At 59.9% G+C, this 56,701-nt stretch carries 56 protein-coding genes (2 of these 56 running past the window's edge); 28 read left to right on the top strand and 28 right to left on the bottom strand.

What is annotated here, in order from left to right; translation table 11 throughout:
* The 5 genes from pflB to tdcA form a co-directional block, all read right to left on the bottom strand.
* Positions 1-14: the start of a formate C-acetyltransferase gene (gene pflB / locus ABLV04_RS09270; protein ID WP_147733389.1), read on the bottom strand. It extends 2,281 nt beyond the left edge of the window; only the first 14 of its 2,295 coding nucleotides appear in the window; it begins with the start codon at positions 12-14; the stop codon falls past the left edge of the window.
* Between the two features lie 29 nt (positions 15-43).
* On the bottom strand, positions 44-1,252 hold the full coding sequence (gene tdcD / locus ABLV04_RS09265) for a propionate kinase (RefSeq protein ID WP_117135939.1): 1,209 nt from the start codon (positions 1,250-1,252) through the stop codon (positions 44-46).
* 27 nt (positions 1,253-1,279) lie between these two features.
* Positions 1,280-2,611, bottom strand: a complete 1,332-nt coding sequence (tdcC, locus tag ABLV04_RS09260; protein ID WP_180265585.1) for a threonine/serine transporter TdcC — start codon at positions 2,609-2,611, stop codon at positions 1,280-1,282.
* Positions 2,612-2,636: 25 nt separating this feature from the next.
* Positions 2,637-3,626 (bottom strand): bifunctional threonine ammonia-lyase/L-serine ammonia-lyase TdcB, encoded by a 990-nt coding sequence (gene tdcB, locus ABLV04_RS09255; RefSeq protein WP_023290189.1) that lies wholly within the window; start codon positions 3,624-3,626, stop codon positions 2,637-2,639.
* A 93-nt stretch (positions 3,627-3,719) separates the two neighbouring features.
* Complete coding sequence (gene tdcA / locus ABLV04_RS09250) at positions 3,720-4,658, bottom strand: transcriptional regulator TdcA (protein ID WP_032453338.1); 939 nt, start codon at positions 4,656-4,658, stop codon at positions 3,720-3,722.
* 197 nt (positions 4,659-4,855) lie between these two features.
* Between tdcA and ABLV04_RS09245 the strand changes: the two genes are divergently transcribed.
* The 6 genes from ABLV04_RS09245 (at position 4,856) to ABLV04_RS09220 (ending at position 10,157) form a co-directional block, all read left to right on the top strand.
* Complete coding sequence (locus ABLV04_RS09245; RefSeq protein WP_218811005.1) at positions 4,856-4,978, top strand: hypothetical protein; 123 nt, start codon at positions 4,856-4,858, stop codon at positions 4,976-4,978.
* A gap of 437 nt (positions 4,979-5,415) precedes the next feature.
* The gene (locus ABLV04_RS09240; protein ID WP_023290191.1) at positions 5,416-6,504 is read left to right on the top strand and encodes an ABC transporter ATP-binding protein; all 1,089 of its coding nucleotides are present in this window, start codon (positions 5,416-5,418) and stop codon (positions 6,502-6,504) included.
* Positions 6,497-7,126 (top strand): ABC transporter permease subunit, encoded by a 630-nt coding sequence (locus ABLV04_RS09235; protein ID WP_117135938.1) that lies wholly within the window; start codon positions 6,497-6,499, stop codon positions 7,124-7,126. Before ABLV04_RS09240 ends, ABLV04_RS09235 begins: the two co-directional genes overlap by 8 nt.
* Positions 7,126-7,794 carry an ABC transporter permease gene (locus ABLV04_RS09230; protein WP_072421522.1) on the top strand — a complete coding sequence of 223 codons (669 nt, stop codon included), beginning with the start codon at positions 7,126-7,128 and terminating at the stop codon, positions 7,792-7,794. The genes ABLV04_RS09235 and ABLV04_RS09230 overlap by 1 nt, the downstream gene beginning before the upstream one ends.
* A gap of 61 nt (positions 7,795-7,855) precedes the next feature.
* Entirely contained in the window at positions 7,856-8,755 is a 900-nt protein-coding gene (locus ABLV04_RS09225) for an ABC transporter substrate-binding protein (RefSeq protein ID WP_023290194.1), read from the top strand.
* A complete protein-coding gene (locus tag ABLV04_RS09220) occupies positions 8,733-10,157 on the top strand; it encodes an LLM class flavin-dependent oxidoreductase (RefSeq protein WP_306811339.1) in 1,425 nt (474 codons plus the stop codon). Before ABLV04_RS09225 ends, ABLV04_RS09220 begins: the two co-directional genes overlap by 23 nt.
* Before the next feature lie 47 nt (positions 10,158-10,204).
* Here the strand turns inward: ABLV04_RS09220 and ABLV04_RS09215 are convergent, their stop codons facing one another.
* From ABLV04_RS09215 to ABLV04_RS09205, 3 genes are all read right to left on the bottom strand, one after another.
* The gene (locus tag ABLV04_RS09215) at positions 10,205-11,005 is read right to left on the bottom strand and encodes a PhnD/SsuA/transferrin family substrate-binding protein (protein ID WP_048335990.1); all 801 of its coding nucleotides are present in this window, start codon (positions 11,003-11,005) and stop codon (positions 10,205-10,207) included.
* Positions 10,998-11,984, bottom strand: a complete 987-nt coding sequence (locus ABLV04_RS09210; protein WP_075206765.1) for a fatty acid desaturase — start codon at positions 11,982-11,984, stop codon at positions 10,998-11,000. Before ABLV04_RS09210 ends, ABLV04_RS09215 begins: the two co-directional genes overlap by 8 nt.
* A gap of 74 nt (positions 11,985-12,058) precedes the next feature.
* Positions 12,059-13,267, bottom strand: coding sequence for an ROK family transcriptional regulator (locus ABLV04_RS09205; protein WP_048297795.1), 1,209 nt, complete (start codon positions 13,265-13,267; stop codon positions 12,059-12,061).
* 214 nt (positions 13,268-13,481) lie between these two features.
* Between ABLV04_RS09205 and ABLV04_RS09200 the strand changes: the two genes are divergently transcribed.
* The 5 genes from ABLV04_RS09200 to ugpC are packed head-to-tail and all read left to right on the top strand — an operon-like array spanning position 13,482 to position 18,510.
* Positions 13,482-14,726, top strand: a complete 1,245-nt coding sequence (locus ABLV04_RS09200) for an extracellular solute-binding protein (protein ID WP_117129012.1) — start codon at positions 13,482-13,484, stop codon at positions 14,724-14,726.
* A 9-nt stretch (positions 14,727-14,735) separates the two neighbouring features.
* Positions 14,736-15,644, top strand: coding sequence for a sugar ABC transporter permease (locus ABLV04_RS09195; protein WP_180263578.1), 909 nt, complete (start codon positions 14,736-14,738; stop codon positions 15,642-15,644).
* Complete coding sequence (locus ABLV04_RS09190; protein ID WP_180265654.1) at positions 15,634-16,473, top strand: carbohydrate ABC transporter permease; 840 nt, start codon at positions 15,634-15,636, stop codon at positions 16,471-16,473. Before ABLV04_RS09195 ends, ABLV04_RS09190 begins: the two co-directional genes overlap by 11 nt.
* Before the next feature lie 2 nt (positions 16,474-16,475).
* On the top strand, positions 16,476-17,438 hold the full coding sequence (locus tag ABLV04_RS09185) for a carbohydrate kinase family protein (protein ID WP_180265584.1): 963 nt from the start codon (positions 16,476-16,478) through the stop codon (positions 17,436-17,438).
* A complete protein-coding gene (gene ugpC, locus ABLV04_RS09180; protein WP_348815622.1) occupies positions 17,425-18,510 on the top strand; it encodes a sn-glycerol-3-phosphate ABC transporter ATP-binding protein UgpC in 1,086 nt (361 codons plus the stop codon). The genes ABLV04_RS09185 and ugpC overlap by 14 nt, the downstream gene beginning before the upstream one ends.
* 61 nt (positions 18,511-18,571) lie before the next feature.
* On the opposite strand, the gene ABLV04_RS09175 is transcribed toward ugpC, so the two are convergent.
* From ABLV04_RS09175 to ABLV04_RS09155, 5 genes are all read right to left on the bottom strand, one after another.
* Positions 18,572-19,318: a proteasome-type protease gene (locus tag ABLV04_RS09175; RefSeq protein WP_032453343.1), complete on the bottom strand. Its 747-nt coding sequence runs from the start codon at positions 19,316-19,318 to the stop codon at positions 18,572-18,574.
* 16 nt (positions 19,319-19,334) lie between these two features.
* Entirely contained in the window at positions 19,335-20,150 is an 816-nt protein-coding gene (locus ABLV04_RS09170) for a transglutaminase family protein (protein WP_032453344.1), read from the bottom strand.
* Positions 20,147-21,076, bottom strand: coding sequence for an alpha-E domain-containing protein (locus ABLV04_RS09165; RefSeq protein ID WP_002910835.1), 930 nt, complete (start codon positions 21,074-21,076; stop codon positions 20,147-20,149). The genes ABLV04_RS09170 and ABLV04_RS09165 overlap by 4 nt, the downstream gene beginning before the upstream one ends.
* Complete coding sequence (locus ABLV04_RS09160) at positions 21,070-22,509, bottom strand: circularly permuted type 2 ATP-grasp protein (RefSeq protein WP_004180417.1); 1,440 nt, start codon at positions 22,507-22,509, stop codon at positions 21,070-21,072. The genes ABLV04_RS09165 and ABLV04_RS09160 overlap by 7 nt, the downstream gene beginning before the upstream one ends.
* 68 nt (positions 22,510-22,577) lie before the next feature.
* Positions 22,578-22,997: a hypothetical protein gene (locus tag ABLV04_RS09155; RefSeq protein WP_257394945.1), complete on the bottom strand. Its 420-nt coding sequence runs from the start codon at positions 22,995-22,997 to the stop codon at positions 22,578-22,580.
* On the opposite strand from ABLV04_RS09155, the gene ABLV04_RS09150 reads away from it, so the two are divergent.
* Together ABLV04_RS09150 and ABLV04_RS09145 are read left to right on the top strand one after the other, a co-directional pair.
* Complete coding sequence (locus tag ABLV04_RS09150; RefSeq protein ID WP_048297798.1) at positions 22,996-24,729, top strand: alpha,alpha-trehalase; 1,734 nt, start codon at positions 22,996-22,998, stop codon at positions 24,727-24,729. The two genes, ABLV04_RS09155 and ABLV04_RS09150, sit on opposite strands and share 2 nt — an antisense overlap.
* Positions 24,730-24,984: 255 nt before the next feature.
* Positions 24,985-27,105, top strand: coding sequence for a TonB-dependent siderophore receptor (locus ABLV04_RS09145; protein ID WP_023290201.1), 2,121 nt, complete (start codon positions 24,985-24,987; stop codon positions 27,103-27,105).
* 41 nt (positions 27,106-27,146) lie between these two features.
* On the opposite strand, the gene emtA is transcribed toward ABLV04_RS09145, so the two are convergent.
* Positions 27,147-27,758, bottom strand: a complete 612-nt coding sequence (emtA, locus tag ABLV04_RS09140; RefSeq protein ID WP_048335997.1) for a membrane-bound lytic murein transglycosylase EmtA — start codon at positions 27,756-27,758, stop codon at positions 27,147-27,149.
* A gap of 175 nt (positions 27,759-27,933) precedes the next feature.
* Between emtA and ldcA the strand changes: the two genes are divergently transcribed.
* Positions 27,934-28,848, top strand: a complete 915-nt coding sequence (gene ldcA / locus ABLV04_RS09135; RefSeq protein WP_044523947.1) for a muramoyltetrapeptide carboxypeptidase — start codon at positions 27,934-27,936, stop codon at positions 28,846-28,848.
* Positions 28,849-28,940: 92 nt separating this feature from the next.
* Positions 28,941-30,674, top strand: coding sequence for a potassium/proton antiporter (locus tag ABLV04_RS09130; RefSeq protein ID WP_050533798.1), 1,734 nt, complete (start codon positions 28,941-28,943; stop codon positions 30,672-30,674).
* Between the two features lie 16 nt (positions 30,675-30,690).
* Here the strand turns inward: ABLV04_RS09130 and dadX are convergent, their stop codons facing one another.
* The 3 genes from dadX to ABLV04_RS09115 form a co-directional block, all read right to left on the bottom strand.
* Positions 30,691-31,761, bottom strand: coding sequence for a catabolic alanine racemase DadX (gene dadX / locus ABLV04_RS09125; RefSeq protein ID WP_110237386.1), 1,071 nt, complete (start codon positions 31,759-31,761; stop codon positions 30,691-30,693).
* Between the two features lie 9 nt (positions 31,762-31,770).
* Complete coding sequence (locus ABLV04_RS09120; protein ID WP_180265582.1) at positions 31,771-33,069, bottom strand: D-amino acid dehydrogenase; 1,299 nt, start codon at positions 33,067-33,069, stop codon at positions 31,771-31,773.
* 98 nt (positions 33,070-33,167) lie between these two features.
* The gene (locus ABLV04_RS09115) at positions 33,168-33,314 is read right to left on the bottom strand and encodes a hypothetical protein (protein ID WP_180265581.1); all 147 of its coding nucleotides are present in this window, start codon (positions 33,312-33,314) and stop codon (positions 33,168-33,170) included.
* A gap of 76 nt (positions 33,315-33,390) precedes the next feature.
* On the opposite strand from ABLV04_RS09115, the gene ABLV04_RS09110 reads away from it, so the two are divergent.
* On the top strand, positions 33,391-34,923 hold the full coding sequence (locus ABLV04_RS09110; protein WP_004203310.1) for a SpoVR family protein: 1,533 nt from the start codon (positions 33,391-33,393) through the stop codon (positions 34,921-34,923).
* Positions 34,924-34,997: 74 nt separating this feature from the next.
* Here the strand turns inward: ABLV04_RS09110 and fadR are convergent, their stop codons facing one another.
* Entirely contained in the window at positions 34,998-35,717 is a 720-nt protein-coding gene (gene fadR / locus ABLV04_RS09105) for a fatty acid metabolism transcriptional regulator FadR (RefSeq protein ID WP_004203311.1), read from the bottom strand.
* A 248-nt stretch (positions 35,718-35,965) separates the two neighbouring features.
* Between fadR and nhaB the strand changes: the two genes are divergently transcribed.
* The 3 genes from nhaB (at position 35,966) to ABLV04_RS09090 (ending at position 38,670) form a co-directional block, all read left to right on the top strand.
* The gene (nhaB, locus tag ABLV04_RS09100) at positions 35,966-37,516 is read left to right on the top strand and encodes a sodium/proton antiporter NhaB (protein ID WP_023290206.1); all 1,551 of its coding nucleotides are present in this window, start codon (positions 35,966-35,968) and stop codon (positions 37,514-37,516) included.
* Positions 37,517-37,644: 128 nt separating this feature from the next.
* Positions 37,645-38,175 carry a disulfide bond formation protein DsbB gene (gene dsbB, locus ABLV04_RS09095; protein ID WP_004203315.1) on the top strand — a complete coding sequence of 177 codons (531 nt, stop codon included), beginning with the start codon at positions 37,645-37,647 and terminating at the stop codon, positions 38,173-38,175.
* Between the two features lie 150 nt (positions 38,176-38,325).
* Positions 38,326-38,670 carry a DUF1971 domain-containing protein gene (locus ABLV04_RS09090; protein WP_032453353.1) on the top strand — a complete coding sequence of 115 codons (345 nt, stop codon included), beginning with the start codon at positions 38,326-38,328 and terminating at the stop codon, positions 38,668-38,670.
* 6 nt (positions 38,671-38,676) lie between these two features.
* Here the strand turns inward: ABLV04_RS09090 and ABLV04_RS09085 are convergent, their stop codons facing one another.
* From ABLV04_RS09085 to ABLV04_RS09075, 3 genes are all read right to left on the bottom strand, one after another.
* Positions 38,677-39,123: a YcgN family cysteine cluster protein gene (locus ABLV04_RS09085; RefSeq protein WP_017900197.1), complete on the bottom strand. Its 447-nt coding sequence runs from the start codon at positions 39,121-39,123 to the stop codon at positions 38,677-38,679.
* 94 nt (positions 39,124-39,217) lie between these two features.
* A complete protein-coding gene (locus ABLV04_RS09080; protein WP_023290208.1) occupies positions 39,218-39,877 on the bottom strand; it encodes a fumarylacetoacetate hydrolase family protein in 660 nt (219 codons plus the stop codon).
* A 16-nt stretch (positions 39,878-39,893) separates the two neighbouring features.
* Complete coding sequence (locus tag ABLV04_RS09075; RefSeq protein WP_004203320.1) at positions 39,894-40,175, bottom strand: YcgL domain-containing protein; 282 nt, start codon at positions 40,173-40,175, stop codon at positions 39,894-39,896.
* Positions 40,176-40,301: 126 nt separating this feature from the next.
* Here ABLV04_RS09075 and minC point away from each other — a divergent pair, with 126 nt between their 5' ends.
* From minC to minE, 3 genes are read left to right on the top strand one after another with little or no spacing between them, the layout of a single operon-like run.
* Positions 40,302-41,000 (top strand): septum site-determining protein MinC, encoded by a 699-nt coding sequence (gene minC / locus ABLV04_RS09070; protein WP_023290209.1) that lies wholly within the window; start codon positions 40,302-40,304, stop codon positions 40,998-41,000.
* A gap of 23 nt (positions 41,001-41,023) precedes the next feature.
* Positions 41,024-41,836 carry a septum site-determining protein MinD gene (minD, locus tag ABLV04_RS09065; RefSeq protein ID WP_002910900.1) on the top strand — a complete coding sequence of 271 codons (813 nt, stop codon included), beginning with the start codon at positions 41,024-41,026 and terminating at the stop codon, positions 41,834-41,836.
* A 3-nt stretch (positions 41,837-41,839) separates the two neighbouring features.
* A complete protein-coding gene (gene minE, locus ABLV04_RS09060; protein WP_004103270.1) occupies positions 41,840-42,109 on the top strand; it encodes a cell division topological specificity factor MinE in 270 nt (89 codons plus the stop codon).
* Between the two features lie 77 nt (positions 42,110-42,186).
* On the opposite strand, the gene rnd is transcribed toward minE, so the two are convergent.
* The 5 genes from rnd to ABLV04_RS09035 all read right to left on the bottom strand — a co-directional run bounded on the left by rnd (position 42,187) and on the right by ABLV04_RS09035 (position 48,646).
* Positions 42,187-43,302 (bottom strand): ribonuclease D, encoded by a 1,116-nt coding sequence (rnd, locus tag ABLV04_RS09055; protein WP_023290210.1) that lies wholly within the window; start codon positions 43,300-43,302, stop codon positions 42,187-42,189.
* An 81-nt stretch (positions 43,303-43,383) separates the two neighbouring features.
* Complete coding sequence (gene fadD, locus ABLV04_RS09050; RefSeq protein ID WP_085551111.1) at positions 43,384-45,069, bottom strand: long-chain-fatty-acid--CoA ligase FadD; 1,686 nt, start codon at positions 45,067-45,069, stop codon at positions 43,384-43,386.
* A gap of 205 nt (positions 45,070-45,274) precedes the next feature.
* Positions 45,275-45,856 carry a Slp family lipoprotein gene (locus tag ABLV04_RS09045; protein WP_032453356.1) on the bottom strand — a complete coding sequence of 194 codons (582 nt, stop codon included), beginning with the start codon at positions 45,854-45,856 and terminating at the stop codon, positions 45,275-45,277.
* A 38-nt stretch (positions 45,857-45,894) separates the two neighbouring features.
* Entirely contained in the window at positions 45,895-46,590 is a 696-nt protein-coding gene (tsaB, locus tag ABLV04_RS09040; RefSeq protein ID WP_023290213.1) for a tRNA (adenosine(37)-N6)-threonylcarbamoyltransferase complex dimerization subunit type 1 TsaB, read from the bottom strand.
* A 145-nt stretch (positions 46,591-46,735) separates the two neighbouring features.
* The gene (locus ABLV04_RS09035; protein WP_110237388.1) at positions 46,736-48,646 is read right to left on the bottom strand and encodes an ATP-dependent DNA helicase; all 1,911 of its coding nucleotides are present in this window, start codon (positions 48,644-48,646) and stop codon (positions 46,736-46,738) included.
* 131 nt (positions 48,647-48,777) lie between these two features.
* On the opposite strand from ABLV04_RS09035, the gene ABLV04_RS09030 reads away from it, so the two are divergent.
* Entirely contained in the window at positions 48,778-49,122 is a 345-nt protein-coding gene (locus ABLV04_RS09030) for a RidA family protein (protein WP_002910910.1), read from the top strand.
* On the opposite strand, the gene ABLV04_RS09025 is transcribed toward ABLV04_RS09030, so the two are convergent.
* On the bottom strand, positions 49,123-49,308 hold the full coding sequence (locus tag ABLV04_RS09025) for a YoaH family protein (RefSeq protein ID WP_004203339.1): 186 nt from the start codon (positions 49,306-49,308) through the stop codon (positions 49,123-49,125).
* An 88-nt stretch (positions 49,309-49,396) separates the two neighbouring features.
* On the opposite strand from ABLV04_RS09025, the gene pabB reads away from it, so the two are divergent.
* The 4 genes from pabB to ABLV04_RS09005 all read left to right on the top strand — a co-directional run bounded on the left by pabB (position 49,397) and on the right by ABLV04_RS09005 (position 54,607).
* On the top strand, positions 49,397-50,752 hold the full coding sequence (pabB, locus tag ABLV04_RS09020; protein ID WP_064157411.1) for an aminodeoxychorismate synthase component 1: 1,356 nt from the start codon (positions 49,397-49,399) through the stop codon (positions 50,750-50,752).
* Between the two features lie 3 nt (positions 50,753-50,755).
* A complete protein-coding gene (locus ABLV04_RS09015) occupies positions 50,756-51,334 on the top strand; it encodes a CoA pyrophosphatase (protein WP_023290215.1) in 579 nt (192 codons plus the stop codon).
* Between the two features lie 162 nt (positions 51,335-51,496).
* A complete protein-coding gene (gene sdaA, locus ABLV04_RS09010) occupies positions 51,497-52,861 on the top strand; it encodes an L-serine ammonia-lyase (protein ID WP_004203344.1) in 1,365 nt (454 codons plus the stop codon).
* Between the two features lie 189 nt (positions 52,862-53,050).
* A complete protein-coding gene (locus tag ABLV04_RS09005; protein WP_135732549.1) occupies positions 53,051-54,607 on the top strand; it encodes an EAL domain-containing protein in 1,557 nt (518 codons plus the stop codon).
* 36 nt (positions 54,608-54,643) lie between these two features.
* On the opposite strand, the gene yoaE is transcribed toward ABLV04_RS09005, so the two are convergent.
* Entirely contained in the window at positions 54,644-56,203 is a 1,560-nt protein-coding gene (gene yoaE, locus ABLV04_RS09000; protein ID WP_023290217.1) for a CNNM family cation transport protein YoaE, read from the bottom strand.
* Between the two features lie 446 nt (positions 56,204-56,649).
* Between yoaE and manX the strand changes: the two genes are divergently transcribed.
* Positions 56,650-56,701 carry the beginning of a PTS mannose transporter subunit IIAB gene (gene manX, locus ABLV04_RS08995; protein ID WP_004203357.1) on the top strand. It continues 920 nt past the right edge of the window, so the window shows 52 of its 972 coding nt (coding positions 1-52); it begins with the start codon at positions 56,650-56,652; its stop codon lies off the right edge, out of view.

Below are 56,701 nucleotides of genomic sequence, written 5' to 3'. Positions count from 1 at the left end.
ATATCTACTTTCATGAACATCGTCTCTCTACAGAATAAAAAAATCAGGCCAGCGCCGCCGCGGTGTGGATCCGGCCTAAGCGGATCGCATCGAGGGCAATCATGCGCTCTTCATTGGTGGGGATAACCGCGCAGCGCACCCGGCTGCCGTCGGCGGAGATCAGGCGCTCGCCGGCCGAATTAGGCTGCTGGTTGCGGGCAGCGTCCATCTCAAGGCCAAAGACCGCCAGCCGCTCGCTCACCAGCCGACGGATCAGCACCGAGTTTTCGCCAATCCCACCGGTGAAAATAATGCCGTCGAGCCGCTGCAGCGCGGCGGCGTGGCCGGCGATATGGCGGGCGATGCGATGGACGAAGGTTTTGATCGCCAGGCGGGCGCGGGCATGGCCCTCATGCCAGGCCTGCTCCAGTACCCGCAGGTCGGAGGAAAGGCCGGAGATCCCCAGCAGGCCGGAGGCGGTGTTGGCCACCCGCTCCAGGTCACTGAAGGTCTGCCGGGTTTCCGCGGCAATCCACGCCATGGCGCCGAAGTCGACATCGCCGCTGCGGGTGCCCATCATCAGCCCCTCCAGCGGCGTCATCCCCATCGAGGTGTCCACGCTGCGGCCGTTGCGCACCGCGCAGACCGAGGCGCCATTGCCCAGGTGGACGATCACCAGACCGTTCTCCTGCTCCGGCAACCCGAGCAGCGCCAGGGCGCGCCGGGAGACATAGCGGTGCGAGGTTCCGTGGAAGCCATAGCGGCGCACCCCGAGATTCTGGTAATACTCCCACGGCAGACCATAGAGAAAAGCTTCCGGGGCCAGGGTCTGGTGAAAGCTGGTATCAAAGACCGCCACCTGCATCACCTCCGGGAACAGCCGCTGCGCCGAGGCGATGCCGCTGAGGCTGGCGTAGTTATGCAGGGGGGCCAGGGAGGACACCTGGCGAATATTGTCGATAACCTCCTCGCTGATAATGACCGACTCGGTGAAGAGGTCGCCGCCGTGGGCGACGCGGTGGCCAATCAGGGCCACGCTGCCGATGAGGTCGCGTTGGGCTAATGCCCCGGCAATCGCCTGGAGGGCGCCTTCGTAGCCGCGCGGCGCCAGCGCCACCGGTTTGCCACCGTTAAGCGAGAGAGACGCCTGGTCTGCGTTGATGCCCTCGGCCACGCCGTTGAGCAGGCAGTCGCAGCTGGCGGCGTCCAGCACGGAAAATTTGATCGACGACGAGCCGCAGTTGATCACCAGAACTACCGGAAATTCAGTCATGTTGTACTCCGCGTGGCCTGAGCCGGATTAGAACAGTTTGTAAACGATGTTGAGGATGGTCAGCAGACCAATAGCGGTCACAAAGAGGTTGTCGAGACGGCCACGGTATTTGGCCAGCGAAGGCGCTTTACGAATGGCGTACATCGGCAGCAGGCACAGCAGCGAGGCGATAATCGGCGCGCCCATGGCCTCAATCAGGTCGAGGATATTGGGGTTGGCATAGGCCACCACCCAGGTCGAGCCCATGATGAACACCATGCTCAGGGTATTGAGCTTGCCGCTGGAGACGCGGGTTTTATCCCCTTTATAGCCGAAGCGCAGGATCAGCCCGTTCAGCCCCTCGAGGGTGCCGAGATAGTGGCCGAAGAACGATTTGAAGATGGCCACCAGGGCGATAATCGACGCGCCATATTCCAGCAGGGTGGCAAAGGTGGATTTAGTGCCCGACATCGAGGCAAAGTGATTCGCCAGATAGGAGAGCACCGGGATATTCTGCGCCTTGGCGTCCGCCATGTTCTGCGGCGAGAGGGTAAACAGGCAGCTGAAGGCGAAGAACATCACCACCGCCACCATCAGCATGCTGGCCCGGGAGATAATCTGCGAACATTTTTGTTCGGTGTACTCCCGGCCAAACTGCGCTTCATACTCTTCGCGTTTGGAGACCACAAACGAGGAGACGATCGGCGAGAAGTTGAAGGAGAACACCATAATGGAGATGCCCAGCCATACTGTCACCAGAATGCCGTCGTGACCGGTTAAGGCGATATCGCTGAGGTTCACCTGATCAATCACCGCGCTATTCCAGTAAGGGATCAGAGACAGGGAGATCACCACCAGGCTGGCGATAAACGGCCACACCAGATAGCTCATCACCTTGACCATCAGGTCTTTGCCAAACCAGATGACAAACGCCATCAGCAGCAGCAGGAGCAGCGCCACCACTCCGCGGTTGAGGGCCGGCATCTGCAGCTGGTTCTCCCAGAAGGTCATGAAGGTATTGGTGATCGTCACGCCATAAATCCACAGCAGCGGGCAGATGGCGAAGAAGTACAGAAAGGTGATCACCACCCCGCCGGTTTTGCCAAAATGCTCTTCCACCGTTTCGGTGATATTGCCGGAGGGGTTAGCCCCCGACAGGCACAGCCGCGCCAGCGCCCGGTGGCAATAGAAGGCGATGGGATAGGCCAGCACCAGCATCCCCAGGATCGGGATCAGCCCGCCGAAGCCGGCGCGGATAGGGAAAAACAGCACCCCGGCGCCGATGGCGGTACCAAACAGGCCCAGGGTCCAGGTGGTGTCGGATTTACGCCAGGACGAAAGGCTTGTCTGGCTGGATGCAATGCTCTCAGTCGTACTCATATCCTGTCCTCACTTATGTATTGAATTAAGCGTCAACAAAACCGGTAATTTGCGATACCCGCGAGAGATCGATATTGCCGCCGGAAATCAGGCTGACCGTTTTGCGGTTCTGGATATAGCTGTCTAATTTGCCGCTTAATAACGCGGCGCAGGCCAACGCTCCGGCCCCTTCGGTGATCACTTTATTGCGCTGAATTAAGGCGACCATGCTCTGGCGAATGTCGTCCTCACTGACGAGGACGATGTCATCCACCAGCTGGCGGGCGATTTCATAGGTCAGTTTCCCCGGGCGGGCGACATCGCAGCCATCGGCTAAAGTGCCGGCGTGGCGATGGCTGGTGATCTCTCCGGCGTACCAGGAGGCGGCCATACCGTGAACATTCTCCGACTGCACGCCGATAATACGGATCGTCGGGTTAATGGATTTAATCGCAATCGCGATGCCGGCAATTAAGCCACCGCCGCCAATCGGCACGATGACATTATCCACGTCATACAGATCTTCTAATATTTCGAGACCGATGGTGCCCTGCCCGGCAATAACCTGCGGGTCGTCATAGGGGGGAATAAAGATACGGCCCTCAAGTTCAACAATATCGCTGGCTTTGGCGAGGGTATCGTTAAAATTATCGCCATGCAGCACCACCTCCGCTGAATAATCGCAGGTGGCGGCGACTTTCGATTTCGGCGCCCCTTTCGGCATCACCACTTTCCCGTCAATGCCGAGCATGGCGCAGGAGAGCGAGACGCCCTGGGCGTGGTTGCCCGCTGAGCAGGCCACCACCCCTTTGCGTTTTTCCGCCGCGGTTAAGCCGCAGAGCTTATTAAAGGCGCCGCGAATTTTAAATGAACCCGTGCGCTGCATATTTTCGAATTTAAGAAATATTTCACCCTTACAGCGTTCGCTAAAATAATTCGACCGCGGCATACCCGTTTTATATATTTTTCCTGCCAGGCGTTGCTTCGCTTCGAGAATATCGTCAATGGATACCGGAAGATCGTAGGTAATATGCATTATGGCCTCTGTATCTTAATATAAAGTCAATGACCGGGCGTCATCCTGCTGACAACAGCGAGGATGGTTGTTGGATTATTTAATTAATATCAGTCAGGCAATTTCTATTGGCTGCCAGTGGCGGTTGCCCTGCCCCGATGAATACTGTTTCGCCATCTCCACCAGCGACGCCGCCGCGGTTTTCAGCCGATAATTTTTCGACCACACCGCCGCATAGCGCGCCACCGGCAAGGCCTCTTTAATGGGGATGGTGACAAACTGGCTCGAGCCGAACGGCGTGGTCATGTCGCAGGGAATGACCGTCAAAAAATCGGCATTGAGCACCAGGTTATAGATCGTCACCACCGAATCGGTATTGACGATATTTTCACGGCGGATGCCGCTGCGCTGCAGGGTGGTCAGCAGTTCGCTGTAGTAGCCCATATTGGTCTCCGGCAGCACCCACTGCTCGTGCTGGAGCGAGGCCAGGCGGACGGTGCCGTTGCCGATCCGCGCCCGGTTCGCCACCAGCACAAACTCAGACTCAAACAGCGGCTCGACGTGCAGGTCCTGCAGCTTCATCTCATCGCTCAGCGTCCCGATGGCGAAGTCGAGGCGCCCGTCGCGGATCGCCGGCAAGAAGGCAGAGAGCTGCGCCTCATACATCGATACCCGCGCCTTGGGGAAGGTCATTTTGAACTGATGCACCATCTCCGACATAAAGGTAAACCCCACCAGCGAGGGAAAACCAAAGGAGACATCCACCACCGTGCTGTTGGTCAACGCATTCATTTCATTGACCATATTTTTCATTTCCCGGGTGATCGCCTCTGACCAGTTCAGAAATACCTGCCCGGCCTCGGTGAGCGAGACGCCGGTATTTCGCCGGACGATTAATTCGCTGCCAAAATAGCTTTCCATGTCGCCAATGATTTTACTGACCGCCGGCTGTGTGAGTCCTAACGCTTTTGCTCCGGCCCCGATAGACCCGCTGCGGATCACTTCCTGGAAAACCACCAGATGCTGAGTTTTAGGCAGAGAAAAAGTATTCATCACGTCTCGCTTTCATTCCTTTGTTGACGGCGGAAAGTGTAACAAATCGCGATTAGCGGGTTATGTGAGAGCTCTCACAAAGGCTCCGCCGTGGCCGATTAGCAGGATTCACCATCCGGAATAATCCATTTAAAATCAATTCATTAAAATCATTACGAACGTTGTTTTCGCGTTTTTTGTCGTAACCGAATGCGGGGATAAAAATAATTGATGGCGATAACATCGACGGCAAAATGGCGATAAAAAATACGCTTTTTGTACGCTATTTGACCCGCGCCGTCAGGGCGATAAAAAAGGCGAAAATTAAATTAATGCTGTAAAGAATAAAAAGCGGACATAATCAACGCCATTATTTAACGACAAGTCGGTTTGGCATCACATTTTATCGGCGGCGGGCGGGAAAAAGGCGCAGGCATTATTTACATCAAAGAAACATTAAATTCACAATCTTGTTTTTCTTGTGCGGCGGAGGGGGCGGCTTTTTCCGCCATATCGCAGGCGGTCATACTTTGATTAAAATCAACCCTGGCAATTTATCTTTTGCGGCGCCTGGCAGGCAGTCATTTGTGTTGCCGATCACAAATCCATAAAACAACCTCCCGGCCTCTCTTCCACCGCAACTGATTAACCAGCTTTTCACTATGCAAATGCAAATAACGTATTTGCCCTCCCCGCAGGCGCTCTGTAGTTTGAGCCAGGATCCCGGCGCCACTTTTTCCGGGTCAGGACTTTATTATTCAGAGTGTTGAATTCCGCCATGATAAAATTAGCGCATCTTTTCAAAACCTATTCAGGCAGCGCCCAGCCGGCCATTCGCGACCTCAGTCTGGATATTGATCATGGCGAATTCTGCACTTTCGTCGGCCCGAGCGGCTGCGGAAAAACCACCATCCTGCGCATGATCAACCAGCTGGATATTCCCGACAGCGGCGACGTCTATATTCAGGGCGTCCGCCTCGCTGACGCTGATATTATCCAGGTCCGCCGCCAGATCGGCTTCGTGATGCAAAGCGCCGCGCTCTTTCCCCATCGTACCGTGGCGCAAAATATCGCCACTGTGCCGCGGCTGGCGGGCTGGAGCAAAGCGCGCATCAACGCGCGCATTGAGGAACTGGTAGCGCTGATGTCGCTCGACAGCCATCTGCTGCACCGCTATCCGCATCAGCTCTCCGGCGGCCAGCAGGGACGCGTGGCCATCGCCCGCGCCATCGCCGCCGATCCGCCGATTTTACTGATGGATGAGCCCTTCGCCGCCATCGACCCGGTGGTCCGTGAACGCCTCCAGGACGAGCTGTTGCTGTTGCAGCAGCGGCTGCAGAAAACCATTGTATTAGTGACCCACGACATCAATGAAGCGATCCGCCTCGGCGATAAAATCGCCATTTTCCAGGAAGGCGGCGTGCTGGCGCAGTTTGATACCCCCGACCGTATTCTGGCCCACCCGGCGAGCGAGTTCGTGCGCCGCTTTATCGGCCCGGAGCCCAATCTGAAACGGCTGGGTATGATTCAGGTCGGCCAGCTGCCGCGTCACGATGTCCCCCTGCTCGACGAAGCGCTGACGCCGATCGCCAGCGCCCATCCACCGCTGGCCAGCCCGCTGCGCCTGGTGCTTGACCGCCAGCGACGTCCACTGCACTGGTTCGATCCGCAACACGGTCTCACCCTGCCGGTGGAGCGCCCTCTCGCCAGCAGCCACAGCCTGCGTTTCGCCTACAGCGCGCTGCTCGACGTGGCGACCGGCGTGCTGGTGCATGTGGATAGCGAAGGACAATACCAGGGGGCGGTGTCCCACGCCCTGCTGCAGCAGGTGCTCGACGGCGCGGTGGGGGTGAGACCTCATGATTGACTGGGGCTGGGTTATCGATAACCGCGCGATGATCGGCGATCTTCTCTGGCAGCATGCGCGGATGGTCCTGCTGGCGCTATTTTTCGGCTCCCTGCTCACCGGCGGCCTGTTAGCCATTACCCTGCGCTGGCCCGCGACGGCGCAGCCGCTCATCACCCTCTGCGGCGTGCTGTTTACCATTCCCTCACTGGCGCTGTTTATTTTATTGCTGCCGTTTACCGGGCTGTCGCTGACCACCTCGCTGATTGGCCTGACGCTGTACTCGCTGTTGATCCTGCTGCGTAACGTGCTGGCCGGCATGGAGAAGCTGCCGCAGGCGGCGCTGGAGTCGGCGCGGGCGCTCGGCTACACCCGCGGTTTCCGCTTCTTCGATATCGAGCTGTGGCTGCTGCTGCCCTCTCTGTTTGCCGGGCTGCGCATTGCCTCGGTGACGCTGGTCGGCCTGATCACTGTCACCGCGCTGATCGGTCAGGGCGGGCTCGGGCAGTTGCTGATGGCGGGCTTTAATCAGGACTTTCTGACACCGATTGTCGTCAGCCTGGTCCTCAGTCTTGTACTTTCGCTGGTCTTTGACGGGCTGATTGCCCGTCTCGGCGACTGGCTAACGCCGTGGACGAAATGATGACGCTGCTTCTCGCCACCTTTCACTGGTTAACCCAGCCGGAGCACTGGCTGGGCGACGATGGCATCCTGCTGCGCCTGGGCCAACACCTTTATTACGTGCTGGTCAGCATGGCCGTTGCCTGCGCCATTGCCCTGCCGCTCGGCATCGCCCTGGGTTACTGGCGCAAAGGCGCCTTCGTGGTGATCAACCTGTTTAATCTTGGCCGCGCCATCCCTTCGTTAGGGCTGATTTTATTATGCATCATCGTTTTTGGCTTTAACGATATCCCGGTGCTGGCGGCGCTTATCGCGCTTTCTATTCCGCCCATTCTCACTAACACCTGGGTGGGGATTTATCACGCCGACCGCCCGCTGTGCGATGCGGCCATCGCGCTGGGCATGACCCCATGGCAAAGCCTGTGGCAGCTGCGGATCCCGCTGGCGGCGCCGCTGATCCTCGCCGGGATGCGCACCGCGCTGGTCCAGCTTATCGCCACGGCGGTAGTCGCAGCCTATGCCGGCCTGGGCGGGCTGGGACGTTTTCTGATCGATGGCCTCGGGCAGCGGGATATCCCGCAGGTGATCGGCGGCTCGCTGGTGGTTTCCCTGCTGGCGATAGGCGGCGAACTGCTTTTCGCCCGCTGCGCCGGATGCCTGACCCACCGCCGAATTGCCGCGCCTTATTAGCGTGTACCTGACATTACCCTCAGCGCCTGGCGCTGATTAACCTGAAAATACAAGAGGTATTATGAAGCAATTATTTGGCAAGGCCGTCACCGCCCGTCGATTTCGTCTCTCGCTGCTGGCCGCCGGGCTCTTCAGTCTGAGCGTTAACACCTTTGCCGCCGGCGTCACCGTGGGCGGGGCCAACTTTACCGAAAGCTCCATTCTCGCCAACATCTACGCCAGCGCGCTAAAGAAAAATCATATTGAGGCCAACACCCGTCTCAACCTCGGCAACCGGGAAATTATTATTCCGGCGCTGCAGAGCGGTGAGATCGATATCGTTCCGGAATATCTTGGCGCCCTGCTCAATTTCTATAACGGCAAAACCGAGGCCACCAGCCAGCAGGACGTCAGCGCAGAGCTGGCCCAGGCCCTGCCCGCCGATTTCACCCTGCTGAACCCGGCCCCGGCCACCTCGATCACCGCCTGGGCGGTACGTGCCGAGACCGCGGAGAAATACCATCTGCGCACCCTCTCCGACCTGAAGCCCGTCGCCCCGCAGCTGGTGATCGGCGGACCGCCGGAGCTGGCGGTACGTGCCCTCGGCCTGCCAGGGCTGAAGCGCGTCTATGGTCTTGAGTTCAAAGCGGTGAAATCGCTGGACATGGGTGGGCCGCTCACCCGGCTGGCGCTCAATTCGGGCAAAATCGACGTCGCGACGGTCGTCTCCACCCAGGGCAATCTGGCGAAGGAGAAATGGGTGGTCCTCGAGGATGATAAACATGAACAACCGAGTCAGAACGTGGTGCCGCTGGTGCGCAAAGCCAGTCTGACGCCGGAGATAGGCGCCGTGCTCAATGAGGTCTCCGGCAAATTGGACAATGCCACGCTGATTGCCCTCAACCAGCAGGTAGATCTCCAGCATAAAGATCCGGCGGCCGTCGCCGAACAGTGGGTTAATGCCAACCTATCCCAACACTGACCGTCACCCCGCCACGGATGGCGTTCAGCCGCGAGTCTACGCTATGTCTAACCGACACATGATCCTGAACCTCTTCTTTTATAACCCACAGGGGGATTACCGTTTCTCCTGGCGCCACCCTGACGCGCCTGAAGCGGACATATTTACCCTCGACTATTACGCCAGCCTGGCGCGTAAGGCCGAAGCGGCGACCCTGGACGCTATCTTTGTCGCCGACCATATCGCGGTGTGGGATACGGTGCCCAGCGGCCTGACCCACTACGCCAACGCCCGGCTTGAACCTCTGACGCTGCTCTCCGCCCTCGCCGCGGTAACGGAGCATATCGGCCTGATGGCCACCGCGTCGACCTCCTATAACGAACCCTATAATCTCGCCCGTTACTTTGCCTCGCTGGATTTCCTCAGCAATGGCCGGGCAAGCTGGAATGTGGTGACGTCATGGCTGGAAGAAGAAGCGGCAAACTTCGGTCTGGAGCAGCTTCCCCGCCACGGCACCCGCTACCAGCGGGCCAATGAATTCATCGACGTGGTCACTCGCCTGTGGGATTCCTGGGAAGATGGCGCGGCAATCTTTGATAAAGCGCGCGGAGTCTTCGCCGATGCCGACAAGGTGCATCACCTCGACTATCAGGGCGAGTACTTCCGCGTCCGCGGCCCGCTCAACGTACCTCGCCCGCCGCAGGGCCATCCGCTGCTGGTGCAGGCCGGCTCTTCGGAGGCGGGAAAAGCGCTGGCCGCCGCCTGGTCTGATATGCACTTCGTGTTTATTCATTCGGTCGCCGAGGGGCTGGCCTATCGCGAAGAGATGAACCAGCGGCTGCGCCAGCACGGGCGCGATCCGGCCCATTTCAAAATCATCGCCGGGGTCCTGCCGGTGGTGGTGAACTCCGGCGAGGAGAAGGCGGCCCGCCAGCAGCTTAACGAGCAGCTCATGAGCGACCAGATGGCTATCGATCTGCTCTCCTCTTATCTTCGAATGGATCTCAGCGCCCTGCCGCGGGACCAACCTCTGCCGCCGCTCCCCGATGAGGAGAGCTTTGACGGCATCCGTACCGCGCTGAAGCTTATCCGCCAGTACGATCCGCAGCTCACCCTGCTGGAGTTGGGGAAGTTGTTATTACAGAGTTCTGATAGCTGGCTGCTGCTGGGCAGCGCCGAGGAGATTGCCGCCACCTTAACGGAGACCTGGCAGGCGGGCGCCGCCGATGGGTTCAACCTGATGTTCCCGCTGCTGCCGGGAGACTTTGACCGCTTTATTGACCAGGTGGTGCCGCTTCTGCAGCGTAACGGCGTCATGCGCGACCGCTATCCGCCCGGCACCCTGCGTGAAAAGCTCGGTCTGCCGGCGGTGGAAAACCGCTTCACCGCCCCGTCCCGCCCCGCGTTACCGCCGACGCCGTAGCTTGCCATGGCCCGCCCCGGCGCAGATCGCTGGCCGGGGCATTTTACCTACAGCTGACTGACCCCCAGCGCCGCGGCCTCATCCCGCCACGCCAGCAGCGGAGCATAGGCCTCCCGCGACATATCGCTATAGCCGCAGATCAGCAAGGCGTCGCACAGGCGACGATAGCGCGCATCGCTCACCAGCTGCTGGAGCGCCTCGCGCAGGCTGTTCAGCGTCGCCGCCGGGGTGGCGCCGGCGGTGATCAGCGGCAGGCCTGGCGCGGCCGGGCTCCAGCCGATCGCCGCCAGGCCTGCCAGGGCCTGCGGCTGATGGCGCTGCAGCAGAGCGTAGGTCACGCAGTCGATGGCGGCGATATCGGCGTTTTCCTGCTGCAGCTCGCGCAGCGACTGCCGATGGCTGCCGCTGAACACCACCGCCGAAAAAAATCGCCCCTGCCGGGAGAGCGGCGCGACCATTTTGCGCAGCACGTTGTAGCCAGACTGCGAGTGCTCGGCATTGCACACCGCGCGGCGGCCAAAAAAGTCCGCCAGCATCCGGTGACTATCCGCTTCGCGAACCACCAGCAGGCTGCGGTAGCGGCGCCCCTCGCAACCGGGCGCGGCGTAGTGGAAGCAGCCCACCGTCTGCACCTCCGGCAGCTGGGTCACCAGCGGATAGCCACAGGTCTGGCTCAGCAACAGCCCCGGCTGGCGCCAGTGGGCCAGCAGATCCTCGGGATCGGCCGCCGGAGGGTCCTCCGCCACCCTCACGCCGCGTTCAGCCAGCAGCGACTGCACCGCCAGCCACAGGGCCTGGGTCTGTTGTCGGTGGATGGCATACATAGGAAAGGTCATACGTTCAGCCATGTTCTCCTCCCGCCTGCGCCTGTTCGCCAAAGCCTGGATGGGCGTTCACCGCCACCGCCCGGCGGCTAAAATGGCGTCGCCACTCACCGTACCCGCGCACCAGGAACCCCTGATTACGCTGCAGATAAGCCGCCTGGCGATGCAGATACAGCCGACGTAAAGCGTACCAGGGGACCCCTGGCAGGTCATGGTGTACCGCATGGTAGTTGAGATTGAGGAACAGCACCCGCCAGGGGAGCCCGGCCTCGTTGATCACCGAGCGGGCCAGCGGGTCATCCGCGGCCCGGTGTTCGAGAAAAGAGCGCACTTTGGTCAGGGCCAGCGCCGGGTAGCTCACCGCCAGCACAAACCACAGCGGGGAAAAACCCTGCGCCGCCATCCAGGCCAGCAGACCCGTCAACAGAAACAGATGCAGGCTCCACATGGCGATGGCGCGGCGGTCGCCCGCGCGGAAAGCCCGCAGCGCGCTACGCAGGGTGTGAACGATATCCATCAGCGGCGCCAGCAGCAGACGCCCCCAGAAGGTATTGCGCAGGTGGATAAGGCGGCGCTGCCAGGCAGAGAAGCGCTGCCAGCTTTCCGCCGTCACATAGTACGATTCGGGGTCGTCCTCGGGGTGCGTCAGCAGATGGTTGCGATGGTGCGCCAGATGGCTGTCGCGGTAGACGCCGTAGGGATACCAGACCGCCAGCGGCAGCGTCCCCAGCAGCTGGTTGAACCATGCCAGCCGGGTGGGATGCCCATGGATCAGCTCATGCTGTAAGGACATATACCAGGCGGTAAACCAGATTAGCAGCAGCGTGGCCGGAAACAGTCCCAGCGTCCGCCAGCTCGTCACACAGGCAAACCAGCCGCCGTAAACCGTCACAATCAGCAGCCAGGTCGGCAGCTCGCTGCGCCACAGCCAGCTGCGCGCCAGCTGGCGGATCAGGATGCGCTGTTGGTCATCCACATAGACAGCCGTCTTCTTTTCCGTCACTTCCCATACCTTGCCGTGTTGCCTCATTCCCTCCGAAGATGTGAGATAACACGTTAAATAACAAAGTATTTAATTTACTTAGCTTTGCCAAAAAGCGCGTTTGTATTCACCGCTTTCATCAACACCTGAAACTGCGGATTAAATTCATCAAAGATTGGCAGCGCAGCGGCGCCCAGCGCGGCGGTATCGGTGCCGGTCATCCCCATTTTGACACGCTGCGCCGGCAGGTAACGCCCGCGCACAGACTGATACAGCGGCGGCAGCCGCGCCAGCACTTTCTCCAGCAAGGGGGCGGGCATCATACCGCCCACCACCACCGTCTCGGCATCGAAGACGCACTCCAGCAAATTGATCGCCTGACGCAACGGCGCCAGGATGCTGGTGATCCACTGGTCGAAAAGCGCAGCGTCCACCGACAGCAGATCTTCCGGCAGCGCGCGATAAGGGTCGAGGCCGCAAAACTCATAGGCCGCCTGCAGCGAAACATAGCGCTCAAGACATCCCTCATTCCCGCAATAGCAAGGGCGACCGTTCGGCGCGACCACGATATGCCCGACCTCACCGGCGTTATGGGCATGGCCGGTATACACATGACCATCGGTAAAAATACCGGCGCCCAGACCGGTGCCAATATAGAGATAGACAAAAGAGTTGAGCTGCCGCGCCACGCCGTGAAAGCGTTCGCCAATGGCGGCCACCGTGGCGTCGTTTTCGAGAGTCACCGGCAGGCCGCTGAGTCGCCCGAGCTCCGCCGCTACGTCGATTCCTTCCCAGCCGTTGAGCGTCGTGGGCCCCGTCGACGAGATCCCTTCCACGCCAAAGGGCCCCGGCATCACGACCCCCATCCCCAGCACCCGCGACCAGTCCAGCGTCGGCAGCGCACGGATCTCATCCAGCACCTCAGCGAGGCGGGCAAAGGTCGCACCAGGCTGGGGCTTTTGCACCAGAATGAGTCGGCGAAAATGGACCTCGCCGGCCAGATCCACCAGCACCACAATCAACGTCTGATGATCGAGATGGATGCCAATTGACCAGGCGCTGGCGGGATTGAGGCTCACCGGCACCGCTGGCTGTCCACGGCCGCTGGCGCGCCGCGGTTGGTGGCTGGTCAGGAGATCCATCTGCTCCAGCTCCGCCACAATATTCGACACGGTCTGCGGGGTCAGCGCGGTCAGCCGCGCCAGCTCGGCGCGGGTCAGCTCGCCATGTAAACGCACCGCCTCAATGATCACCCGGCGGTTATGCACCCGGGCATGTTCAAGGTTTGTACCTGATGTTTTCATCGTTTCCCTTCCAGGCTGGACTGGTGAAATTTTAGCCGGCATCACAGATCTGACAACGACCCGCGCAGGCGGGTCTTCGCGATGGCATACCCTTTGCTACGCTTAGTGCTGGGACCACTCGGGAGATGTTGCCGATATTGTCGCCCTGATTAAATCAATCAAATTGATTTAATAAATCATAACCCCTTTCAGTACAGCACAGCGGAGAGCAAAGATGAAATACCACAGCGCACTACGGGTCAACGCCTGTCTGCTGGCGATGCTCGTTATCAGCGGGAGCGTCAGCGCAGCGACCCAGATTAATGCCCTGTTCATGACCCAGGCGGCCTATAGCGAAAACGACATTCGCGCGATGACCAGTGACTTCGAAAAGCAACACCCTGACGTGAAGGTCAATCTCGAATTCGTCCCCTATGAAGCGCTGCACGACAAGATCGTCGCCGCCCGCGGCGCAGGGGGTAACGGCTACGACGTGGTGCTGTTCGACGCGATCTGGCCGGCGGAGTTTAGCCGCTTCGATCTGCTGCAGGATGTCTCCTCACGGATTGCCGTCGACGAGCGCGAGAAGATTTTCCCCGGGGCGATGAATACCGTGGTGTATCAAGGCAAAACCCTCGGCATGCCGTGGATCCTCGACACCAAATATCTGTATTACAACAAAGCCATGCTGGACAAAGCGGGGATCAAAACGCCGCCTGCCAGCTGGCAGCAGGTGATGGACGACGCCAAAGTGCTTAAGGACAAAGGGATCGTCAAATATCCTCTGGTCTGGAGCTGGTCGCAAGCGGAAGCGCTGGTCTGCGATTACACCACCCTCGTCTCCGGCTTCGGCGGGAGCTTTTACCAGAACGGCAAGCTCGATTTTTCGACGCCCGCCTCGCTGAAAGCGGTCACGCTGATGAAAACCTCGCTCGATCAGGGGCTGAGCAACCCGGCATCACGTGAATACCTTGAGGAGGATGTGCGTAAGGCTTTCTCCAATGGCGACGCCGCCTTTGCGCTCAACTGGACCTATATGTACAACATGGCCAACGATCCGAAACAGAGTAAAGTCGCAGGTGATGTTGGCATTGTCCCCGCCCCAGGCGATACCCCGGATAAACCCGGCGCCGTCAACGGTTCAATGGGCCTGGGCATCGCCAAAGCCAGTCAGCATCCGGAAGAGGCCTGGCAGTATATTCACTATCTGACCTCCCAGCCGGTACAGGACAAGTATGCCAAACTGAGCTTGCCGGTGTGGAAAGCCTCGTACCAGGATCCTGCCGTTGCCAAAGGCCAGGAGAGCCTGATCGCCGCCGCCGACAAGTCGTTGAACGTGATGCTCTCTCGTCCCGAAACGGCAGATTACTCGCGCCTGTCAAACACCCTGCAACAGCAGCTTCAGTCGGTACTGCAGGGTAAAGCCACGCCCGACGTCGCCCTCAAGGTGGTCGACACCAGCGCGGCCCGTCTGCGTTAAGGAGGCATGATGCTGAGTCTGCAACGACGCGAGCATCGTCAGGCATGGGTGCTGTTAGCGCCCATGCTAATCGCGATGTTTATCCTCACCGCATGGCCGCTGGCGCGCACGCTGTGGCTGAGTTTTACCGATACCGCGCTGGCCGGAAGCGGCGAGGCGACCCACTACGTCTGGCTGGATAATTATCTTTATGCCCTGACCGACCCGGACTTTCGCGCGGCCTTCGCGCGAACGCTCTATTTCACCGTGGTCTCGGTGGCGATTGAGGGTGCGATCGGCGTACTGGTGGCGCTGTTGTTGAATCAGCGTTTTGTCGGGCGAAATGTCCTGCGGGTGCTGGTGATCCTGCCGTGGGCGTTGCCGACTATCGTCAACGCCATGATGTGGCGGCTTAACTTTAATCCCGACTACGGCAGCGTTAATGCTCTGCTCAGCCAGCTGGGGCTGATTGACAGCTATCGCAGCTGGCTGGGCTCGCCGGATTCTGCGCTGCACGCGGTGATGCTGGCGGATATCTGGAAAAACTACCCGCTGGTCACCCTGCTGGTGCTGGCCGCCCTGCAGTCTGTTCCCGACGATCTGTACGAGGCGGCGCGGCTCGACGGCGCCTCGGCCTGGCGGCGTTTTCGCGCCATTACCTTTCCGGCCATTGTGGGTCCCCTTGGCGTCGCGCTGGTGCTACGCACCATCGATGCCTTCAAAGTGTTCGACATTATCTATGTTATGACCCGCGGCGGCCCACTCGACAGCACCAAAACGCTGAGCTTTTTTGTCTATCAGGAGTCCTTCAGCTACCTGCGCGCCGGCAGCGGCGCGGCCTACGCCATGCTGATGAGCCTGATGTGCGCCGTGCTGATAGCCCTGTATCTGTTTTTGCTGCTGTGTCAGCGGCGCCGGAGTATTGATGATGAAGCGTAAAGGGTACATCGTACTGCGTTACCTGGCGGCGCTGGCGGTGGCGATCTCGATCCTCGCCCCGATGCTGTGGCTGTTTTTGATGAGCGTCAGCACCACCGCGGACCTCACCCGCGTCCCGCTGGAGTGGCTCCCGCGGCAGTGGGACTTCAGCCGCTATGGCCATCTGCTGTCGCTGGCCCCTGGCGAACCCGGGGCGCTGTTTCTTCCCGCGCTGGGCAACAGCCTGCTGGTGGCCGCCGGGGCGACGCTGGTGTCGTTGTTGCTGGCGATCCCTGCCGCCTTCAGCTTTTCGCGTTATCCCGGCCGCGACGGCTGGCTGTACGCCGGCCTCGGCATCTATATGGTGCCGCCCGTGGCCTTTGTGCTGCCGCTCTATTTTATTCTTGAACACTTTGGCCTGCTCAACACCCGCAGCGGGCTGGTGCTGGTCTACTGCTCGCTGATCGTGCCGTTTCTGACGTGGATGGTCAAAAACCAGTTCGATACCCTGCCGCAGGATATCGAACAGGCGGCCCGGCTTGACGGTCTGCGCATCTGGCAGGTCCTGCTGCGCATTACTCTACCGCTGGCGAAACCGATGCTTGGCGCCGCCGCGCTGTTCGGCTGGCTGCTGGCGTGGGACGAGTTTTTCTATGCGCTACTGTTCACCAGCAACCTCGCCGCCCAAACGCTGCCGGTGACCATCGCCGGCTTCACCGCTGGCCGCGCCACCGATGACGGGCTGGTGGCGGCGGTCGGCATACTGGCCTCAGTCCCTCCGCTGTTGATTGCTATCTGGTTGCAAAAATCGCTGGTCAGCGGCCTCACCAGCGGGGGAAGTAAAGGATAACTATGGATAACACCAGGACACCTGTGCTCTATATCGTGGGCAATTACAATATTGATTTAGTGATGGGAACCCTGATCCACTGGCCTGCCCAGGGGACTGAGATGATGCTCGAGCACAGCGCGCTGCGGCCCGGCGGCTCTGCCGGCAACTGCGCGCTGGCCGCCGCCGCCATGCAGCTTCCGCACTGCGCGGTCGGCTGCCAGGGCGACGACGCGTTTACTCCGTGGCTGGCGGCACAGTTTCCCGGCGGCAGCGATCGCTGGCCGCAGTATCCCTGTGAAACCTCACTGACGGTGGCGATCACCCATCCCAACAAAGAGCGCTCCTTCCTCAGCAACCATGGACATATTACCCGCCTGACCGCCGGGGATGTGCTGAGCCAGCTGCCGGCCGCCGCTGGCGAGAGCGATATCGTGTTGCTCTGCGGTACCTTTCTCTGTACCGGGCTGCTGTCCGACTATCCGCAGCTGCTCGCCTCGCTCCGCCAGCGCGGGTTTACCCTTGCCGTCGATACCGGCTGGCCGCCTCAGGGTTGGAGCGACCCGCTGCGTCATGAGGTCGACCGCTGGCTGGGCGACTGCGACTGGCTGTTGCTCAACGACGTTGAAACCCTGCAGCTGGCCGGCCACCCGACCCTCGCCGCAGCCGCCGCAGTCCTGGCGGCACGGCTCAGCGGCCGCGGCGGGTGCGTGGTAAAGCGCGGCGCCGACGGCGCGGACTGCTGGACGACCGACGGCCATCACCATGCGCCGACCCGGCCAGTCACCGTGATCGATACCATCGGCGCTGGTGACAGCTTTAACGCAGGATTTCTTGCCGCACTGCTGAGCGGCAAACCTGCGGCGGCCGCGCTGCGCTGGGGAAATACCGTCGCCGCGCAGGCGATCGGCACCTCCCCGCGCCGCTATCCCGACTGGCATACCCTGCAACATCACCTTGAGGAGGCCACCGATGGCCAGTGTTGAACTGATCGATGTCGCCAAGCGCTACGGCAAACAGACGGTGCTCCAGCCTCTGGACCTCACCATCCCCGACGGCAGCTTTACCGTACTGGTGGGCCCTTCCGGCTGCGGCAAGTCGACCCTGCTGCGCCTGCTGGCCGGTCTCGAAACGCTTTCCGGCGGCACCATTCTGATGAACAAGCGGCCGGTCAACGATCTGGATCCGGCCGACCGCGATGTGGCGATGGTCTTTCAGAGCTACGCGCTCTACCCCCACCTGACGGTGGCGGAGAATCTCGCCTTTCATATGCAGGTCAAAAAGGTGGATAAGCAGTTACAGAAAAGCAAAGTGCAGCAGGTCGCCAGCCTGCTGGGGATTGATAAACTGCTGGCTCGCTATCCGCGTGCGCTCTCCGGCGGCCAGCGCCAGCGGGTGGCGATGGGCCGGGCCATGGTCAGAAACCCCCAGGTTTTCCTGTTCGATGAGCCGCTGTCGAACCTTGACGCCCAGCTGCGGATGGAGCTGCGCGCGGAGATCAAATCCCTTCACCAGCGTATCAATACCACCATGATCTATGTCACCCATGACCAGGTGGAGGCGATGACCCTTGCCGATCAGATTGTGGTGATGCGCGACGGGCAGATCGTCCAGCAGGGGGCGCCGCTGGCCATTTACGACCAGCCCTGCAATACCTTCGTCGCCCGCTTTATCGGCTCCCCGCCGATGAATCTCCTGCCCGGTCAGCGCGCCGTGCGCGACGGCCAGCCCGGCGTCGCCTGCGGCGCGCTGTGGTTTCCGCTGGCCGAACGCTGGCATCAGGCCGTGGCGCAGCAGGGCGATGCCCCGCTGATTGTCGGTCTGCGCCCGCAGGATATTCTGCCGGATGCGCATGGCGCGCCGGCAACGGTAAACATCATGGAGGTGACGGGGGAATCCACCCTGCTGCATCTCGACTGGCAGGGTTTTCCGGTGTATGTGCAGGTTGCCGGCAGGGTGGCGGTCGCGGCGCAGCAGACGTTGGGGCTGACTCTCCGCCGCGAAAACCTGCATCTGTTTGATGCCGCCAGCGGCGAGCGGCTGGCGGAGACGCGCTAAGGGCGAAGGGAGCCGGTCATCATCCGTGTGGCCGGGCTCCGGGCGAGGTCGTGTTCCAGGGCTACTCCTCTTCCCGCTCCGCTGGGGTCCAGGTCGGCAGGGTCCGGAAGGTGTGCAACAGCCCTTCCGACCACGCCTTGCGGATGCGGTTGAAGTAGGGATCGCTGTCGGTGATGCGATGCTGCCCGGCGCTGCTCAGGCTGCCGCTGCGGTAGAGCAGCGTATCCAGCGGCAGACCGACGGACAGATTACTGCGCAGCGTCGAGTCAATGGAGATCAACGCGCAGCACATCGCCTGCTCCAGCGGCGTATCGATGGTCAGCACCCGATCGATGATCGGCTTGCCGTACTTGCTTTCGCCAATCTGGAAATAAGGCGTGTCGCGGGTGGCTTCAATAAAGTTGCCCTCCGGATAAATATGGAACAGACGATGGGTTTCGCCGGCGATCTGGCCGCCAAGCAGCAGGTTGCAGTTGAAGTTGGTGTTACTGCAGTTTTGCTGGTTGCTGCTGTCGCGCTGGATCACCTCCAGCAGCGTTTTCCCGATCAGCATGGCGGCGTCGTAGAGGGAAGTTACCTGCATCAGGTTCGGCTCCTGCTGGGTACGGATCCGCGCGCTGAGCAGGCTTATCACGCTCTGGGTGGTGGCCAGGTTGCCGGCGGATTGCAGCACCAGCACCCGTTCCCCTTCCTGATGGAAAACGTGCAGCTTTTTAAAAGTGGCAATATGGTCGACGCCCGCGTTGGTGCGGGAGTCGGAAGCAAACACCAGTCCATCCGCCAGGCACATGGCCACACAGTAGGTCATTGCGGTTATTCCCGTATTATTGCTGCTGCGCCTGCTGGCTGTGTTCGCGCACTTCAGCGTTGGTTAACATAATCTCCCCGCCGCCGCCCAACCGGGTGCCCCGTACCGGGCAGGCGTCGAGATAATCCAGCCCGGTCGCCAGCCGCAGATGCTGATTCAGACGACGGGTATTATTGGTGATATCAAACGACAGCCAGCGGCCGTCGAGCCACACTTCCGCCCAGGCATGCATCGCCACATGCTGGGCGTTATCGCTGTAGACATAGCCGCTGACGTAGCGCGCCGGGATGTCCAGCGCCCGGCAGCAGGCGAGAAAAACATGGGTATGATCCTGGCACACACCCTTCGCCCGGGCGAAGGCGTCGGCAGCGGAGTCCTGCACCTGGGTCGCGCCGGGGGAGTATGGCATTCTTAACAGCAGATCCGCCATCAGTTGATTCAAACTCTCTTCCGCCGCATCGGGACGATAGAGGCGCTGGGCAAACTCGCGGATCGCCGTATCGGCGCGGGTCAGCGGCGTAGAGCGCAGAAAAACCAGCGGCGACAGCAGCTCGGCCTCTTCATCACGCGTCTCTTCCCCCTCGTCGGCGATATCGACAATCCCGCTGGCGCGGATGGTGATCTCTTTGTGCGGGTTATCCAGCGTCAGCACATGCAGCACATTGCCCCAGCCGTCGGTAGTAGTCACCGCCGCGCCGTCCGGCAGGGTCAGCGTCCAGGCGGTGATGGTCTGCCGTCCGGTGCTGCGCGGCGTCAGGCGCAGATACTGGGTGGAAAACTTCACTTCTTCATCGTAGCCGTAGCGGGTGAGATGATCGATGACCAGTTTCATAAGGCCTCCAGATAGGTTTGTCTGATACTGTCGGACAGGGCGTTAATTCTCGCCAGCAGTCCGTTAAGCGTGGTCTGCAGGTCCGCCTGCGCCAGGTCGTCACGGGTGCTGAAGCGCAGGTCAACGTTGAGCTGATGGGCGAGGCGCAGCGGCTGATAGGAGCGATCGTTGGCGATCTTCTCCAGTTCGCCCACCAGGTCGGCAATGCTGGCGCGCAGCGAACGTGGAATATCGTTACGCAGGATCAGCAGCTCCATCACCGTTTCGCGACTGACCGGCTGGCGGTAGAGGCTGTTGTAAGCTTCGCGGGCGCTGACCGCATTGAGCAGGGTATCCAGCCGGTAGTATTCGCGCACCGGATCCGGATCGTTGGTCAGCTGTTGATCCTTAATCAGCAGCAGCTGGGTGGTGGCGAACGCACGCTCGATCAGCGTGCCGATACCGATAAAGCTCAGGGCGTCGTTGCGCAGCAGCGTGCCAATCACCGCCCCGCGAAACAGATGCACCCGCTCTTTCACCCACTCGAAAAAGCCGTCGCTCCCCAGCTCGCCCAGCCCCTGCTGGCGGAGGGTTCGCAGCTCGATGCGGGTGGCATTGATGCTCTCCCACACTTCGGCCGACAGACTGCCGCGCACCGCGTGCGCGTTGTTCCACGCCATCTCCACGCAGCTGTAAATACTGCAGGGGTTGTTGCCATCGAGGGCAAAAAAGTTAAGCAGATTGCTCATGGTAAAGCGGGCGTGGCGCGCCTGAAACAGCTCGTGGGTCATCGACAAATTTAGCGGCAGCGCCAGATCCCGCGACTGCTGACTGTGGCGGGGGATCATTGATAATTTCCAGGTCACGTCCAGCACCCGGGCGTAGCTCTCCGCCCGCTCAAGATAGCGGGCCATCCAGAACAGTTCACTCGCCGTACGACTTAGCATGATGCGTCATCCTCCATCACCCAGGTATCCTTGGTTCCGCCGCCCTGCGACGAGTTGACCACCAGCGACCCTTCGGTCAGCGCCACGCGGGTCAGGCCGCCAGGCACCAGCCGCATCTCCTGCCCGGACAGTACGTAGGGGCGTAAATCGATATGCCGGGGCGACAGCCCTTCATCAACGAAGGTCGGGCAGGTCGACAGCGCGAGGGTGTCCTGGGCGATATAGTTGGCCGGATTGGCCAGCAGGCGCTGGCGGAAGGCCTCCCGCTCCTCTTTGGTGGAACGCGGGCCGACCAGCATGCCGTAGCCCCCGGCGCCATGGACCTCCTTGACCACCATTAGCTCCAGATTGCTCAGCACGTAGCGCAGGTCCTCCGCTTTCCGGCACTGCCAGGTGGGGATATTGCTGAGGATCGGCTGTTCGCCGAGGTAAAAGCGGATCATCTCCGGGACGTACGGGTAGATCGATTTGTCGTCGGCCACCCCGGTGCCGATGGCGTTGGCCAGCACCACGCCGCCGGCGCGATAAACGGACAGCAGCCCCGGTACGCCGAGCATCGAATCGGCGCGGAAGGCCAGCGGGTCGAGCCAGGCGTCATCGATGCGGCGATAAATCACATCCACCCGCCGCGGCCCCTCGGTGGTGCGCATATACACCGCGCCGTTTTTAATAAACAGGTCGGCGCTTTCCACCAGCTCGACCCCCATCTGCTGCGCCAGGAAGCTGTGCTCGAAGTAGGCGCTGTTGAAGCGACCCGGCGTCATCACCACGACGCAGGGATCATCCACCAGCGAACTTTCGCGCAGGGTCTGCAGGAGGTAGCTCGGGTAGCGCTCCACCGGCGCAATGTGATGCTGCTCGAACATCTCCGGATAGAGGCGCATCATCATCTTACGGTTTTCGAGCATGTAGGAGACGCCGGACGGCGTGCGCAGATTATCCTCCAGCACGTAGTACTGACCGTCATTATTGCGCACCATATCGACGCCGGTGATATGGGCATAGGTGTTGTTTGGCAGGTTGATGCCCTGCATGCACGGCTGATACTGCTCGTTGGCCAGCACCTGCTCGGCCGGGATCAGCCCCGCACGCAGGATATTCTGCTCATGATAGATGTCATAGAGGAAAGCGTTCAGCGCTTTCACCCGCTGGCGTATACCGCGGTCAATGCGCTGCCACTCCCCGGCGGGAATGATCCGCGGCACGCTGTCAAACGGGATCAGCCGCTCGGTTCCTTCATCCTCGCCGTAAACGTTAAAAGTGATGCCGATACGGTGAAAGAGCAGTTCCGCTTGCGCTTTTTTCTGCCGGATAGAGAATTGATCGGTGTTGCGAAACCATTGCCACCAGGCATTATAGTGCGGCCGCTGTTCACCCTGGGCGGTCAGCATCTCGTCATAATAATGCCCGTCAGGAAGCGTTATTTTTATCATGGCCGTCTCCTCCGGTTGTACTCACTTTGTGGTAATCCCGGTAAGAGATAAGCATTAATTATGCCAGGTCATCCGCCGCCGCGGCGTTGTGCAAATCGGTTCTGACCCGCCGTCTGATTGTGCAAAAAATCGCCACGATGGCCGCCTGCGCCCGGCTGCGGTTGCACCGTCGTGAGGCAGGGCGACGATTTTTGCGCCATGGTGGACGCCAGCGCCGTCAGCCAGTGTGCCGCAGGCCGGGCCTCATAGCCCTTCTCGATCCGTTGGTATTCGCCTCCAGCGCGCCGTGGCCAGTGGCCCGGGCGCGTTGGCTTGTCTGTAAGACTAATCGCTTTGCCGGCGGTTGTAGCAGAAAACCAGGCAGGTAAATCCTCTGTTTTCGCGCAAAATGTTACCCCTGACACGCGCAGCGGCAGATATTCGTCTAAGGTTTTTGGATGGCCAAACGTCGTGGCCCGCAGTCGATAATGATAAGGAGAACTCCCCATGACGAGTACTGATGCACATCGTCCCGCTGCTTTGCCCTGTTCCCTGCGCCTGGCGATCGGCGGCGCCCTGCTCGCCCTGATGAGCCTGAATGTCCAGGCGGAAGACGGCAAAACCGCGCCGCCACCCTCGCCGGATATTCTGCTGGGCCCGTTGTTCAATGATGTCCAGAGCGCAAAGCTCTTTGCCGATCAAAAAACCTTCGCCGACGCGATCCCTAACAGCGATCCGCTGATGATCCTTGCCGATTACCGGATGCAAAAAAACCAGGCCAGCTTCGACCTGCGCCACTTCGTCGAGCTGAACTTCACGCTGCCGAAAGAGAACGACACCTATGTGCCGCCCAAAGGGCAAACCCTGCGTCAGCATATCGACGGCCTGTGGCCGGTCCTGACCCGCAGCACCGTCGAGGTGGAAAAGTGGGACTCGCTGCTGCCGCTGCCTAAGCCCTACGTGGTCCCCGGAGGACGCTTTCGCGAAGTCTATTACTGGGACAGCTATTTCACCATGCTGGGTCTTGCCGAAAGCGGTCACTGGGATAAAGTCGAAGATATGGTCGCCAACTTCGCCGCGGAAATTGACACCTGGGGCCATATCCCCAACGGTAACCGCACCTATTACCTCAGCCGTTCGCAGCCCCCCTTCTTCTCCTTTATGGTAAGCCTGCTGGCGACGCACGATGGCGACCAGGTGCTGAAAACCTACCAGCCGCAGCTGGAGAAAGAGTATCGCTACTGGATGGCAGGGGCGGACGCGCTGGCTCCCGGCAGCGCCGACAAACGGGCGGTGCGGATGGCCGATGGCGCGCTGCTCAACCGCTACTGGGACGATAACGACACCCCGCGCCCCGAGTCCTGGCTTGACGACGTCAAAACCGCCAAAAGCAACCCGAATCGTCCGGCCACCGAGATCTATCGCGACCTGCGCTCCGCCGCCGCTTCCGGCTGGGATTTCAGCTCCCGCTGGATGGACAATCCGCAGCAGCTCGCCACCATTCGCACCACCTCGATTGTCCCGGTCGATCTCAATGCCCTGATGTTCCATCTGGAGAAAACCCTCGCCCGCGCCAGTAAAGCTGCGGGGGACAGCGCCGGCGCTACGCGGTACGATGCGCTGGCCAACACCCGCCAGCAGGCTATCGAGAAATACCTGTGGAATGAAAAAGAGGGGTGGTACGCCGATTACGATCTGAAAAGCCACAAGGTGCGCAATCAGCTGACCGCCGCGGCGCTGTTCCCGCTGTACGTCAATGCCGCGTCACGCGAGCGGGCGACGAAAGTGGCGGCAGCCGCCGAGTCGCGGCTGCTCAAACCCGGCGGGCTGACCACCACCACCGTCAACAGCGGCCAGCAGTGGGACGCCCCCAACGGCTGGGCGCCGCTGCAGTGGGTGGCCGTCGAGGGGCTGCAAAACTATGGCCAGCAGAAGATCGCCATGGAGGTCAGCTGGCGTTTCCTGACCAACGTGCAGCATACCTATGACAGCAAACAAAAGCTGGTGGAGAAGTATGATGTGAGTTCGACCGGCACCGGCGGCGGCGGTGGGGAATATCCACTGCAGGACGGTTTTGGCTGGACCAACGGCGTCACCCTTAAGATGCTGGACCTGATCTGCCCGCAGGAGAAACCCTGCGATGCGCTGCCCGCCACCCGTCCGGCGACAACGCCTTCACCACAGGACAAACCCGCCGCTAACGACCCCGCCCCTGCGGCACCGCAAAAGACCGGCTCCTGACGCTGTTCCGCTTCCCCCTACCAAAATCGGTAGGGGTGAAGTGGTCTCCCTGGTCACGACCGTCCCGCGCAGGGCCATTCTGCGGCTCGCGGGAAACACCTCTCCACCCCCTCGCGCTGAACAGATCACCTTTTCGCTTGATTGCACAAATACAAACAATAATAATTCGCATTACTTTTTAACGAATAATGACAGATTCGTTTTTCCCGCGGCGGCGTACAGGAGTACCAGACCGCGCTGGTTCAGGATGATCTTATGAACGTGGCTATTTCTCGAAAACGCCCGAGGCTGCTGTACGCCCTCGCGGTCGCACTTCCCTTCACCGCGCAGGCCGAAGAGACGGTGGTGGTGACGGCCAGCCCGCCGGCGTCTGCCAGCGCGCCGACTGAAGGCTATAGCGCCAGCACCTCGCTCGGGGCGACGAAAACCGACCAGCCGTTAATCACCACCGCCCAGTCGGTGTCGGTTGTCACCCGCCAGCAGATGGCGGATCAGGGGGCGAATACCATCAGCCAGGCGCTGGAATATACCCCAGGGGTCTACTCCAGCTTCGGCGGCGGCGCCACCCGGTTTGACGCCATCTCCCTGCGCGGCTACCACGGCGGCGACGTCGATAACCTGTTCCTCGACGGCATGCGCCTGATGAGCGACGGCGGCAGCCATAACGTTGTGCAGATCGACCCATGGTTTATCGAACGCGTCGATGTGATCCGCGGCCCTTCCTCCGCGCTCTACGGGCAAAGCGTGCCGGGCGGCGTGGTCAACCTGACCTCCAAGCGCCCGCAGTTCAGTCAGCAGGGCCACGTCCGCCTGACTGGCGGAACGCAAAATACCAAAGGTGCGGCCTTCGATTACACCGACGCCATCAATGAGCAGTGGGCATGGCGGCTGATCGGTATGACCCGCAGCAGCGACACGCAGTATGACCATACCCGCGAAGAGCGCTACGCCATTTCGCCTTCCCTGCTGTGGCAGCCGGACAGCGACACCTCGCTGCTGCTGCGCGCCTATCTGCAAAAAGATCCTTCCGGCGGCTATCATGGCTCTTTGCCGCTGGACGGCACCCGCTTCGCGCACAATGGCCGTAAGCTCTCCACCAGCACCAACGAGGGCGATCCGGGAGATGGCTATCAGCGCCGTCAGCAGATCTACAGCTATGAGTTTGACCACCAGTTCACCGACGTCTGGTCGGTCTATTCCGCCGGGAGCTACACCCACACCAACGTCTCCCTCGATCAGGTCTACCAGGTCGGCTGGATAGATGACAGCGATAGTCTGGCCCGCGGCTACAGCGGCTCGCGCGGTTCGCTGGACGGCTGGTCAACCGATAACCGCCTGCGCGCCGATTTCAACACTGGCGATCTGGCGCATACCCTGATCCTCGGCGCCGAATATCATCGCTTCCGCAACGATCTGTGGACCGGCGCCGGCGGCGCGGCGCCGCTTAACCCGTTTACCGGCTATACCGCCCAGACCGGGCATACCGTGACCTACAGCGATGACAATAATCGCCGCTATTACCAGACCGGGCTGTATCTGCAGGATGAGATGGTCTGGGACCGCTGGCATATGGATGTTTCCGCCCGCTATGACCGCATCGTTTCCCAGCAGGTCAGCGACACCCAGGGCACCTCGAACCGCCGTTCAGACGATCATATCAGCGGCCGCGCCTCGCTGTTGTACGCTCTGGACAACGGGCTTTCACCCTATCTGAGCTACAGTCAGGCGATTACCCCGGCGATGCTGCCCGGCGCGGATGGCAAACCATTGAAACCGACCACCGCCGAACAGTTTGAAGCCGGCCTGAAGTTCCAGCCGCCGGGCAGCAGCGACCTCTACAGCATCGCGATTTACGACCTGACGCAAAAGGATGTCGCCACCCGCGACCCGAACATCGCCACCGCCACCTATATTCCTGCGGGGAAAGTGCATTCCCAGGGCGTCGAACTGGAAGCGCACCATCAGATCACGCCGCAGCTGAGCACTATCGCCTCGTATACCTGGAATCGTCTTCGCTTCCAGGACACTAAGGACGGTACCGACAATAACACGCCGCAGCTGACCCCGGATCAGATGGCCTCCTTCTGGGCGCGCTATCAGTTCCCGGCGGGGATCTCGGTGGGCGCCGGCGTCCGCTACATCGGCAAACAGTGGGCGGATGATGCCAACACCGCGCGGCTGCCGTCGGTGACGTTGATGGACGCCATGATGCGGGCCGACCTCGGCGTCTGGTCGCCGGGGCTGAAAGGCGCTTATGTGCAGGTTAACGCCAATAATATCGGCAATCGTGAATACGTTTCCGGCTGCTACGGCACCGGCAACTGCTACTGGGGAGCAGAGCGCAGCGTGATGGCTACCGTCGGCTACGATTTCTGAGGACGTGGCCTCCGGGAGACTCCCGGAGGCCAAACGAGGGATTACATGGCATCCAGCGCTTTCTGCAGCTTCCAGATATAGCGCGGCGCCTGCGGAGCCGGGTGTTTTTTCACCACATGCTCGAAGAACTCATCGGCGTCGAGATCGTTAATCTCGTCAATGGCGTCCTGCCGGTTTGACGAGAAGGTGCGCAACAGCGCGCCCGCGCCGTTGGCGTAGGAGACCACCACCGCATAGCGCATCACCTGCGGGTCTTTGATCCCCGCCAGCGGGCCGTTTTCCAGAATGCTCAGATAGGCGGCCCCCATCGAGATATTCCGTTCCGGGTTTTTCAGCTCACTGACCGACGGCTCGCCGCGCCAGCCCATCCGCCGATAGACATCGCGTCCGGAGGTCGACGGCTTAAGCTGCATCAGCCCGACGGCGCCGGATTTACTCACTACCGCAGGGTTACCGCCCGACTCGATGGCGATAATCGCCGTGATCAGCTGCGGATCCACGCCCCAGGCGGCGCCAGCTTTTTCACTGATCGGCATCCACTGCATCGCCCGCTTCACCGGGACCTCGGGGTTCCACGGCGGATTGGTGTAATCATGTTTCGAACTACAACCGGCCAGAAAAACGACTAAAATAAGCAACCATCTCAATTTCACACATCTATCCTTATCTACCCAAACGCCATCATGCTGCAGAACGACGGCAGCGGTACGTCCCCCGCCCGCCGACAGCCTGATGGATGACGGGTGCGGATTGAAGTTAGCCACCTGGAGATGACAATCGCCATTCCAGGCGGCATCATAACCCTTTCATTCATAGCAAGGAATTATCATGTCTCAGTTTTATCTGGTCGCGCCATCCGGTTATTGCATCAACCAGCAGGCGGCGGCCCGCGGCGTCGAGCGTCTGCAGCAGGCCGGACACGAGGTGGCCCACCAGCAGGTCATTCCCCGCCGGCTGCAGCGTTTCGCCGGGACTGAACATGAACGGCTGGCCGATATTAACCAGCTTGCCCAGCTGCCCGGGCGCAACCGGATCGTCCTCGCGGTGCGCGGCGGCTACGGCGCCAGTCGTCTGCTGCCGCATATCGACTGGCAGGGGCTGATTGCCCGCCAGCAGCGCGACCCGCTGCTGATTTGCGGCCACAGCGATTTCACCGCCATCCAGTCGGGCCTGCTGGCCCTGGGCAATGTCGTCACCTTCAGCGGGCCGATGCTCGCGGGCAACTTCGGCGCGGAGACCCTCGATCCGTTTACCGAACACCATTTCTGGCAGGCGCTGCGCCAGCCGGAATTCACCCTCGAATGGCCGGGCGAAGGGCCGAACTGCCGGGTGGAAGGCACCTTGTGGGGCGGGAATCTGGCGATGCTGACCTCGCTTATCGGCACCCCGTGGCTGCCGGCGATCCGCGACGGCATCCTGGTGGTGGAGGATATCAATGAGCACCCGTTCCGCGTCGAACGCATGCTGCTTCAGCTGTTGCACAGCGGCGTACTGGCGGCGCAGAAGGCGGTGATCTTCGGCAGCTTCACCGGCGGCACGCCGAACGACTATGACGCGGGATACGACCTGCCGCAGGTCTTTGATTACCTGCGCCAGCAGCTCTCTGTACCGATGATTAGCGGACTGGAGTTTGGTCACGAACAGCGCACGGTGACCCTGCCGCTGGGCGCGCGCGCGCGGCTGGTGAATCAGGCGGCGGCCACCACCCTGACAATCAGCGGCCACCCGGTGCTGGCAGAATAAATTTGTCAGACGCATAGGCGGATCCCCTGCGAATTGTTAAAATAGTGTCACTTTTAGCCATTTTTTCACGCCAGTCAGGGAGTACGTGAACATTGGACGCCGCTGCGGTCATTAGTCTGTTTATTCTGGGTTCTGTTTTAGTAACCTGCAGTATCTTATTGAGCTCCTTTTCTTCTCGCCTTGGCATCCCGATTCTGGTCATCTTTCTGGCTATCGGGATGCTGGCAGGCATTGACGGCATCGGCGGCATCCCCTTCGACAACTACCCCTTCGCCTACATGGTGAGTAACCTGGCGCTGGCGGTGATCCTGCTGGACGGCGGGATGCGCACCCAGGCCAGCTCCTTTCGCGTGGCGCTATGGCCGGCGCTGTCGCTGGCGACGGTCGGGGTGCTGATCACTTCGGCGCTCACCGGGATGATGGCGGCCTGGCTGTTCAAACTGGATATGATCGAAGGCCTGCTGATCGGCGCCATTGTCGGCTCCACCGACGCCGCGGCGGTCTTCTCGCTGCTCGGCGGCAAGGGGCTCAACGAGCGCGTCGGCTCGACGCTGGAAATTGAGTCAGGCAGTAACGACCCGATGGCGGTTTTCCTGACCATCACCCTGATCGAAATGATCCAGCAGCACCAGACCGGCCTCAGCTGGATGTTCGCCGTGCATATCATTCAACAGTTTGGCCTCGGGATCGTCATCGGCCTCGGCGGCGGCTACCTGCTGCTGCAGATGATCAACCGCATCGTGCTGCCCGCCGGGCTCTATCCGCTGCTGGCGCTGAGCGGCGGGATCATGATTTTCGCCGTCACCACCACCCTCGACGGCAGCGGTATCCTCGCCGTCTATCTCTGCGGCTTTTTGCTGGGCAACCGGCCGATCCGCAACCGGCACGGTATCCTGCAGAACTTCGACGGTCTGGCGTGGCTGGCGCAAATCGCCATGTTCCTGGTGCTGGGCCTGCTGGTGACGCCCTCCGACCTGCTGCCGATCGCTATCCCGGCGCTGCTGCTGTCGATGTGGATGATTTTCATTGCCCGTCCGCTGTCGGTGTTTGCCGGTCTGCTGCCGTTCCGCGGATTTAACCTCCGTGAACGGGTGTTTATCAGCTGGGTTGGCCTGCGCGGCGCGGTGCCGATTATTCTCGCGGTGTTCCCGATGATGGCCGGCCTGGACAACGCCCGCCTGTTCTTCAATGTCGCCTTCTTCGTGGTGCTGGTGTCGCTACTGCTGCAGGGCACCTCGCTATCGTGGGCGGCGAAAAAAGCCAAAGTGGTGGTGCCGCCCGTCAGCTGGCCCATCTCCCGCGTCGGGCTGGATATTCACCCGGAAAACCCGTGGGAGCAGTTCGTCTACCAGCTGGGGGCCGATAAATGGTGCATCGGCGCGGCGCTACGCGACCTGCATATGCCGCCGGAGACGCGGATTGCCGCGCTGTTTCGCAACAATGCCCTGCTGCACCCCACCGGCAGCACCCGCCTGCGGGAAGGCGATATCCTGTGCGTCATTGGCCGGGAACACGACCTGCCTGCGCTGGGCAAAATGTTCAGCCAGTCGCCGCCGGTGGCGCTCGATCAGCGCTTTTTCGGCGACTTTATCCTTGATGCCGAGGCCCGCTTCGCCGATGTGGCGCAAATCTACGGCATCGACGGCGGAGAGGAGTTCCGCGAACATCAGCAGTCGCTGGGGGAAGTGGTTCAACAGCTGCTGGGCGCCGCGCCGGTGGTGGGCGACCAGGTGGAGTTCGCCGGGATGGTGTGGACAGTAGCGGAAAAAGAGAACGATCACGTACTGAAGGTAGGGGTCCGGGTCGCGGAAGACGAGGCGGAGTGATCCGCCCCGGAATACGTTACAGGGTCACAACCGGCACCCGCGGCGCCAGGGCGCACATCAGCTCATAGCCGACGGTGCCGCAGCTGGCCGCCACGTCGTCGATTTTAATCTCTTTGCCCCACAGTTCGACCGGCGCGCCAATCCCGGCCTGCGGACAGGGGGTTAAATCGACCGCCAGCATATCCATCGACACGCGCCCGACGGTGGTGGTCCGCACGCCGTCCACCAGCACCGGCGTGCCGCTCGGCGCCACCCGCGGATAGCCGTCGGCATAGCCGCAGGCGACGATGCCGATCCGCTGCTCCTGGGTGGTGCGATACAGGCCGCCATAGCCGATCGCCTCGTCGGGGCGCAGGTTCTGCACGGCGATGATTTCGCTGCGCAGGGCCATCACCGGCTTCAGGCCGGTGTTCGCGATGTCCTGCCACTGCCCTGAGGGCGACGCGCCATACAGCACGATGCCCGGTCGAACCCAGTCAAAATGCGCTTCCGGATGCCAGAGGGTCGCCGCCGAGTTGGCCAGCGAGCGCGGGCAATCCAGCCCCTCCGCCGCTTGTTCAATACGGCGCATCGGCTCGACAATCCCCTGCGGGTTCTCCGCCTCCGCGAAGTGCGACATCAGCGTCATCTCGCCGACGTTGCTTATCGCCCGCAGCTGCTGCCAGACGGTATGCACCCGCTCCGGCATAAAGCCCAGCCGGTTCATGCCGCTGTTCACCTTGAGATAGATATCCAGCGGCGCGCGCAGCTTCGCCTGCTGCAGCGCCTTAATCTGCCAGTTGCTGTGAACGCTGGTGGTTAAGCGATATTGATCCAACACCGCCAGCTCATCGGCATGGAAGAAGCCCTCCAGCAGCAGGATCGGACCTTTCCAGCCCTGCTCGCGCAACAGGATCGCCTCTTCCAGGTTGAGCAAGGCGAAACCATCCGCCGCGCTCAACGCACTCCATACCCGCGCCACGCCATGGCCATAAGCATTAGCTTTGACCACCGCCCACAGGCGCGACCCGGGGGCCGCGCGACGCACTATCTGTAAATTCTGCCGCAAGGCCAGCAGGTCGATGCTGGCCACTACCGGACGGGTCATGCAAGCTCCTTAGTTGTGTGCGCCATGCAGATGCTGCGGACGCGCCGGGGTGAACCCGGGGCTGTAGCGGGCGACCGCCAGATCGTCGTAAGGGATCGCCGGCGTGCGGCCGGAGATCAAATCGCTGATAAGCTGCCCTGAGCCGCAGGCCATGGTCCAGCCGAGGGTACCGTGACCAGTGTTGAGCCACAGGTTTTTAAACGCCGTGCGCCCGACCACCGGCGTGCCGTCCGGCGTCATCGGCCGCAGGCCGGTCCAGAAGGTGGCCTGCTCAACGTGGCCGCCGCGCGGGAACAGGTCGCGCACCACCATTTCCAGAGTTTCCCGACGCGGCTGCAGCAGCGCTTTGTTAAAACCGACGATCTCGGCCATACCGCCGACGCGAATGCGCTGATCGAAACGGGTGATGGCGATTTTATACGTCTCATCAAGGATAGTGGAAACCGGCGCGCCGTCTTCCTGGGCAATCGGGATGGTTAACGAATAGCCTTTCAGCGGGTAGACCGGAATATCCACCAGCCCCTTGAGCATCGCCGTCGAGTAGGAGCCGAAGGCCATCACATAGGCGTCGCCTTTGATAATCTCATCGCCGCATTTCACCCCGGCAATGCGATCGCCCTCCTGCAGCAGGGCGTCCACCGGGGTATTGAAGCGGAAGGTGACCCCGGCCTGTTCCGCCATCGCCGCCAGACGGGTGGTAAACAGCTGGCAGTCGCCGGTTTCATCGTTTGGCAGGCGCAGGCCGCCGGTCAGTTTGTGGCTGACCTCCGCCAGCGCGGGCTCCACTTCCGCCAGCCGCTTCGCCTCCAGCAGCTGATACGGCACGCCGGCGTCCTCCAGCACCGCGATGTCGCGGGTGGCGTTTTCATACTGTTTGGCGGTACGGAACAGCTGCAGCGTCCCGCCCTGACGCCCTTCATACTGAATGCCGGTGGTGTCGCGCAGCGCCTTCAGGCAGTCACGGCTGTACTCCGCCAGGCGCACCATCCGGCCTTTGTTCTCCATATAGTGGTGGGTGTCGCAGTTGCGCAGCATCTGCCACATCCACTTCAGCTGGAACGACGTACCGTCAAGGCCGATCGCCAGCGGCGCATGGCGCTGGAACATCCATTTTATCGCCTTCAGCGGCACCCCCGGCGCCGCCCAGGGCGCCGCATAGCCGGGAGAAATCTGCCCGGCGTTGGCCGCGCTGGTCTCCTCTGCCGGACCGGGCTGACGGTCGATAACCGTCACCTCATGACCCGCCTGACTCAAATACCACGCGCTGGCTACCCCAACCACCCCACTTCCCAGTATGACGACACGCATAGCGACTCCGTAACAGTTAAAGAACAATCATCTAATTACAAATTGATAACTCAGATGAAAATATTATTCAACATACGCTTTATTTATGGTGACTTAACTCACAGCAAACCGCACCAGCCCTGCGATGCGAGATTTACGATCTCATGCTGCGCTTTATTTTTACCCAGCATTATATTCTGTAAATAAGCACAAAAAACGGCTTTGAGATGGGGAAATCGCGAAGAAAAGCGATTGGCTGACAACACAGTTTGCTGTGCGGTGTTCTATGCTTGTTTAGAGGTTTTCCGTTCAGAGAAAACCAACAACAACGAGGGCGCGCTAATGGCTACGATTGACTCCATGAACAGGGACACCACCCGTTTAAGCGATGGACCCGACTGGACGTTTGAGTTACTGGAAACCTACCTGGCCGAAGTGGACCGGGTCGCTAAGCTCTATCGTCTTGACACCTACCCGCACCAGATCGAAGTCATTACTTCCGAGCAGATGATGGACGCCTACTCCAGCGTCGGCATGCCCATCAACTATCCGCACTGGTCGTTCGGCAAAAAATTCATTGAGACCGAGCAGGCCTATAAGCACGGCCAGCAGGGCCTGGCGTATGAGATTGTCATCAACTCCAACCCCTGTATCGCCTACCTGATGGAAGAAAACACCATCACCATGCAGGCGCTGGTGATGGCGCACGCCTGCTACGGGCATAACTCGTTCTTTAAAAACAATTACCTGTTTCGCAGCTGGACCGACGCCAGCTCAATCATCGATTACCTGATCTTCGCCCGCAAATACATTACCGAGTGCGAAGAACGCTATGGCGTCGACGAAGTGGAGAAACTGCTCGACTCCTGCCATGCGCTGATGAACTACGGCGTCGACCGCTATAAACGTCCGCAAAAAATCTCTCTGCAGGAGGAGAAGGCGCGGCAGAAAAGCCGGGAAGAGTATCTGCAGAGCCAGGTGAATATGCTGTGGCGCACCCTGCCGAAGCGCGAAGAGGAGAAGGCGATTGAGTCCGCCCGCCGCTACCCTTCCGAACCGCAGGAGAACCTGCTGTACTTTATGGAGAAGAACGCCCCGCTGCTGGAATCGTGGCAGCGCGAGATCCTGCGCATCGTGCGCAAAGTCAGCCAGTATTTCTACCCGCAGAAACAGACCCAGGTGATGAACGAGGGGTGGGCCACCTTCTGGCACTACACCATCCTCAATCATCTCTATGACGAAGGGAAAGTGACCGAGCGCTTTATGCTGGAGTTTCTCCACAGCCACACGAACGTGGTGTTCCAGCCGCCATACAACAGTCCGTGGTACAGTGGGATTAACCCCTACGCGCTGGGCTTCGCCATGTTCCAGGACATCAAGCGCATCTGCCAGTCGCCCACCGAAGAGGACAAGTACTGGTTCCCGGATATCGCCGGTTCCGACTGGCTGGAAACGCTGCATTTCGCCATGCGCGACTTCAAGGATGAGAGCTTTATCAGCCAGTTCCTGTCGCCGAAGATCATGCGCGATTTCCGCTTCTTCACGGTGCTCGACGACGACCACAACAATTATCTCGAGATCTCGGCTATCCACAACGAAGAGGGCTATCGCGAGATCCGCAACAAGCTCTCAGCGCAATATAACCTCAGCAATCTTGAGCCGAATATCCAGGTGTGGAACGTTGACCTGCGCGGCGACCGCTCGCTGACGTTGCGCTATGTGCCGCACAACCGCGTCCCGCTGGACAAAGGGCGGCGCGAAGTGCTGAAACATGTGCATCGTCTGTGGGGGTTCGATGTGCTGCTGGAGCAGCAGAACGCCGACGGCAGCATTGAGCTACTGGACCGCTGCCCGGCGCGGCCGAACGCGCTATAGCTTTACGGGACGTATAAAACGACGAAGGGGGCCATCGGCCCCCTTATTGTGTTTATCGATGGCGAATAGCCAGCTTAACGCACATTCATGGCTAAATCGCCGGGCAGCGATTTCTGCATCCGGTGCCAGATCTCGCCGCTGTCATGGCCGTAGCGACGAACCAGCTCATACACCTGATCGTGCAGGCCCCCTTCGCACACCTTCGCCAGCTGATGATAAAAGCCCAGCGCCAGGCTGCGCGCTTCCGGGCTGGAGAAATAGTGGCGGCCAATGCGGGTATACAGCCCCTTCATGCCGTTGAGGATCAGACCATAGATCGGATTGCCGGAGGCGAACGCCAGACCGCGGAAAATGTTGTAATCGAGGTCGGCGAAGGCGTCGGCGTGATCTTCCACTTCCCGGGCGCTGTCCAGCACCGCCAGCGCTTTATCCGGATGCTGACGGAACGCGGTGCGAATAAAAATCGTGGAAATATTGGTGCGCACGGAGAGCAGGTTATCAATCAGCTGCGGGACGCTGTCGTGATCGAGACGCGCCAGCGTTTCAAGGATATTCAGCCCGGAGGTCTCCCAGAAGTTGTTCACTTTGGTGGGTTTGCCGTGCTGAATGGTCAACCAGCCGTCACGCGCCAGACGCTGCAACACTTCGCGCAGAGTGGTGCGGGTGACACCGATCAGCTCAGAAAGCTCGCGTTCAGCGGGGAGAATCGATCCAGGTGGGAAGCGGTTATTCCAGATGCTCTCAATGATATACTCTTCCGCGAAACCCGCAGGGCTCTGCGCCTTAATGACCATAATAATATTTCCATTACACATTGTTGCAATTGCACTCATCATACCAGAGCCGCTATAGCGCAGATAGCATCGCAAGTGAATTAAAAAGGGATCGCCGTTTCATTTTCCGTTTTTACTTTACGCTTTTCCTTCTCTCCCGTAACCGCCGCCGCGCTGCGAAGAAAGTTGCTTCTCATTTTGCTCAGCTGATACTCTTGCCAATCGTTACGCACAAAATCATGTACTAATTGACGGGGAAGGATTCTGTCGTGGAAATTTCTTATGGCCGCGCGCTGTGGCGCAATTTTCTTGGCCAGTCGCCTGACTGGTACAAGCTGGCATTAATTATTTTCTTAATCATTAATCCGCTGGTGTTCGCCTTAGCGCCGTTTGTCGCCGGCTGGCTGCTGGTGGTTGAGTTTATCTTTACCCTCGCCATGGCGCTGAAGTGCTATCCACTGCTGCCGGGGGGGCTGCTGGCATTTGAAGCGGTGCTGATCGGCATGACAAGCCCTGGTCATGTGCGGGAAGAGATCGCCAGCAACCTGGAAGTGCTGCTCCTGCTGATGTTCATGGTGGCGGGCATCTACTTTATGAAGCAGCTGCTGCTCTTCGTCTTTACGCGCCTGCTGCTCGGCATCCGCAGCAAAATGCTGCTGTCGCTGGCCTTCTGCCTGGCCGCCGCCTTCCTCTCCGCCTTTCTCGATGCGCTCACCGTGGTGGCGGTGGTGATTAGCGTCGCCGTCGGGTTTTACGGCATCTATCACCGCGTCGCCTCGGCGCGCCCCGACGATAGCGATGTGCAGGACGACAGCCATATCGATCAGCACTACCGCGAGGTGCTGGAGCAGTTCCGCGGTTTTCTGCGCAGCCTGATGATGCACGCCGGCGTCGGTACCGCGCTCGGCGGCGTCATGACCATGGTCGGCGAGCCGCAAAACTTAATTATAGCCAAAGCGGCGGGCTGGCATTTTGGCGAATTCTTCATTCGCATGTCGCCCATCACGCTGCCGGTGCTGGTCTGCGGGCTGCTGACCTGTCTGCTGGTGGAAAAGTATCGCCTGTTTGGCTACGGCGAACCGCTGCCGCCGGCGGTCCGAAAGGTGCTGCAGGACTTTGACGATCGCAGCCGCGCGCAGCGCAGTCGTCAGGAACGGCTGCGGCTGATTGCCCAGGCGCTGATTGGCGTCTGGCTGATCGCAGCCCTCGCATTGCACCTTGCCGAAGTCGGCCTCATTGGCCTGTCGGTGATCATTCTCGCTACCACCTTTACCGGCGTGACCGATGAACATGCGATTGGCAAGGCGTTCACCGAGGCGTTGCCCTTCACCGCGCTGCTGACGGTATTCTTTGCCGTCGTGGCGGTGATCATCGACCAGCAGCTGTTCACGCCGGTCATCGAGTTTGTTCTGCAGGCCTCGCCGCACGCGCAGCTGTCACTGTTTTATCTGTTTAACGGCCTGCTGTCGTCCATCTCGGATAACGTTTTTGTCGGTACGGTCTACATCAACGAAGCGAAAACCGCCCTCGAGCATGGCGCCATCAGCCTGAAGCAGTTTGAGATGCTGGCGGTGGCGATCAACACCGGCACCAACCTGCCGTCAGTGGCCACCCCGAACGGCCAGGCGGCATTCCTCTTCCTGCTGACTTCCGCGCTGGCGCCGCTTATCCGGCTCTCCTATGGCCGCATGGTGTGGATGGCTCTGCCCTACACCCTCGTGCTGACGCTGGTCGGCCTGCTGTGCGTCGAGTTCACCCTGATGCCGGTCACCGAATGGTTGCTGGCTCACGGCTGGCTGGTTACCCCCACCCTGCCCTGATCCACCCGTCGCCCGGGTTCGCCCGGGCGATTCAATAACCAGTTACGTAATATTTTCCGCCGGGCCGCTGGCGTCGGTTCTGTTTTCGTTTACACTGCCATGATTTAGCATCTTCCAGGGAAATGATTATGTTGCAATATTTAAACCAGTGCTCGCGGGGACGCGGCGCCTGGCTCCTGATGGCATTGACCGCGTTCATTCTCGAACTCGTCGCGCTGTGGTTCCAGCACGTGATGCTGCTGCAGCCGTGTGTGATGTGCATTTATGAACGCTGCGCCCTGTTTGGCATCATGGGCGCGGGGCTGGTGGGCGCCATTGCCCCCAAAACGCCGCTGCGCTATGTCGCCATGCTGATTTGGCTGTACAGCGCGGTACGTGGGCTGCAGCTGGCGTGGGAACATACGATGATCCAGTTGCACCCATCGCCGTTCCAGACCTGTGATTTCGCCGCCCGCTTCCCGAGCTGGCTGCCGCTGGATAAATGGTTGCCGCAGGTGTTTGTCGCGTCCGGCGACTGTTCGGTACGCCAGTGGCAGTTCCTGTCGCTGGAGATGCCGCAATGGCTGGTGGGCATTTTCGCGGCCTATCTGGTGGTGGCTATCCTGGTGATCGTTGCTCAGCCTTTTAAAGCGAAAAAGCGCGATCTGTTTGGCCGCTAAGCCGCTGTGAGTCCCGCGCATCATGAAACGCCCTCCGGGGCGTTTTTTTGTGCCTGCTGTTCATCGCTGAATCGTTTCCTGTCTGCGGTTGACCACGGCCATCAAAAGATGCATATTAAATACATCTTATATAGCCCCACAGGAGCTCACATGTCATCTTTACTGATCCCCGCAGACTGGAAAGTTAAACGCTCCACCCCGTTCTTTACCAAAGAGAACGTCCCCGCCGCCCTGCTGAGCCACCACAACACCGCAGCCGGCGTCTTCGGTCAGCTGTGCGTCATGGAAGGTACGGTGACCTATTACGGTTTTGCCAATGAACAGGCGACGGAGCCGGAGAAAAAAGTCGTCATTCATGCCGGGCAGTTTGCCACCAGTCCGCCGCAGTACTGGCACCGCGTCGAACTCAGCGACGATGCCCGCTTCAATATTCACTTCTGGGTGGCGGATGAAACCGACGGTGAAAACGGGCTGTTCCACGCGAAAAAAGCGTGACGGCGCTTACCGCGCCCTGTCAGGCAGATTAAGGATGTGGTCCTGCCAGTCGACAACGGTGGACTCGGGCACCGCAATATGACGGACGGAGATGCGTTCGCCGTGCATCGCCGCTTTTGAGCCGGTCAGCAGCGGGTGCCAGGCCGGCAGAGGCTTGCCTTCCGCCAGCAGGCGATAGGCGCAGGTTGGCGGCAGCCATTCGAAAGTCGGCAGATTTTCGCGCGTGAGCTTGATGCAGTCCGGCTCATATTCGAAACGACGCTCGTAGTTACGGCACTGGCAGGTTTTGATATTGAGCTGACGGCAGGCGACGTTGGTGAAGTAGATCTCATCGGTATCTTCATCCATCAGCTTATGCAGGCAGCACTGGCCGCAACCGTCACACAGCGATTCCCACTCCGCGTCGGTCATGTCATCCAGGGTTTTTTGTTGCCAGAAAGGTTGTTCGCTCATCGAAGTGTCCGTCGTTGCCAGTTAAGGGTGCACCTTATAACCAGTCTGGCACGACGATGCAAGTTTTGCCGCCCCAAAAGGCGGCAAACCGCGCTTACAGTACCCGGGTGGTGAGCGACAGGCCGTTGAAGCCGACCACCAGCTCGTCGCCGCTGTGCAGCGGCCCTACCCCTTCCGGGGTGCCGGTGAGGATCACGTCCCCGGCTTTGAGAGTAAAGAAGCGCGACATATAGGCGATCAGCGGCACGATCTTATGGATCATGTCGGCGGTGGTGCCCTGCTGGCGCACCTCGCCGTTAATCTTCAGGCTTAACGGCGTATTCTGCGGGTCGCCGTGGAACTCGGCGGCCGGAATAAAGCCGGAGATCGGACAGGCGTTATCGAAGCCTTTGGCTTTTTCCCACGGCTGCCCGGCCTTTTTCATCTTCGCCTGCAGGTCGCGCAGGGTGAGATCCAATGCGACGCCATAGCCGGCAATCCCTTTCTGCACATGCTCTTCCGTCGCCTGACGCAGCGTACCGCCGATCAGCACCGCCAGCTCGACTTCGTGATGCACCGAGCCCAGCCCCTCAGGAAGCACCAACGGCTGACGGAGATCGCACAGCGCGCTCTCAGGTTTAATAAACAGCACCGGCTCTTCCGGCGTCGCACTGCCCATTTCCTTGATGTGCTTTGCATAATTACTGCCGACGCAAACCACTTTGCTCACCGGATAATCCAGGAGCGCTCCCTGCCAGTTATGATGTTGGTACATTATTTTCCCTCGTGGGTTAATCGGATTGTTTCCCCTGTTCCGCCAGGTGTTTCTTTAGTAGATTTTCAGACGGCGGAGGAAGTTGCAGGTAATAGCCCTGTTCGCTTAACGCCTGTTTCACTTTTTCCAGGTCGGCGTTAACCAGTTTTTTGCGCCCATCCAGCGGCAGCAGCATCGCCATTTGCGGCGTGCCGAAGCCGCGCATCAGCTCGTCAGGAACGCGTGAGAAATCGTCCTTTTTTTCGACGTATAAATAGGTTTGTTCACGTTTAGTACTTCGATAGATCACACAAAACATAGTTTTACTCGGAATTAGACCCGTGGTCACTTGCCTCAATATATGAGTGACTATAACATGCCTTTTAGTCTTCGGAATATCACCGCACTTCGGCGGTCGATAAACAGCAAATTGAGTAAGGCCAGGATGTCAAATACGCCAATCGAACTTAAAGGCAGTAGCTTCACGTTATCTGTCGTTCATTTGCACGATGCAAATCCCGAGGTTATTCGTCAGGCGTTAGAAGACAAAATCGCCCAGGCTCCCGCCTTTTTACGCCATGCTCCGGTGGTGGTGAATATCGCCAGCGTCGAGGAGAGCGTCGAATGGCGCGCCGTCAACGAGGCTATCGCCGCGACCGGTTTACGTATTATGGGCGTCAGCGGATGCAAAATCCCGCGCCTGAAAACCGAAATCGACCGCGCCGGTATCCCGTTATTAACCGAAGGGAAAGAAAAAGCCCCTCGTCCGGCACCGTCCGAACCTGCCCCGCCGCCGCCAGTTGCTAACCAGATCACAAAAACGCGTTTGATTGACCAGCCGGTACGTTCCGGTCAGCGCATTTATGCGCCACACTGTGATCTTATTGTTACAAATCATGTGAGTGCCGGCGCGGAACTTATCGCTGACGGCAATATCCATGTATATGGCATGATGCGAGGACGCGCATTGGCAGGCGCCGGTGGCGACAGAGACGCCCAGATATTTTGTACCCACCTTGCGGCGGAGCTGGTCTCCATCGCCGGGGAATATTGGCTGAGCGATAACATCCCGGCCGAATTTTATGGCAAAGCGGCACGCCTGCGTTTAGGCGAAAGCGCTTTGACAATTCAACCGTTAAATTAATCCCTTTTTAACAAGGAATTTCTATGGCACGCATTATTGTTGTGACTTCGGGTAAAGGGGGCGTTGGCAAGACCACCTCCAGCGCGGCCATCGCTACAGGTTTGGCCCAGAAGGGAAAGAAAACCGTCGTTATCGACTTCGACATCGGCCTGCGTAACCTCGACCTGATTATGGGCTGCGAACGTCGCGTCGTTTATGATTTCGTCAACGTCATCCAGGGCGATGCCACATTGAACCAGGCGCTGATCAAAGATAAGCGCACGGAAAACCTCTACATTCTCCCGGCTTCCCAGACCCGGGATAAAGACGCCCTGACCCGCGAAGGCGTCGACAAAGTTCTCGAAGAACTGAAGAAGATGGAGTTCGATTTCATCGTCTGTGATTCCCCGGCAGGCATTGAAACCGGTGCGCTGATGGCGCTCTATTTCGCTGATGAAGCCATTATCACCACCAACCCGGAAGTCTCCTCCGTTCGCGACTCCGACCGTATCCTTGGCATTCTCGCCTCCAAATCCCGCCGCGCGGAAAATGGCGAAGAGCCGATCAAAGAGCACCTGCTGCTGACCCGCTACAATCCAGGCCGCGTCAATAAAGGCGATATGCTGAGCATGGAAGACGTGCTGGAGATTCTGCGCATCAACCTGGTGGGCGTGATCCCGGAAGACCAGTCAGTCCTGCGCGCATCCAACCAGGGTGAGCCCGTGATCCTCGATGCCGCGTCGGACGCAGGCAAAGCCTATGCCGATACCGTTGAACGTCTGCTCGGAGAAGAACGCCCTTTCCGCTTCATTGAAGAAGAGAAGAAAGGATTCCTCAAACGCCTGTTCGGAGGATAAATTATGGCTTTACTCGACTTTTTTCTCTCGCGAAAAAAGAACACGGCTAATATTGCGAAAGAACGCCTGCAAATCATCGTCGCCGAGCGCCGCCGCGGGGACGCGGAGCCGCATTACCTGCCGCAGTTGCGCAAAGATATTCTGGAAGTGATCTGTAAATACGTGCAGATCGACCCGGAGATGGTTAGCGTGCAGCTGGAGCAACGGGACGGTGATATTTCCATTCTTGAGCTGAACGTGACCCTACCCGAAACGGAAGAGTCGAAACCCTGACCTGCTGTTCCATCCCGAAAAAAACCGGCTACGCCACGCGCCGCCGGTTTTTTTATACCCTGAACCAGACCCGCCCGCTAGCGCGGATAGTCGTTTAACAGCCTCTTCAGCCGTTCGCCCATCAGCTCACCACGCCAACCGGAAATCAGCTCAGGCTCAGCGGCCTGCGTTTTCAGCTGCCAGTGCCAGTTCAGCAGCTGGTTGATCTGTCGACGCGACGCCAGCAGCTCCGCGCTTACGCCCTTCTCCGCGCTCACTTCCTGCACCAGCGCTTTAATCTCTTTAAAGGCTTTGCGGTAGCCCGGCATGTCGATCAGATTCTGCAGCGGCGCCGGCAGCGACGACTCCGGCAGCGCCTGGGCTTTCTCGACCAGGCCGATCAGCGTTTTGCCATGGAAGCGAATTTCGCTACCGGACAACCCGAGGCTGTCGAGCTCGCCGAGGCTGGTGGGCATATAGCGCGCCACGCTCCACAGATGCTCTTCCCGCACCACAAAGTTCACCGCCAGGTCGCGCTCACGCGCTTTGCGCAGACGCCACTCCGCCAGCAGCTGCAGGCAGCCCAGCTGGCGGGTACGCAGCTGCCAGGCGTTGCCGATATCGCGCCAGGCCTCGGCCGGGTCGACCACCTCCTGACGGCGCTGCTGCATCAGGCGACATTCGTCCAGTGCCGCCGATAGCCAGCCCGCGCGATCGGTCTCCGCCATTAATTGGCTGGCGATCGGCAGCAGGTACCAGACGTCGGCCGCAGCGTATTCACACTGACGCTCGGTCAGCGGTCGCGCCAGCCAGTCGGTGCGGGATTCGCTTTTGTCCAGCGCGACCCCGGAATACTCTTCCACCATCGAGGCAAAGCCCCAGGACATCGGCCGACCGCAGAAGGCCGCCAGGATCTGGGTGTCGATCAGCGGCTGCGGCATCAGGTTGAACGCGTTGAGGAAGACTTCTAAATCTTCGCTGCCGGCATGCAGGTATTTGGTCACATCCGGATTGAGCAGCAGGTCGCGCATCGGCGCCCAGTCGTTAATCGTCAAGGGATCGATCAGAGAGACCTGGTGGCCGTCGAACAGCTGCAGCAGGCCCAGCTGCGGGTAATAGGTGCGGGTACGGACAAATTCCGTATCCAGAGCGACGGCGGAGGCCGCGCTTGCCGCTTCGCAGACAGCGCGCAGGCCATCGTCGGTGGTGATCATCTGATAGTTCAAAGCATACTCTCTTAACTTGCGCCCATAAAAAACGCCGGCGTAGCCGGCGTCTGGCGACTCATTCGTTACTCAGCCTTTATTGTCCACTTTAGCGCGCGCTTCGTCACGCAGTTCTCGCCGCAAAATTTTCCCGACGTTGGATTTCGGCAGTTCGTCACGGAATTCCACCAGTTTCGGCACCTTATAGCCGGTCAAATGGCGTCGGCAGAACGTAATCAGCGCTTCTTCGGTTAACGCGGCATCTTTCTTCACCACGAAGATCTTCACCGCTTCGCCGCTGCTGCCGGACGGCACGCCGATGGCCGCCACCTCCAGCACGCCGCTGTGCTGCATGACCACATCTTCGATTTCATTCGGATAGACGTTAAAACCCGACACCAGGATCATATCTTTTTTCCGATCGACGATGCGCAGGAACCCCTCTTCATCCATCACCGCAATATCCCCGGTGTGCAGCCAGCCGTTCTTGATGATCTCATCCGTCGCGTCAGGTCGCTGCCAGTAGCCCAGCATCACCTGCGGCCCCTTGATACAGAGTTCGCCAGGCTGGCCCGGCGCCACTTCGTTATCGTCATCATCCACCAGTTTGGCTTCGGTGGAAGGCACCGGCAGACCAATGCTGCCGCTGTGGTAGTCGATATCGTGGGGGTTGACGCTGACCAGAGGCGAACACTCGGTCAGTCCGTAGCCCTCAAGCAGATATTGCCCGGTCAGTTTCACCCAGCGCTCAGCCACCGCCTGCTGCACCGGCATGCCGCCGCCGGCGGAGAGGTGCAGCGAGGAGAAATCAAGCTGCTGGAACTCTTTGTTGTTCAGCAAGGCGTTGAACAGGGTATTGACCCCGGTCATGGCGGTAAAGGGATATTTCGCCAGCTCCTTCACCAGTCCGGGTATGTCGCGCGGGTTGGTGATCAGCAGATTCTGCCCGCCCAGCTCGATAAACAGCAGGCAGTTCATGGTGAGGGCGAAAATGTGATACAGCGGCAGCGCGGTCACCACAAACTCTTTGCCGCGATGCAGCAGCGGGCCGTAGGTGGCATTGACCTGCTCGAGGTTGGCCAGCATGTTGCGATGGGTCAGCATCGCCCCTTTAGCCACCCCGGTAGTGCCCCCGGTGTACTGCAGAAATGCCAGATCTTCCGCTACGATCTCCGGCTTCACGTACTGCATGCGATAGCCGTGCTGCAGCGCGCTGCGAAACGAGATGGCATCCGGCAGATGGTACTTCGGCACCAGGCGCTTGATGTACTTGACCACAAAGTTCACCAGCGTGCCTTTGGCGGTGGAGAGCTGATCGCCCATGCGCGTCAGGATCACGTGTTTCACCTGGGTCTTCGCCACCACTTTTTCCAGGGTATGGGCAAAGTTGGAGACGATGACGATCGCCGCCGCGCCGCTGTCGTTGAGCTGATGCTCCAGTTCACGCGGGGTATATAAGGGGTTGACGTTGACCACGATCATCCCGGCGCGCAGGATGCCAAACAGGGCCACCGGATACTGCAGCAGGTTAGGCATCATCAGGGCCACCCGATCGCCCTTCTGTAACCCTAAGCCCTCCTGAAGGTAAGCGGCGAAGGCGCGACTGCGCTCTTCCAGCTTACGGTAGGTCATCACTTCACCCATATTGATAAACGCCGGTTGGTCGGCGTAGCGGGTGGTGGCATGTTCAAACAGTTCAACCAGGGATTGATAGCGGTCAGGATTTATCTCCGCCGGAACATCTGCGGGATAACGGTTTAGCCAAACCTTTTTCACTGCATCACCTCTGAAATAGTTATTCGTCGTCATCACAGCCCCTGGGAAATACATTTTGTTAACATTATATTAACTCAGCGTACCAGTTTATTAATTAGGCAATGAGCAGGTTGCGAAGCGCGTCACTATTTTTTTTCTTATTCGACTGAAAACAAAGAAACAGCGGACTGGCCGCTGTTTCTTTGAACTAACAAAAACAACAAAATCATTCAGTTACAACGTTTCTTACCTCAGCAGGGCCGGGGTTGTACCATCCCCATCCGCCATAGCCGTACCCCCAGGGGCGGGGACCCAGCATCCACGGGTCGATGGGCTGCGGGGGCATCACCACCTGCTGCACCACGTTCCAGCGTTTGTAGCCGGTGGCGTTCATCAGCATAAATTTGTAGGGCGTGCTACCCACTTTGCCATCCACCACCCCGGCAATCGGCCCGACTACGGTCACCAGCTGACCCCGGAAGTCCACCGGATCGAGGAAGCCGTTAACATCGGCAAAGATTCGCCCGCGCGAGGGTTCGCCCAGTTCCGGCCGCGCACCGCTGTCCAGCGGCACGGTAGCGATTTCTAAGCGGGTTTTACCCTGCTGGTTCTGCACGTTGACTACCTTGCCGCCAAAGCGCGCTTCCTGACCAACGTACAGCTGCGGGGCGTTCATCACCCGCACCAAATCCTGCTGCGGCGTGGGGCTGGTGCCTTTGATGGCATCCGGCACCGATACGCAGCCGCTCAGCGCAACGGCAACCGCTGCGGCCAGCAGCCAGCGAACGCCCTGTTTTTGACCCGCCATGATGCGACTCCTTTTCTCAGTCTTCTTGTTACTGAGATTCACTCGCGGCCCGGAAGTTTCTTCCACGCCACCTCGTTACGCAAATAAACCGGCTCCGCTTTCTCCACGGCCACGGTTTTCCCTGCCGCCAGCAGATAACAGGCTAACGGCAGCATATCCTCTGCCGCCGGCAGTTCAATTTCGCCGCTGCTTAAGGTCAGTCCGCTCTCTTTCGCCAGATCCGGCCACGCCTGCCAGCCGGTGCCGACGGTGGCCCATTCGCCGGAAAGCTGCGCCAGCCGTTCGGCCACCGCGTCCGGTTTGAGCACCGCTTCCGTCTCTTCGCCGTGCCAGACGCCCTGCTCGTCGCGCTGGTACTCAGCCCAGTAGACTTCACCCATCCTGGCGTCAATCGCCGCCAGCACGCGGGTGGCGCCGGTTTTGCGCCAGGCGCCTTGCGCCATGGTGGCCAGCGTGGAAACGCCGATCATCGGCAGCTCCGCGCCGAGCGCCAGCCCCTGGGCGATACCGATGCCGATACGCACGCCGGTAAAGCTGCCCGGGCCGCGGCCAAAGGCCAGCGCGTCCAGCTCGGTCAGGGTGGTGCCGCTCTCGGTGAGAACCTCCTGCACCAGCGGCAGGATACGTTGGGTGTGTTCGCGGGGACAAATTTCGAAATGAGCACTAAGGGTGCCATCATTCCACAGCGCCGCGGAGCAGGCCTCTGTGGCGGTATCGATAGCCAAAATTCGCATGGGTGGTCACGCTCTCGTTACATAGTTCAGGCCTTCAGGCAGCCTGTTTACCGGCAGACGGTCAATCCGTCGCCACACCGCCCGAAGTCTAGTGGGAACCGCTAATTAACAAAATGGCGCGCAGCTTAACACATTTTAGGGCGGATTACCTTGCCGGCGGCACGGCGAGGAAGCGCACCGCCCGGCGGATATCGCGGGTCCGCGGCGCGGGCGGCAGGCTGGCCAGGAACACCGCGCCGTAAGGGCGCATCACCAGCCGATTGTCACAGATAACCAGCACCCCACGGTCGTCGATATCGCGGATCAGCCGGCCCACCCCCTGCTTGAGGGTGATCACCGCGTCCGGGAGCTGCACTTCATCGAACGGATCGCCGCCGCGTAGCCGGCAATCTTCCATCCGCGCTTTCAGCAGCGGGTCGTCCGGCGAGGTAAACGGCAGCTTATCGATGATCACCAGCGACAGCGCGTCTCCGCGCACATCGACCCCTTCCCAGAAGCTGCTGGTGGCCACCAGCAGGGCGTTGCCGGCGCTGACGAACTGCTGCAGCAGCTGGCCTTTACTGGTCTCCCCCTGCAGCAGCACCGGCAGGGTCATGGTGGCGCGGAACTGCTCCGCCAGATCGCGCATCATGGCGTGCGAAGTACACAGCATAAAGCAGCGACCGTCGTTAGCCTCGATCAGCGGTTTAAGCATGGCCGCCAGATGGCGCGCCGCGCCGGGCTGGTTCGGCAGCGGTAGATTACGCGGTACGCAGAGCAGCGCCTGATGCTGATAGTCAAAGGGGCTAGGCAGCAGCAGAGTCTGCGCCTCGTCGATCCCCAGCCGGGCGGTAAAGTGGTGGAGATCGTCATTTACCGACAGCGTCGCCGAGGTAAAGATCCAGCTTCCCGACTTCTGCGCCATCACCTCTTTAAACTTCTCGGCCACGGTCAAGGGCGTCAGCGCAAGGGTAAAGTGGCGCGAGGTGCACTCATACCAGTAGCTGTAGCCCGGCTGATTGATCTCTTTCAGCCGCTTCAGACGCCCGCGATAAAGCGTGGCGCGCTCAAAGGCGGCGTCGAGCAGCGCCGAGCGCCCCAGCGAAAGTTTGGCGACGTCGTAACACAGTTCAAGAGCATCATCGAGCAGCAGCAGCGCCCGCTGAATGTGGCTGTCCGCCAGCAGCTCGCGCAGGTTGCCGCGGTAGCCCGGGTCCCCCAGCTGCAGGCGAAAATCCTGGGCGCTTTGCGCGAGGCGGTCGGCGCATTTTTGCAGCTGCTGGGTGTCTTTCAGTTCGGTGCGGTAGGCAATGGTGATGTCTTTCGCCAGATCCAGCAGCTGGCGGCTGGAGAGCGACTGGCCAAAGTACTGGCTGGCGATATCCGGCAGCTGATGGGCTTCGTCGAAAATCATCACCTCCGCCTCGGGGATCAGTTCGGCAAAGCCGCTCTCTTTGACCACCATATCGGCAAGAAACAGATGATGGTTGACCACCACCACGTCGGCGTCCATCGCTTTTTTACGCGCCTTCACCACGAAGCAATCTTTATACAGCGGACAGTCGCTGCCAAGGCAGTTATCGTTGGTGCTGGTGACCAGCGGCCAGGCCTGGGAATCTTCCGCCACGCTGGCGCAGGTGCTGATATCGCCATCCTGGGTTTGGTTCGACCAGGAGCGCAGGAGGATCACGTCGCTGAGGGTTTGCACCGGCAGATCGCCGCCCGCCAGCGCCTGCTGTTCCAGGCGTTCGAGGCACAGGTAGTTGGAGCGCCCTTTTAGCAGCGCCAGTTTGCCGGTGAATTTCAGCGCTGTGGCGACGGTGGGCAGATCGCGGCTGTAGAGCTGATCCTGCAGCGCTTTCGACCCGGTGGAGATAATCACCTTTTTTTTCGCCCGCAGCGCCGGCGCCAGGTAAGCGTAGGTTTTACCGGTTCCGGTCCCCGCTTCCACCACCAGCGGCCGGGAGGCCGTAATCGCTTCGCTGACCGCCACCGCCATCTGGCGCTGCGGCTCGCGCGGTTTAAATCCCGGTATGGCTTTGGCTAGCTGGCCGTCTGCTGCAAAATCGTCGATCACATTGCCCCCTGGTTATTTGGACAGTGATTATGTCAGGGAGGACGGCGTTTCGCCAGTCCGGGTAGTGACGCGAGCGGAACATTATGGCAGTCTTGCCGCTGCCGAATGGAATGCTCAAAGAGGAATGAGAAATGACAATTACGCGTATTGATGCCGAAGCCCGCTGGTCAGATGTGGTGATCCACAATCAGACCCTTTACTACACCGGCGTACCGGCGAATCTTGATGCCGATGCCTTCGAGCAGACCGCCAACACCCTGGCGCAGATTGACGCGGTGCTGGAAAAACAGGGCAGCGACAAGTCGCGTATTCTTGACGCCACTATTTTCCTTGCCGACAAAAGCGACTTTGCGGCGATGAATAAAGCCTGGGACGCCTGGGTGGTAGCCGGTCACGCCCCGGTGCGCTGCACGGTGGAAGCGACGCTGATGAACCCGCAATATAAAGTTGAGATCAAAATCATCGCCGCGGTGTAATTACTCGTCTTCGTCTTCATCTTCAAAGCGCGCGACGATCCGTTCGCCGGTATGAGTCGCGCGTAGCTCTTCCGCCACCAGGGCAATCGCCTGGCCGCTGCTCATCCCCTGGGCCATCAGTTCCTGGATACGTTCGACCGCTTTTTGCTGTTGCTCGTGGCTCAGCGAAGGTAAACCTGCAAACATCTTGTACTCCTGCTACATTGTGGGGCGTAATTATTTCACGCCGTCCCCGCCTACGCCAGAGGGACGGTAACGTTCAGGATCGAGAAAGATGTTGTCCCCCGCGATTATTACCCTGCCCTGGCGCCCGGATGCCGCCGAATACTATTTTACGCCGTTAAGCGCCACGCCCTGGGCGATGCTGCTGCATTCCGGCTTTGCCGACCATCCGCATAACCGTTTTGATATTCTGGTGGCGGCCCCGCGCGCCACGTTGCTGACGCGCGGTGAACAGACCTGGATCGATGACGGCGAGACCGTTTGTGTCTCGGCTGACGATCCGCTGCAACTGCTTCAGCAGCAGCTGGATCGTCAGCCGTTCACGCCGCAGCCCCATGAGGATCTGCCGTTTCTTGGCGGCGCGCTGGGGCTTTTCGGTTACGATCTGGGCCGCCGTTTTGAGCGACTTCCCGCTGCCGCGCAGGCCGATATCGCGCTGCCGGATATGGCGGTGGGGATTTATGACTGGGCGCTGATCGTCGACCATCAGCGCCAGCAGGTGTCGCTGCTCAGCTATGACGACCCGCAGCAGCGTCTGCAGTGGCTGGAGGCGCAAACGCCGGCGCCGGGTGAAACCTTCGCCCTGACCTCGGCCTGGCAGTCAAATATGAACCGCCAGCAGTATGGCGAGAAATTTCGTCAGGTGCAGGCCTATCTGCGCAGCGGTGACTGCTATCAGGTCAACCTCGCCCAGCGTTTTCAGGCCCGCTACGTCGGGGATGAATGGCAGGCCTTCCGCCAGCTGAACGCCGCCAACCGCGCCCCCTTTAGCGCCTTCATCCGCCTTGCGGAAGGGGCGATTTTAAGCCTGTCACCGGAGCGATTTATTCAGCTCCGCCAGGGTGAGATCCAGACGCGCCCGATTAAGGGCACCCTGCCGCGGCTCGATTCGCCGCTGGCGGATGCGCAGCAGGCGGAGAAGCTGGCGAACTCGCCGAAAGACCGCGCTGAGAATTTAATGATTGTCGACCTGATGCGCAACGACATCGGCCGCGTCGCCGTCCCGGGCAGCGTGCGGGTCCCCGAGCTGTTCGTCGTGGAGCCGTTCCCGGCGGTCCATCATCTGGTCAGCACCATCACCGCCCGCCTGCCGGCGACGCTTCATGCCAGCGATCTGCTGCGCGCCGCCTTCCCCGGAGGGTCGATCACCGGCGCGCCGAAGGTACGGGCGATGGAGATTATTGATGAACTGGAACCCCAGCGACGTAACGCCTGGTGCGGGAGCGTCGGCTATCTGAGCTATTGCGGCAATATGGATACCAGCATCACCATTCGCACCCTGACGGCCTGGCAGGGGCAACTGTATTGCTCCGCCGGGGGCGGTATCGTCGCGGACAGCGAGGAAGATGCGGAATATCAGGAAACTTTTGATAAAGTTAATCGTATCCTGCACCAACTGGAGAACTAGACCATGGCGGACCACGCCCTCAATCTGGATGATTTTCTGTCCCGCTTCCAGCTGCTGCGCCCTCAGCCTTCGCGCCATGCGCTCAATCAGCGGCAGGCGGCGGTACTGGTGCCGATCGTGCGCCGGCCGCAGCCTGGCCTGCTGCTGACCCAGCGCTCGCCGCTGCTGCGCAAGCACGCCGGCCAGGTCGCCTTTCCCGGCGGGGCGGTAGATAATACTGATGCGACCCTTATCGCCGCCGCTCTGCGCGAAGCCCAGGAAGAGGTGGCGATCCCGCCGGAGACGGTTGAGGTGATTGGCGTTCTGCCGCCGGTGGACAGCGTCACCGGCTTCCAGGTGACGCCGGTGGTGGGTATTATTCCGCCGGATCTGCACTATCACGCCAGCCAGGACGAAGTCTCCGCGGTATTTGAAATGCCGCTCGCCGAGGCCCTGCGCCTCGGGCGCTATCATCCGCTCGATATCCACCGCCGGGGCAACGACCACCGCGTCTGGCTCTCCTGGTACCAGCATTATTTTGTCTGGGGGATGACCGCCGGGATCATTCGCGAGCTGGCGCTGCAGATAGGCGCGCGCCCTTAGCTATACTGATTATGAGAGGGCGCTCTCACTATTAGTAAAATCGCGGTTATCCATTAGTTTAATTCATGTGAATAGTTGAACTGACAGGGCGCTTCCCTCTTACACTATGCGCAGTTATTACATCGTTACCGCACCCGCGGTAACCCTGTCAGGAGTATTATCGTGATTAGTCTATTCGACATGTTCAAGGTGGGGATTGGTCCCTCATCTTCCCACACTGTTGGCCCGATGAAGGCCGGTAAACAGTTCGTCGATGACCTGGTCGAAAAAGGATTGCTTAATGCAGTGACCCGCGTGGCGGTTGACGTCTACGGTTCGCTGTCATTAACCGGCAAAGGCCACCATACGGACATCGCCATTATCATGGGACTGGCGGGCAATCAGCCCGATACGGTCGATATAGACGCGATACCGGCATTTATCCGTGACGTCGAGACACGCGGCCGTCTGCTGCTGGCCAACGGTCAGCACGAAGTCGACTTCCCGGCGGATGACGGCATGCGTTTTCGCAGCGACAATCTGCCGCTGCACGAAAACGGCATGACCATTCATGCCTGGGCCGGCGAGAAAGAGATCTACTGCAAGACCTATTACTCGATTGGCGGCGGCTTTATCGTCGACGAAGAGCACTTCGGCAAAGAAAACGCCAACGAACTACAGGTGCCCTACCCGTTTAAATCGGCGCAGGAAATGCTGGCCTACTGCAAAGAGACCGGCCTGTCGCTCTCCGGGATGGTAATGCAGAACGAGCTGGCGCTGCACAGCAAAAAAGAGATCGAGGACTATTTCGCTAATGTCTGGCAGACCATGCGCGCCTGTATCGACCGCGGCATGAACACCGAAGGCGTGCTGCCTGGCCCGCTGCGCGTGCCGCGTCGCGCCTCGGCGCTGCGTCGTCTGCTGGTGGCCAGCGATAAGCTCTCCAGCGATCCGATGAACGTCGTTGACTGGGTCAACATGTTCGCGCTGGCGGTCAATGAAGAGAACGCCGCCGGCGGTCGCGTGGTGACCGCGCCGACCAACGGCGCCTGCGGCATCGTTCCGGCGGTACTCGCCTATTACGATCACTTTATCGAATCCGTCAGCCCCGAGATCTATATCCGCTACTTTATGGCCTGCGGTGCGATCGGCGCGCTGTACAAGATGAATGCCTCCATTTCCGGCGCCGAAGTCGGCTGTCAGGGCGAAGTGGGCGTCGCCTGCTCGATGGCGGCGGCGGGTCTGGCTGAACTGCTCGGCGCCAGCCCGGAGCAGGTCTGCGTGGCGGCGGAGATCGGTATGGAACACAACCTCGGCCTGACCTGCGACCCGGTCGCCGGCCAGGTACAGGTGCCGTGCATAGAACGTAACGCCATCGCCTCCGTGAAAGCGATCAACGCCGCGCGGATGGCGATGCGCCGCACCAGCGAACCGCGCGTCTCGCTCGATAAAGTGATCGAGACCATGTACGAAACCGGCAAAGACATGAACGCCAAGTACCGCGAAACCTCGCGAGGCGGCCTGGCGATTAAAGTTCAGTGTGACTAACATGTTGGCTTTCGCCTGCCGCCTCCCGGGGCGCAGGCGCGGAGCGAGGGTAACTAAAAGCCCCTGCCTTCCTGATGCGCCCTCCGTGGCGCATTTTCTTTTTTCTATACCTGGCGATATTCTGCCACTACAATTGCTCTATTAAATAAGCCACGCTTAACCACTCGTCCTGTCGACAGGGTGTCGCACATGCAGACTGCACAAAAAGTCATTACGGCCTATCGCCGCAAACGCATTATAGTCTGCCTGCTGGTCGCCCTGGTGACCCTGGGCGCCACCTTAGCCATCCGATTTATTTCGCAGCGTAGCGAAAATGAAGACTATATTCGCACGGCCGCCAGCCAGCGGGTGGCGGCGCTAAATAATATCCTGCGCCCGCTGAGCGCGGAGCGCACCACCCTGCTTCCTCTGGTGGGCAAACGCTGCCCGGATATCCATCTGACCCTGCGCAAAATGGCAGCCTCGTTGCAGACCGTTCGTTCCGTCGTCCTCGTGACGGACGGTATCGTTTACTGTTCGAGTATTTTCGGGCAACGGCAGGCGGATTTACACCAGCTGCAGCCCTCGCTGCCAGCCCCCCATCCTTTATTACTCTTTTCAACCGAAAAATCGCTGCTTAAAGGGACGCCGGTATTGATCCAGTGGTACCCCACCCCGGAAAGCGGCCAGGACGGCGTGATGTTGATTGTCAATATCGAGCTGCTGGGGACCTTAATTCTCAACGAAAAATCATCCCTGATAAGCGACGTCAGCCTGCAGGTTGGCGATCGTTATTTTAGCAGCCGCGATGGGCTTCTCGATAAAACGCATACCCCGCAGGGAACGGTGATTTATCGCCAACGCTCTAGCGAGTTTCCGTTTACCATCAACATCAACGGCCCTGGCGCCTCGACAATCGCCCTCGAAGAACTGCCCGGCGAGCTGCCGCTGGCGCTGATCTTCAGCCTGCTAATGACCGGCATCGCCTGGCTGGCCACCGCCGGAAGAATGAGCTTCTCGCGGGAGATAAGCCTCGGTATTTCCGCCCGGGAGTTTGCCCTCTGGTGCCAGCCGCTGCAGGATGCGCGCAGCGGCCGCTGCTGCGGGGTGGAGATCCTGCTGCGCTGGAACAACCCTCGCCGCGGAGCGATTTCGCCGGAGGTGTTTATTCCCATCGCCGAAGGGGACAATCTGATCATCCCTCTCACCCGCTACGTCATTGCCGAAACCGCCCGCCGTCTGGATGTTTTTCCCAGCGACCGCCAATTTCATATCGCCATTAACGTCGCTGCCCGCCACTTCGCCAACGGCTTACTGCTGCATGACCTGCATAACTACTGGTTCAGCATGAACCCGGTACAGCAGTTGGTGGTCGAGCTGACCGAACGCGATGTCCTGCAGGATGGCGACCAGCATATGGCCGAAGATCTGCACCTGAAAGGCGTACAGCTGGCGATCGATGACTTTGGCACCGGCAACAGTTCGCTCTCATGGCTGGAAAAACTGCGCCCGGACGTGCTGAAGATTGACCGCTCGTTTACCAGCTCGGTGGGGATAGACAGCGTCAATGCCACGGTGACCGATATCATTATCTCCCTCGCCAACCGGCTGAATATTATTACCGTTGCCGAAGGGGTGGAGACGCTGGAGCAGGAAAGCTACCTCAGAAACCACGGCGTCGATGTGCTGCAGGGGTTTTATTATGCGCGGCCGATGCCGGTGGAGGCGTTCCCGGCGTGGCTGGCCAGTCAAGAGGCAACAGAATAACTCGCCGGCCCCCACGGGGACCGGCGCGCAGGACGATTATTCTTCTTCGTCGCTCGGCGGACGGGTGACCACCGCGCGTACCAGATCGACCCGGTAGTCATTCGCTTCCACCACGGTGAAATGCAGCGGCGGCAGCGACACCACGTCGCCAATGCGCGGGATATGGCCATTGGCGGAGATCACCAGACCGGCAACGGTGGCAATATCCTCATCGTCATTGATCAGCGGATCCAGCCCCAGCGCCTGCTGCAGCGCATGCAGGTCGGTCGACCCCTTAATAAGCCAGCCGTCGCCATCGATAACGATCTCCGGCGTCTCATCGGCGTCCGGGAATTCACCGGCGATCGCTTCCAGGACGTCCAGCGGCGTCACCAGCCCCTGCACCACGCCAAATTCATTGGTCACGATGACGAAACTGCCGCGCGCGCGACGCAGGACGCCGAGCAGATTGATCGGGTCCAGCGTTTCAGGCACCACAATCGCCGGAGAGGCGGAGGCCAGCGCCGCGACGTTTTCGCCCGACTCCAGGGCCACCAGCATCTCTTTCGCCCGCACGATGCCAATGATTTCGTCCAGTTCTCCGCGGCAGACCGGGAACAGACTGTGCGGCGACGAAAGCAGCTGACGGCGAATTTCATCTTCACTCTGCTCAGCGTCCACCCAGCTGATTTCCCCGCGCGGAGTCATGATGCTGCGCAGAGAGCGCTGAGCCAGCGTCAGCACGCCGTTAATCATGTAGCGCTCTTCTTCCGCAAAGGCGCCCTCCGGTACCGGCACCGACGCCGGGCTGTCGGCGTCATGGTTGACGGAGGCCTGTTTACGGCCCCCCATCAGGCGCAGGATCGCATCCGCGGTACGGGCGCGCAGCGGCAGCGTCGACTGGTGACGAACAAAGTTGCGGCGCGCCACCTGGTTAAAGAACTCAATGATGATCGAGAAACCGATCGCCGCGTACAGGTACCCTTTCGGAATATGGAAGCCAAACCCTTCCGCCACCAGGCTCAGGCCGATCATCAACAGGAAGCTCAGACAGAGCACCACCACCGTCGGGTGCTGGTTGACAAAGCGCGTCAACGGCTTCGACGCCAGCAGCATCATAATCATCGCGATCACGACCGCCGCCATCATCACCGGCAGATGGTTCACCATCCCGACCGCGGTGATCACCGCATCCAGAGAGAAGACAGCATCCAGCACCACGATCTGCAGTACCACCACCCAGAAACTGGCATAGCCTTTCCCGTGCCCGGCGTCATGCTGGCGGTTTTCCAGCCGTTCATGCAGCTCGGTTGTCGCCTTGAACAGCAAGAAGATCCCGCCGAGCAGCATGATGAGGTCACGCCCGGAAAAGGAGAAATCGGCGATAGTAATCAGCGGTTTAGTCAGCGTCACCATCCAGGAGATCACCGACAGCAGCCCCAGGCGCATCACCAGCGCCAGCGACAGGCCGATCAGTCGCGCTTTATCACGCTGCTTCGGCGGCAGTTTGTCCGCCAGGATGGCAATAAACACCAGGTTATCGATACCGAGCACAATTTCCAGAACGATAAGCGTCAACAGGCCGGCCCAGATTGAGGGATCCATTAACAATTCCATGTGCGACTCCGGTTAGCGGCAACGTCAGTCATCGCCATGTCATGCACGGACGCGACAATAGATGCTGAGAGATAAGCGTGATGCGTGGAGGTGGCAACCAGGTGCCAGAAAGTGAAAAGACGTCGATGACGGTCCATACTGCGGGCTATGCCCTATACTCCTGAGTAATTAAACGGAAGTTAAACATAGCAAAATATAGATCGAAATTGGAAAAGATTTACCTGAATTTGCAATAACTAAGGCTATTTTTTGCGCTGCAAAATTATTACCAGGCGATGCCTGATTAACGGATCTTCATCACATTAATTATTTTTTCACTGTCTAAAATAATTCGCGGTAGTAACTATTTTCTATCTTACACCCTAACTGAATCGATTTTGTCCTCAAGAGTGATTCAGGATGTATCAAAGCAGATGATGCATTCACGATAATAAAGGAGGTAGCAAGTGACGATTGCTATTGTAATAGGCACACATGGTTGGGCTGCAGAACAGCTGC

The organism is Klebsiella sp. JN_Kp127 (genome assembly GCF_040062505.1).
Classification (GTDB): domain Bacteria; phylum Pseudomonadota; class Gammaproteobacteria; order Enterobacterales; family Enterobacteriaceae; genus Klebsiella; species Klebsiella quasipneumoniae.
Note: the sequence above shows the minus strand (reverse complement) of the source record. Positions and strands in the feature narration are given on the sequence as shown.

Coding starts and splice junctions, on each gene's coding strand:
- tdcD (WP_117135939.1), bottom strand. CDS start 1,252: ATGACTGAATTTCCGGTAGTTCTGGTGATCAACTGCGGCTCGTCGTCG.
- tdcC (WP_180265585.1), bottom strand. CDS start 2,611: ATGAGTACGACTGAGAGCATTGCATCCAGCCAGACAAGCCTTTCGTCC.
- tdcB (WP_023290189.1), bottom strand. CDS start 3,626: ATGCATATTACCTACGATCTTCCGGTATCCATTGACGATATTCTCGAA.
- tdcA (WP_032453338.1), bottom strand. CDS start 4,658: ATGAATACTTTTTCTCTGCCTAAAACTCAGCATCTGGTGGTTTTCCAG.
- ABLV04_RS09240 (WP_023290191.1), top strand. CDS start 5,416: ATGATAAAATTAGCGCATCTTTTCAAAACCTATTCAGGCAGCGCCCAG.
- ABLV04_RS09235 (WP_117135938.1), top strand. CDS start 6,497: ATGATTGACTGGGGCTGGGTTATCGATAACCGCGCGATGATCGGCGAT.
- ABLV04_RS09230 (WP_072421522.1), top strand. CDS start 7,126: ATGACGCTGCTTCTCGCCACCTTTCACTGGTTAACCCAGCCGGAGCAC.
- ABLV04_RS09225 (WP_023290194.1), top strand. CDS start 7,856: ATGAAGCAATTATTTGGCAAGGCCGTCACCGCCCGTCGATTTCGTCTC.
- ABLV04_RS09220 (WP_306811339.1), top strand. CDS start 8,733: ATGCCAACCTATCCCAACACTGACCGTCACCCCGCCACGGATGGCGTT.
- ABLV04_RS09215 (WP_048335990.1), bottom strand. CDS start 11,005: ATGGCTGAACGTATGACCTTTCCTATGTATGCCATCCACCGACAACAG.
- ABLV04_RS09205 (WP_048297795.1), bottom strand. CDS start 13,267: ATGAAAACATCAGGTACAAACCTTGAACATGCCCGGGTGCATAACCGC.
- ABLV04_RS09200 (WP_117129012.1), top strand. CDS start 13,482: ATGAAATACCACAGCGCACTACGGGTCAACGCCTGTCTGCTGGCGATG.
- ABLV04_RS09195 (WP_180263578.1), top strand. CDS start 14,736: ATGCTGAGTCTGCAACGACGCGAGCATCGTCAGGCATGGGTGCTGTTA.
- ABLV04_RS09190 (WP_180265654.1), top strand. CDS start 15,634: ATGAAGCGTAAAGGGTACATCGTACTGCGTTACCTGGCGGCGCTGGCG.
- ABLV04_RS09185 (WP_180265584.1), top strand. CDS start 16,476: ATGGATAACACCAGGACACCTGTGCTCTATATCGTGGGCAATTACAAT.
- ugpC (WP_348815622.1), top strand. CDS start 17,425: ATGGCCAGTGTTGAACTGATCGATGTCGCCAAGCGCTACGGCAAACAG.
- ABLV04_RS09175 (WP_032453343.1), bottom strand. CDS start 19,318: ATGACCTACTGTGTGGCCATGTGCCTGGCGGATGGACTGGTGTTTGCT.
- ABLV04_RS09170 (WP_032453344.1), bottom strand. CDS start 20,150: ATGAAACTGGTCATCGATCATCTCACCCGCTACGGCTACGATGAAGAA.
- ABLV04_RS09165 (WP_002910835.1), bottom strand. CDS start 21,076: ATGCTAAGTCGTACGGCGAGTGAACTGTTCTGGATGGCCCGCTATCTT.
- ABLV04_RS09160 (WP_004180417.1), bottom strand. CDS start 22,509: ATGATAAAAATAACGCTTCCTGACGGGCATTATTATGACGAGATGCTG.
- ABLV04_RS09150 (WP_048297798.1), top strand. CDS start 22,996: ATGACGAGTACTGATGCACATCGTCCCGCTGCTTTGCCCTGTTCCCTG.
- ABLV04_RS09155 (WP_257394945.1), bottom strand. CDS start 22,997: ATGGGGAGTTCTCCTTATCATTATCGACTGCGGGCCACGACGTTTGGC.
- ABLV04_RS09145 (WP_023290201.1), top strand. CDS start 24,985: ATGAACGTGGCTATTTCTCGAAAACGCCCGAGGCTGCTGTACGCCCTC.
- ldcA (WP_044523947.1), top strand. CDS start 27,934: ATGTCTCAGTTTTATCTGGTCGCGCCATCCGGTTATTGCATCAACCAG.
- dadX (WP_110237386.1), bottom strand. CDS start 31,761: ATGACCCGTCCGGTAGTGGCCAGCATCGACCTGCTGGCCTTGCGGCAG.
- ABLV04_RS09120 (WP_180265582.1), bottom strand. CDS start 33,069: ATGCGTGTCGTCATACTGGGAAGTGGGGTGGTTGGGGTAGCCAGCGCG.
- ABLV04_RS09110 (WP_004203310.1), top strand. CDS start 33,391: ATGGCTACGATTGACTCCATGAACAGGGACACCACCCGTTTAAGCGAT.
- fadR (WP_004203311.1), bottom strand. CDS start 35,717: ATGGTCATTAAGGCGCAGAGCCCTGCGGGTTTCGCGGAAGAGTATATC.
- dsbB (WP_004203315.1), top strand. CDS start 37,645: ATGTTGCAATATTTAAACCAGTGCTCGCGGGGACGCGGCGCCTGGCTC.
- ABLV04_RS09090 (WP_032453353.1), top strand. CDS start 38,326: ATGTCATCTTTACTGATCCCCGCAGACTGGAAAGTTAAACGCTCCACC.
- ABLV04_RS09085 (WP_017900197.1), bottom strand. CDS start 39,123: ATGAGCGAACAACCTTTCTGGCAACAAAAAACCCTGGATGACATGACC.
- ABLV04_RS09080 (WP_023290208.1), bottom strand. CDS start 39,877: ATGTACCAACATCATAACTGGCAGGGAGCGCTCCTGGATTATCCGGTG.
- ABLV04_RS09075 (WP_004203320.1), bottom strand. CDS start 40,175: ATGTTTTGTGTGATCTATCGAAGTACTAAACGTGAACAAACCTATTTA.
- minC (WP_023290209.1), top strand. CDS start 40,302: ATGTCAAATACGCCAATCGAACTTAAAGGCAGTAGCTTCACGTTATCT.
- minD (WP_002910900.1), top strand. CDS start 41,024: ATGGCACGCATTATTGTTGTGACTTCGGGTAAAGGGGGCGTTGGCAAG.
- minE (WP_004103270.1), top strand. CDS start 41,840: ATGGCTTTACTCGACTTTTTTCTCTCGCGAAAAAAGAACACGGCTAAT.
- rnd (WP_023290210.1), bottom strand. CDS start 43,302: ATGATCACCACCGACGATGGCCTGCGCGCTGTCTGCGAAGCGGCAAGC.
- ABLV04_RS09045 (WP_032453356.1), bottom strand. CDS start 45,856: ATGGCGGGTCAAAAACAGGGCGTTCGCTGGCTGCTGGCCGCAGCGGTT.
- tsaB (WP_023290213.1), bottom strand. CDS start 46,590: ATGCGAATTTTGGCTATCGATACCGCCACAGAGGCCTGCTCCGCGGCG.
- ABLV04_RS09030 (WP_002910910.1), top strand. CDS start 48,778: ATGACAATTACGCGTATTGATGCCGAAGCCCGCTGGTCAGATGTGGTG.
- ABLV04_RS09025 (WP_004203339.1), bottom strand. CDS start 49,308: ATGTTTGCAGGTTTACCTTCGCTGAGCCACGAGCAACAGCAAAAAGCG.
- pabB (WP_064157411.1), top strand. CDS start 49,397: ATGTTGTCCCCCGCGATTATTACCCTGCCCTGGCGCCCGGATGCCGCC.
- ABLV04_RS09015 (WP_023290215.1), top strand. CDS start 50,756: ATGGCGGACCACGCCCTCAATCTGGATGATTTTCTGTCCCGCTTCCAG.
- ABLV04_RS09005 (WP_135732549.1), top strand. CDS start 53,051: ATGCAGACTGCACAAAAAGTCATTACGGCCTATCGCCGCAAACGCATT.
- yoaE (WP_023290217.1), bottom strand. CDS start 56,203: ATGGAATTGTTAATGGATCCCTCAATCTGGGCCGGCCTGTTGACGCTT.